Source organism: Metabacillus sp. SLBN-84, from assembly GCF_053629595.1.
In genome coordinates, this window is the sequence record NZ_JBRJIP010000001.1 from 749,424 (window position 1) to 806,148 (window position 56,725).

Genomic DNA, 56,725 nt, shown 5'->3' on the forward strand with positions numbered 1-56,725 from the left:
TGCAGGGAAAAGAACTTGGACTGTTTGGGGAAGAAAGAGTGAATGTTCTTAAATTGAATCTGGACTTGAAAAACATGAAGAAACAATAAGTATGGCTATGTTTCTTTAGCCTGTATTTTAAAAATAGTGGACTGCAGTTGAACCCGCCTGCCTCCTGCGGGATGAAGTGGGCACGGAAGATCCCACAAGCGCAGCGAGTTAGCGGAACAGCCCTTTATACGGAAAGATAAAATGTGAAAACCCACAAATATAAGAGTGCTGACCGAAGTTAAGATTTTTACCTTTGTGCCGTGCTCATACCTTCTATTTTAAGCAGGCTGCGTTCGTCCTTGTTTCTTAAATATAAGTTTAAGCACCAGTGGACTGAAGCGGAAGGCACTTGACTCCTGCGGGATGAAGAGGGTACGGGAGACCCCGCAGGCGAAGCTGAGGAGGCTCCCGGCCCTCCCCGCGGTAATCGTGTGACTGTAGCGCAAGGGAACGGGTATGATTTGAGATTTAGATTCATCATAAAAACAGTCCTGCCATCAAAAAGAGAGGAGAATGAGTTCACGTCTTATTTAGCCTGAAAAGTATCTCATCTCTCTGGGTAGCCATCTAGGAAAGCACTTGACAGTTTCGTTCATATCGGGAAGCTTCCGGCTCCCCGCGGTAATCTTGTGACTGGAGCGAAAGGGAACGGATGCCACTGTAAAACAACAATCTATGCGATAACAGCCACAATAAAAGATCCGCCTCAGCTGCCGATTGCGCTGAGGCTGGATTCTTGTGAAGGGCTGACTGAGCTGTTTTTTATTGAGGAGGTGAAAATATGACCGAAAACCATCCATATTTCAGACGGAAAACCCCTCAGGAGCTGCTTGATGAAATAGCAGAAATGAACCGTGGCAAACTGAAGCTTTATGTAGGAGCAGCCCCCGGGGTCGGGAAGTCATACAAAATGCTCCAGGATGCCCACGACTTAAAGCTTGAAGGCATTGATGCAGTCATTGGACTGATTGAATGCCACGGAAGAAGAGAAACCGAAGATTTAATAAAAGACCTTGAAGTCATTCCCCTTAAAGAAATGACGTATAAAGGGAGCGTCTTCAGAGAACTGAATACAGAAGCCATAATTGAAAGGAAACCGGCTGTTGTCATTATCGATGAGCTTGCTCATACAAATATTCCAGGGTCTAAAAATCTTAAACGATATATGGATGTTGAGGAGATTCTGGAAGCAGGAATCAATGTCATGTCGGCCGTCAATATTCAGCATCTGGAAAGTGTCCACGATATTGTCCAGCAGATAACGAGAGTGGCTGTGCGCGAAAGGGTGCCTGATTTGTTTGTTCAAAGAGCAAGCGAAATCCAGCTGATTGATGTGACGCCTGAAACGCTCAGAAAAAGAATGACAGAAGGGAAAATTTACGGCTCAGATAAAATCGAACAAAGCCTCTCCCATTTCTTTACCGTTCCGAATTTATCCGCTTTAAGGGAGCTCGCTCTTAGAGAAGTGGCGGATGATGTAGATGAAAAAATGGAGCAGATCAGCGGAAATCTTTCATACGGACCCATTGGTGTGCATGAAAAAATACTTGTTTGCGTCGGGTACGGCCCTACTGCCGAAAAACTGATCAGAAGAGGCTGGAGGATGGCGAACCGCCTCCGTGCACAGCTGTATGTTCTGCATGCTGTAAAATATCCGAAAGAATCATTTACTCAGGAGATGAGAGAAAAAATAGAACGGTGGCAGCTGCTCTCCTCTCAATTTAATGCCGTCTTTTTGCTTGAGCATGAGAGAAACCGGAAGCCCGCTGAGATTATTATTGAGGCAGCAAATAAATACCATGTGACACAGATTCTGCTTGGACAGTCAGCAAGAACACGATGGGAAGAAATCCGAAAAGGGTCTATTGTAAATACCATTATGCGAAAAACAGAAAACATTGATATTCATATCGTTTCAGATGGAAAAATATAGAGAGGACTTTTAAGAAATGAATATTGCTTTTTTCCTGATCCCTAAAAAGGATGTTGTCTATTTGCCTATCCAGTCGACGATGCGGCAGGCGCTTGAAAAGATGGAATACCACCGATATTCGGCGGTTCCGCTGCTTGATCATGAAGGCAAATATGTCACGACGCTGACAGAGGGAGATCTGCTCTGGAAGCTGAAAAACACCCCAAACCTGAATTTTCACAACACAGAAAAGATCAGGCTGACGGAAATTTCTTTTCACCGCAAAAACGAGCCCATTTCCATTCAGGCTGAAATGGAGCATATCATTTCCAGGGCCATGGAACAGAATTTTGTGCCTGTGACAGATGACAAAGGAATCTTTATCGGAATCATAAGAAGGAGAGAAATCATCGAGTATTGTGCAAGTCAGATGTTTGCTCCGGCAGTAATTTAAAAGGGCTGCACTAATGGGTGCAGCCCTTTTGGTTAAGCAGAAGCAGATTCTTCTTTTTTCATATATTTTTTAAGGAATGGATAGATGACAAAACCTGCAAGGAAAAGGCCAACGCCTAAAGCAAACGTTTTGAGATCCGCTGTTCCTGTAACAATAACCCAGACAGAATAGATACAGGCTATGGACGCGATGATCCCGTCTCTTACACGTGAACCCTTTACCAGATCATACGTTTCTCCTTTAGCAATCAGCTTCAGGAAGAAGATGGAGGATACAAGGTACGGGAAAAGATAAGCAAGTGTAGCTGACGTTGTCAGGAACGTATAAGCTTCGCTGATGGTTCCTGAAATCGTTGAGAAAATGAAAATCTGCGACATCAGATTTGTAATCAGCAGGGCATTTTTAGGACTGCCTTTTTTATTGGTCTTTGCAAAGAATGCCGGGAAGATCCCTGATTTTGCAGCCTGATACGGCACTTCCGATGAAAGCAGAATCCAGCCGATTGTGGAACCGAAAAGTGAAACAACGGCGAGCAGAGCCATCGCATTCGCTCCTGCATCTCCCAAAATAACGGAAAGAACATCGACGAATGGCTTGTCGGACGCCTGCAGCTGATCATGCGGAAGAACAGACATCGTAATAAGAGTGATAACCATATAGATGAAAACCGCAATGATTAAACCGGTAATTGTAGCTCTTTTCACATCTCTTTGTGAGGATGCGCGTCCTGATAAAATGACGGCAGATTCGATGCCGACAAACGCCCACAAAGTTGAGATGGCAGCAAACTGAATTTGACTGGTCAGTCCCAGTGTATTGCCGCTGTCTGTTTCAACCGGGAAATAGAATTCGCCGAACGCGGCAGATTCAAGTGCGAATAATCCCGCAATAATAAACAGCATAAACCCGATCACCTTAGAAGCTGTGGCGACAAAATTAAGCTTCCCTGCACCTGTCATGTTTGTGACAAGAATTGTATGAGTCCCCCAAAGCAGAATTGTGCAGACGGCAAACGTTATTGCTCTTCCAAGCTGAACGTCCTGTGAGCCGATCGTAAAGAGAACCGATTTGTCAGACATAATTGGGAAAAAAGAGGACAAATATCCGGCAAAGCTTGTGATAATGGCAACATTGCTGATCCAGTTTGCGACCCAGTATCCCCAAACCATGCTGAAGCCTGCTACGTTTCCTTTCTTGGGCGAATCAAAAAGCGCTTTGGCATAACTTTGAGGACCTGCGGTCAGGTCCGGTCTGCGGATGGAAAGATTGCCAAAAACCAATGCGATCATCAGGACGCCGAATCCAGTCACAAGCCAGGCGCTTGTTACACCCAGTGGACTTGCTGTCTGTGCAAGTGTGCTCGGCAGCATGAATATACCTGAGCCGACCATATTTCCTACAACGAAGGCTGTTAACAGCCAAAAACCCCATTTTTTCTGTTTCAAACCATGAAACCTCCTAGAGAACACATACCTTAAGTCTGTGTCATTTTTAATCGAAACAAACAAAAAGACGCACGGAAAAGTCCGTGCGCCAAATACGCAAAAACTCACCATCATCTCCTGATAGCACTCCGCAGAGCAATCTGCGGCAGTCCGGCACCTGTTCGATGCCGTCCCAGCGTATAACAGTGTGGCTGTTTTACACTTCGGCGCGAAGGCCTTTCAACATGCTCTCATCAGCCCCACCGGCTTCATGCATGCTACTCTTCCTATCGCGCAACCTCTACCTCACTGAGATGACGTGAGGATTTTTTTTATGTTATTTTGATAGAGCTAATTTAGCAGGAACATATAGCAAATGTCAACAAAAATCGTGTATTTCCAATAGTTACAAATGCGTGCCGTGAAAAACTTCACTTTGCATTATGAGGGAAAATCTACTATAATTTACAAAGATAACGTTTTCTTTTTTATGAAATAATACATGGAAGAAGGGTACATGATGAACTTGGGATTCGGCGAAATCATGTTAATAGTGTTTGTGGCACTTCTGCTATTCGGACCGAAAAAGCTTCCGGAGCTGGGCAAAGCTGCAGGCAAAACACTGAGAGAATTTAAAAATGCAACAAAAGGCTTAATGGATGACGATGACGTGAAATCAGATAAATCGGTGAAGTAACTAAGAACAGCCTGCGGGTTGTTTTTTTTTGATTTCAAAAAGAGTAAGAATTATACAAAAATTCAAACGAATGTTATATAATAGACCTGTCAGTTTATTTAGTGAAGCGAAATACTTATTGAGGGGGAAATTTATGAAAGCCGCTACATATGCAGAAACATGGGATTTGGATGTATTTTTTGAAGGAGGCAGCAAGTCTGAAAGTTTTAAGCGTCACTTAGAAGAGCTTGAAAAGGATGTTCCATTATTTAAGGACGAGGCAGATCGGCTGGATGTGCCAAGCTCAAAAGAGGATTACGTTTACCTTAATCAAATCCTTGACTCATTCCAGGGAATTGCTAAAAGAATTAGACAGGCAGGTGCATTTGTCGGCTGCCTGCAGTCTCAGGATACAGAGGACAAATACGCAGCTGTGCTGAGAGGAAAAGTAACGCAGCTCAGCTCTCACTTTCAGAATGCACTCGCAAGCCTTGATCAAAAGCTGGTAAAAGTGGAGGATGGAGTCTGGGAAGAGCTTATTCAGACGGAAAGTCTGGCTGACCTCAGCTATGTGCTCACTGAACGCAGAAACAAAGCGAAGAATAAACTGCCGATGGAGCAGGAAACGCTGATTAATGCTCTATCAGTTGACGGATATCATGCGTGGGGACAGTTTTATGACACACTCGTCTCAACGGTGAAAATTCCATTCAGCGAAGATGGAGAAGTCAAGGAACTTTCAGTTGGTCAGGCGGCCAATAAATTCTCAAGTGCAGATCGTGAAGTCCGCAAGGCTGTATTTGAAGAGTGGGAAAAAGCATGGGGGGGCAAAGCTGATTTATTTGCCCAGACGCTGAACCATCTTGCAGGCTTCAGGCTGAATGTGTACGAAAAGCGGGGCTGGAACGATGTGCTCAGCGAGCCGCTTGAAATCAACCGAATGAAGCGGGAGACGCTCGATGTCATGTGGAAGGTCATTTCTGAAAACAAACAGTCTCTAGTAAAGTATTTAAAAAGAAAAGCAGAGCTTCTTGGGGTTGAGAAACTTAACTGGTATGATCTTGATGCGCCTATCGGCGGCAAAGAGTCGAAGGTTTCCTACCAGGAAGGCGCAGAGTTTATTCTTGATCAGTTCTCAAATTTCGGGGAAGAGCTCACCTCTTTTACGAAAAAAGCCTTTGAAGACCGCTGGATTGAAGCTGAAGACAGACAGGGAAAGGCACCGGGCGGATTTTGCACAAGCTTTCCGGAAAGCGATCAGTCACGCATTTTTATGACGTTCTCAGGCACGCCTTCAAACATTGCGACTCTTGCCCATGAGCTTGGCCATGCTTTTCATCAGCATGCAATGGCAGGCGTTCATCCGCTTAACCGCAGCTATGCGATGAATGTGGCGGAAACGGCCTCGACATTTGCCGAGATGATTGTGGCGGATGCTTCTGTAAAAAAAGCAAAAACAGAAGAAGAGCGCCTTGCCCTGCTTGAAGATAAAGTTCAGCGCAGTGTGGCGCTTCTGATGAATATACATGGCCGCTTTATTTTTGAAAATGCGTTCTATGAAGAGCGCAAAAAAGGAATGGTGAGTGCGGAGAGAATCAGCGAGCTGATGGAAGCCGCGCAAAAAGAAGCATATTGTGATTCATTGGGCGAGTATCACCCTCACTTCTGGGCATCAAAGCTGCACTTCCATATTACGGGCGTACCATTCTATAACTTCCCGTATACATTCGGTTATTTGTTCTCGCTTGGAATCTATGCAAAAGCGCTTGAGGAAGGAGCTGCTTTTGAACAGAAGTACATTGCCTTACTTAAAGATACAGGCTCGATGCAGGTTGAAGATCTTGCAATGAAGCATCTTGGCGCTGATCTGACAAAAGAAGATTTCTGGAAAGACGCAGTGGCTCTTATTGTTCAGGATGCAGAGGAGTTTCTTGAGGCAACAAAATAATGAGAAGAAGCTGCACCCATGAGCTTTTCGCGCGGGTGCAGCTTTTTTTGTAAGTTTCACTCTGAAATCTACTGATTCATTAAGATCCACCGGTCAATTTTACTGACGATGAGATCCTGCTGAATATACACGTTGATGTCTGCTTCGTTATCGCCTTTTTGATTTCCGTAAATGCCGAACTGCGCATGATTTCCTCCTTTTATCCTGTAAAAGAACGTGTCATCTGAAAGCAAATGTTTCTTCTCCCGTATATCCTCAAGAGTGGCCAGGCCGTCTCTATCAGCATAGATTGTCAGAATCGGAAAATCCGTTCCGGAAAAATCACTGGAATCTGTCGGGTAGGCAGCCATTAGGAACAATCCTTTTACTGTATCCTGGTTGTCATAGGCATATATGGATGCTGAAGCTCCTCCAAGTGAATGCCCTCCAAGATACCATTTTGTAATCTCCGGATGATCCTTAATCACATTGCTTGCTTTATTGATGCCGGTAATCGCCAGGTTAAAAGGCATTTTAACAATCGCCGCTGTATAGCCCCGCTGAGCAAGCTGTTCGGCAAGATAAGCGTAAGCCTCGGGCTCGACCTTTGCTCCTGGATAAAAAATGATGCCCGTTTTTGTCTTTTGATTCACTGGTTCAAAGAGCAAGTAGCCATCGGCATTGTTTTTCTTCTGAACGTTCGTGGAGTTATAAAGGTCATCTGAAGGTTTATATGTCTGCTGTGACCATATGTAAAAGCCTGCAAAGGCAAGTACAAGTGCTGCCACGGCTATCAGAAAAAAATTTTTGATCCATCTTTTCATGGGAAAACTCCTTAATTTATCGCGATTTCTGCTAAATTTTATGCTTTAATCCAACTAAAGGCAAATTTTGATGTTTGCCAAAAGACAAACTATTATTTAGAATAGTAGTATAACTTAATAAATATACGCTTAATCCTTAACAGGAGCGGGGGACCCGAATAGGTGCAGATGCACTGGGGGTGAATCCTTGTAGTATGAGGTAGGACAGCTCTTCGTCCGAATCCGACAGCTAACCTCGCTTGCGCTGGAGAGACTCAACTGTGAAAAGTCATAATTATTCAAATTGACTAATACAAACCGCGGGTATCTCCTGTGGTTTTTTTGTATTTTTCAAAAAACTCTCACAATCATGTTTCTCCATCCCGTTAAACTGGGAATAAATAACTAGCTTTTTATTATTCTATTTTACGGAGGTTGTCTATGAAACTAGCAACGAAAATCATCATTGGTCTCATTCTGGGTGCAATTGTAGGTTTAATCCTCAATATAACCGCACCGGATTTATTTAAGCAGCTGGATACTTTCCTGTTCACGCCGCTTGGAAAAATCTTCTTGAACTTAATCAACATGCTTGTAGTGCCGATTGTCTTCTTCTCCATCACTCTTGGGGTAGCCGGGCTCGGAGATCCGAAGAAGCTTGGAAGAATTGGTGTTAAAACTGTTTCTTATTTCCTTGTAACAACAGCTGTAGCCATTGTTATCGGCTTAATCCTTGCACTGACAATTCAGCCGGGAAATATTGGAGAATTTGATACAAAATCAGCTGAATATGATGCGAAGGAAGCACCATCTGTCGCTGAAACCTTCTTAAACATGATTCCAACAAATCCAATCAAGGCGTTTGCTGACGGAAACATGCTGCAGATCATTGTATTCTCCATCTTTGTAGGTCTTGGAATTACATTCCTTGGTAAAAAAGCGAGTGCTTTGCTGAAGTTTGTTGAGCAGGGCAATGATTTAATGATGTATCTTGTAAATCTAGTGATGAAATTTGCTCCATACGGTACATTCGGTCTTATTGCAACAGCAGTAGGAAGCCAGGGTCTGGATGCACTGAAAGCAATGGGATTGTATATGGGTGTTGTCATTCTGGCCCTTATTATCCACGCTATTATCACATACGGAGGATCTATCGCATTCCTTGCAAAGCAGAGCCCGATTGCTTTCTTTAAGAACTTCTCTCCTGCAATGGCAGTAGCTTTCAGTACGTCGAGCAGTAATGCTACTCTTCCGGTTTCAATGGAGACTGCGCAAAAACGACTGAAGGTTCCTGAGCCGATTTCAAGCTTCGTTCAGCCGCTTGGCGCAACGATCAACATGGACGGAACGGCCATTATGCAAGGTGTAGCAACAATCTTTATCGCACAGGTATATGGCATTGACTTATCATTCACACAATTGATTACTGTTGTTCTGACAGCTGTTCTTGCCTCAATCGGAACAGCAGGAGTGCCTGGTGTAGGTCTGATCATGCTTGCCATGGTACTGAACTCTGTCGGACTTCCGGTAGCGGGCATCGCCCTGATCATCGGGATTGATCGCCTTCTTGATATGGCGCGTACAGCCGTCAATATCACTGGTGACGCAGCATGTGCTGTCATTGTTGCTGAAACAGAGAAGAAGCATGGAGATTACGTGATTCCTGAAGTTGACCAAAAAACGGTGTAAAAAAATAGATTTCATGGAAAAGCGGCCGTTAATGGCCGCTTTTTTCGTCTGTACGTTAATATTAAGTGCACAAAATATGCACATTTTTCTGTTATGGTAAAAGAAATAAGAGTTATAAGGGGATTTACCGTGAACAAGCTTGCCATCAAAATCGGATTATTGTTTTTTTCCATTATCTTAATAGTAGAAACCTGTCTCTTTCTCTTTTTATACAGAAATCTTGTAAATACACGTGTGGAGGAAGAGCTGAATGCCCTGCAAATCAGGGGGGACAGCCACCGTGATGTCCTTGAGAAACACGGTGATGAAACAACAATGGAGCATGTTGTTCTCATGGAATCGGAAGCTGATACGGACGTTTTGCTGACAGCAGCGGATAAAACCGTTCTCTATGGATCTGCTGAACTCAATTCAGATATGAAAAAGGCATTGAAAGAGCCGCTTGAATCAGGGGAAGATTGGAAAAAAAGTCCTTATATCTGGACGGCAAGCCCCGTCCGCGACGGGGAAAAGGTAAACGGATATGTCTATATGTTTAAAGGGACAGACTCCATTCAATCCATGATCTCAAGGCTGAACGACCATTTCCTTTTTATCGGGACGGTTTCTGTGCTGCTGACCATTATAGCCGTCTTCTTTTTATCAAGAATCGTGACAAAGCCCCTGCTCAAGATGAAAGAAGCAACAGAGCGGTTAAGTGCAGGGGATTTTACCGTTAAGCTTCAAATGCACAGAAACGATGAGCTTGGGGAGCTTGGTGGATCGATTCAAAAGCTCGCAAATGATCTTGAACATCTGAAGCAGGAAAGAAACGAATTTTTGGCGAGCATCGCTCACGAATTGCGTACCCCCCTCACGTATATTAAAGGCTACGCCGATGTGGCAAAAAGACCGGATCTTCCTCAAGCTGAGCGGGCGAGCTATTTGACAATACTCACTGATCAAACGTCCAGCCTCTCAAGATTAGTGGAGGATCTTTTTGAACTGGCAAGGATGGATCAGCTGTCTTTTCAAATTGAAAAAGAGAAAACGGAAATTCGGGCGTTTCTCCGTAAAACAGCAGAACAGGTTCAGCCCGTTCTGGCAGACAAAAAGATGAAAGTTGTAGAGGACTTCCCGGAAGATGAGGTCTATCTTTTTATCGATCAGGCAAGGTTTGAGCAGGTCACATTGAATATTTTAGACAACGCCATCCGCTATTCAGAGGAACATTCAGCCATTACAGTGAAAGTCCGGGAAGACCATCATTCCGTGAAGATTGCCTATTCTGATGAGGGGATCGGGATACCTGAAAATGACCTGCAGCATGTCTTTGACAGGCTCTACAGAGTAGACAAGTCAAGGTCACGCCACAGCGGAGGGACAGGCCTTGGTTTGGCCATCGTGAAAGAAATTGTGGAGGCTGCGGGAGGCACTGTCCATGCGGAAAGCAGGCTTGGAAAAGGAACTTCTATTATTATTGAGTTTCAAAAGGAGTCAATAGCATGAAAAAAATACTTCTGATTGATGATGAACAGCTGATGCTTAATCTGCTGGAGCTTTATCTTGCACCTTCAGGCTATTCCTGCGTGAAAACCACTGACGGCAATAAAGCGGCAGATTTAATAGCAAACGAAAATCCTGCGCTGGTGATCTTGGATGTGATGATGCCGGATAAAAGCGGCTTTGACATCTGCCGGGAAATCAGGCTGTTTTCGGATATCCCGATCATTATGGTCACCGCCAGGGATCAGAAGGCTGATATTGTAAAAGGTCTCAGGGCCGGTGCAGATGACTATCTGACGAAACCCTTTGATGAATCCGAATTGCTTGCAAGAATAGAAGCCATTCTAAGAAGAACGCGAAACAACTCCGCTATTGAATTCAGGGGATTAAAGTGGGATGAAAACAAGCAGGAAGCTGTTTATCAGGAAAAACCAATCCCTTTTACCCCAAAGGAGTTCCAGCTTGCCGGCCTTTTCCTGCAAAACCGGAACAGGGTGTTTGACCGCGACCACTTGATTACAGCAGTATGGGGATATGAGGCAGATACAGATGGCAGAACGGTGGATTCACATGTGAGACATATCCGGGACAAACTTAGAAAAACAGGCTTTCCGGTTGAAGAACACCTTCAAACGGTATGGGGAGCAGGCTACAAGTGGACAGACGAAAAGAAATAGGCGATTTTTTCCTTTACATAGGGTAGGGGGGTATGGTAAATTAAAAACAAGGAGGTGCATGACATGGTTGATCACGCAAATGAACCTGAAAGCTGTCATGTTCCAGGATCAGACCGAAAGAGCCATCATTCGGAGACAACTAAAAAGAATTTGGTGACACGGCTGAACAGAATCGAAGGTCAGATTCGGGGAGTAAAAGGGCTGATTGATAAGGATACCTACTGTGATGATGTCCTGACACAAATAGCTGCCGTCCAATCTGCGCTGAACTCCGTCAGCAAAATCCTTCTCGAAGGCCACATGAAAAGCTGTCTGGTCGAACGCATCCAGGATGGGGACCTTGAAGTCATCGATGAAGTGCTCGTAACCGTCAAACGACTAATGAAATAAAACAAAAGGGGAGATTTGTTATGGAAAACGCAACACTGAATGTACAGGGAATGTCCTGCAACCACTGTGTGAAAGCAGTAGAGGGCGGCGTAGGTGAACTGAACGGCGTCACATCAGTAAAAGTCAATCTTAACGAAGGCACAGTAGCTGTCGAGTACAACCCGGAAAAAGTGAACCTTGCTGCCATCAAAGAAGCTATCGATGATCAGGGGTATGAAGTAGAATAGAAAAGCGGAATCGCCTCGGTCAGCTCCGAAGGGCAGAACGGCTCCCCCGGAAAAAGCCGGGTTTGCTTATTTTGGCGGATCCGTTCTGGCCGAGGAGTTAGGCGATGGAGCTGGACAACACGAAAAGCGGAATCGCTCGTTTAGCTCCGAAAGCCAGATAAGAATCCGGCTGAAAAGTCCGGGTTTGACTTTTTGGGCGGATTTGTTCTGGCAGAGGAGTTGAGCGATGGAGCTGGACAATGAGAAAAGCGGAGCCGACCGTTTAGGTCCGATCGGCGGATAAGAAATCACACGAAAAGTCCGGGTTTGACTTTTTGGGGGATTTTGTTCCGACTGAGGACCTGGGAGGCGCAGCTGGACAATACGAAATGTAGAATCGCTTTTAACAAAAGAAACCGTGCTAAACCGGCACGTTTTCTTTTTCAAAATTATATACCCCTATGTGGTATATGGAGGGACTCAATATGAGCAATCTCAAAGAAACCAATTTTCAAATTACGGGAATGACGTGTGCAGCCTGTTCAAACAGAATTGAAAAAGGGCTGAATAAGCTTGAGGGAGTTGAGCAGGCAACAGTGAACCTCGCTCTCGAAAAAGCTTCCGTCACGTTTGATCAGGGAAAAACGAACAGCGCAGCCATTCAACAAAAGGTGGAGGATCTGGGATACGGAGTCAGTCTTGAAAAAGCTGAATTTACTATTACCGGAATGACATGTGCCGCTTGTTCGGCAAGAATCGAAAAAGGACTGAACAAGCTCGAAGGCGTGTCAAAAGCAACGGTTAACTTAGCGCTTGAAACAGGTTCAGTTGAATACAGCCCTTCCGTTATTACCCCTCAGGATATGATTAGACGGGTTGAAAAACTTGGGTATGGCGCGAATGTCAAAGCAGAGAAAGACAATGTAGATACAGTGGACCGCAAGCAAAAAGAGATTGTGAAGCAGCAGAGAAAATTTATATTATCGGCTATCCTTTCAATTCCCCTGCTCTGGTCAATGGTCGGTCATTTCTCCTTTACCTCATGGATGTATGTGCCGGAACTGTTTATGAATCCGTGGTTTCAGCTGATTCTCGCAACTCCGGTACAGTTCATAATTGGAGGCCAGTTTTATATTGGCGCATACAAAGCACTTAAAAATAAGAGTGCCAACATGGACGTTCTTGTAGCACTTGGAACATCGGCTGCCTATTTCTACAGTCTCTATTTAACAATAGAATCCATCGGGCACGCCGGTCATATGCCGGAACTCTATTTTGAAACAAGTGCTGTGCTGATTACCTTAATTCTGCTCGGAAAGCTGTTTGAGGTTAAAGCAAAAGGAAGATCGTCAGAAGCGATTAAAAAACTGATGGGACTTCAGGCAAAAACAGCAAGAGTGATCAGGAACGGTACCGAACTTGAGGTGCCGCTTGAAGAAGTCGCAGCAGGTGATACCGTTTTAATTAAACCGGGAGAAAAAGTGCCTGTCGATGGTGAAATCGTAGAGGGGAATTCAGCATTTGATGAATCCATGCTGACAGGTGAAAGCATTCCTGCCGATAAATCACCGGGGGATCAAGTCTATGGAGCAACGATTAATAAAAATGGTTTCGTAAAGGTAAAGGCAACGAAAGTCGGCAAGGACTCAGCGCTTGCACAAATCATAAAAGTAGTCGAGCAGGCACAAACGTCTAAAGCGCCGATTCAGCGTCTCGCTGATCAAATATCAGGCATCTTCGTTCCAATCGTAGTCGGAATTGCCGTTCTGACGTTCCTTATCTGGATCTTATGGGTTGATCAGGGGAACTTTGCCGGAGCACTTGAAAAAATGATTGCCGTGCTGGTCATTGCCTGTCCATGTGCACTGGGCCTCGCTACCCCAACCTCCATCATGGCAGGTTCCGGGCGAGCTGCAGAAGCGGGTATTCTTTTCAAAGGCGGAGAACACCTGGAGACGGCACACCTTGTCGATACGATTGTTTTAGATAAAACCGGTACTGTGACAAAAGGGGAACCGGAATTAACTGATGTGATTCTGTATGGGGAGCGCGATGAAGAAACGGTTCTGAAGCTGATTGCTGCAGCAGAAAATCAGTCTGAACATCCTCTGGCTCAGGCCATTGTCGCCGGAGCCAGAGAGAAAGGCGTCGAGCTCGCAGAAGCTAGCCAGTTTGAATCTGTACCTGGCTTTGGTATTAAGGCTGAGGCGGGCGGCCATCAAGTGCTGGTCGGAACAATCCGCCTGATGGAGAAATACGGGATCGACGCACAACCAGCTCTTTTTGAAAAGGAACGCCTTGAAGCAGATGGAAAAACGGCTATGCTTGCGGCAATTGACGGGGAACTAGCAGGGTTGATTGCAGTAGCTGATACGATCAAAGAAACTTCTAAAGCAGCGGTTGAACGGTTAAAGCAGATGGGACTTAACGTCATCATGATGACGGGTGACAACGAACGGACAGCACAGGCAATCGCTAAAGCTGCGGGCATTGATCATGTTATTGCTGAAGTGCTTCCTGAAGGAAAAGCAGAAGAAGTGATAAACCTTCAGAAGGCAGGGAAAAAAGTGGCGATGGTAGGAGACGGCATTAATGATGCTCCAGCTCTCGCCGCTGCAGACACAGGCATGGCAATTGGCACAGGAACGGACATCGCCATGGAAGCTGCGGATATTACGCTGATGAGAGGCGACTTGAACAGCATTGCAGATGCCATCTACATGAGCAAGCTGACCATCCGCAACATCAAGCAGAACCTCTTCTGGGCTTTTGGATATAATACGCTCGGCATTCCAGTTGCAGCGGCCGGTCTGCTTGCACCGTGGCTTGCAGGAGCAGCCATGGCCTTAAGTTCCGTATCAGTCGTACTGAATGCCTTAAGGCTGCAGCGTGCAAAATTATAAAGAGTGTGAACCAGGTCTGCCGCGGCGGCCTGGTTTTTTTGATACAGTGTTTTTTCACCCCAAAATGGACCCGGACTGTTAGACACCTGTTTTGGATCGTTATACCTGGTATTTCGCTTGTTAGCACGGCAGTTTGGACTGTTAGACACTGACTATGGATTGTTAGCGAGACCGGAGCCCCCTGAGATGACCTCTTTTTTCAGCGGTAGGCGGAGTTACGCCCGGTAATCCGGCTGCGACGACAGAGTTGGATGTAAAATGAATGAAGTTGTTTGTAAAAGTACAAAAGTCGGTAGGTAAGACACAGAAGCCGGAAGAAAAAATACGATAGTTGGACGTAATGATCACATCACACTTGCCGCTTCAGCAATCTATATCGAAGTACGCAGGTATGCCTTGAGAAAAAACCTGAAATTTACAGCCAGACTCAGCAAAACATATATGTAAGCGCTTAAATAAGCGATTTACACCTGAAATCAAAGCTTTTTGCCCAAATATGCCTCTTTACTGTCCATTCCAACAGGAGTAAGATACTCTCATAACTCACATTCATATGTTCTTAAATCGCTGAATCCATTAGGAGCGGGGGACCCAAATTTGCTGCAGATTGCAGCTCGGGGTGAATCCTTTACAGGTAGGGCTACTCTCATTGCCCGAATCCGACAGCTAACTTCGCAAGCGTTCTTGAGAGAGGATAAATGAAACATATTGCTGTCTAAAAAAACAGGCGCAGTGGTTCATGGGACCTCTGTGTCTTTTTTGTGTGCAAAAATAATGGATTGAAAGAAGGAAAAATCAGGTGGGAAAGCAGTTTGCGGTTTTTGGGCTCGGACGTTTCGGAGGAAGTCTTGTAAAGGAATTTCATGAAATGGGAATTGAAGTGCTGGCAGTTGATAAAGATGATGAAAAGGTGCAGTACTATTCACAATATGCCACTCTGGCTGTGCAGGCAAATGCGATTGATGAAACAACATTGAAGCAGCTTGGGGTCCGGAATGTGGATCATGCCTTTGTTTCTTTCGGCGATGATATCGAAGGGAGCATCCTGACCTCACTGATTTTAAAAGAGATGAAGATTCCCCAGGTTTGGGCAAAGGCTCAAAATGACTATCATCACAAAGTTTTAGACAAAATAGGAGTAGACAAAGTCATCCATCCCGAGCGTGATATGGCAAAACGCATCGCGCACTATATCTTCTCAGAGAAAATGGTTGATTACATTGAACTATCAAAAGATTATAGTATGGCTGAGCTAGTCGCTACATCCAAAATCCACAGGAAAACGCTGATTGATCTTGATATTAGATCGAGATACGGCTGCAACATTGTAGGAATTCAGCGGGAGGAAGAAATCATTGTTTCCCCGCCGGCGGAAGAATCCATTAAAACCGGTGATATTCTGCTGGTAATTGGACGTAATAAGGACATATCAAGATTTGAGGAGGAGGGGATGTAGGTGATCAGTTCTCAGAAACTGCAAAAAATGATTCGTTTTAATCCGTCCCAGCTTCTAGTGATTGTTTTTGCAGCGGGAATTTCCCTTGGATCTGCTTTGCTCATGCTTCCAATATCCACACATGAGCCAATCAGATGGATCGACGCTTTTTTTGTTGCAACTTCGGCTATGACAGTAACGGGGCTTTCGCCTGTTGATCCAGGTTCGACATTCACATATACGGGCCAGTTTATTATCGCCATGCTCATACAGCTTGGCGGGCTCGGTATTATGTCTTTTGGTGTTCTTATTTACATGGTTTTAGGACGTAAAATCGGCATTAAAGAACGTTTAATGATGCAAACGGCTCTGAACCAGACCTCTATAGGCGGTGTCATTAATTTAGTAAAGTACTTATTTTTATTCTCTTTAATCATCGAGTTTATTGCAATGATTTTCCTTTCATTCAGGTGGGTTCCTGAGTTTGGATGGGAAAAAGGTTTGTTTTACAGTTTCTTTCATTCCATTTCAGCTTTTAATAACGCAGGATTTGCCTTATGGCCGGATAATCTGATGAGATATGTGGGAGACCCGCTGATCAATTTTGTGCTTTCATCTCTCTTTATTATCGGAGGGATCGGATTTACCGTGCTCATCGATATATGGCGGAAAAGAAGCTTTAAAAAGTTTTCGCTTCATACGAAGCTGATGCTGGTTGGAACCCTCATTATTAATACAGCAGCTATGTTCATTATCTTCTTTATTGAGTATTCAAACCCTGAAACTCTCGGAAATCTGTCGTCAGGAAGCAAGCTCCTTGCCTCGTATTTTCAGGCTGTATCTCCAAGAACCGCCGGTTTTAATACCCTTGATATGGCAAGTCTTGAAGATTCGACTTTATTCCTTATGATCATTCTCATGTTCGTGGGAGCAGGAAGTGCGTCAACCGGAGGCGGAATTAAGCTTACAACCGCAATTATTATTCTCTTTGCCACCTTTTCTTTTTTAAGGGGGAGAGAAACACTCAATATTGCCAAACGTTCGCTTCATCCAAAATACATTGTAAAAGCCCTTGCTATTACAGTCGCAAGTCTTCTATTTGTCATTACAGCTGTCTTTATCCTGACGGTATCAGAAGACCTTACATTTATGGAAATCGTTTTTGAAGTGGTATCTGCCTTTGGTACTGTCGGTCTGTCCATGTCCGTTACGCCAAAGCTGACTGACCTTGGAAAGCAAGTCATCATCTTTATCATGTTCTTAGGAAAAGTAGGACCGCTTACGCTTTTATTCTCTATAGCAAAACCTCAAAAGGAAAAAATCAAATATCCAAATGAAGACATTTTAACAGGATGAAAAAAGGGCTCCGCTATAAGCGGGGCCTTTACAAATTCGATAAGATAAGGGAAGCAAGCACACCAACGGAAGCGATAAAACCTACTACAGGCCCTCCCTCCTCAAAGGCTTCAGGCATCATGGTCGAAGCAACCATAGCAATGATTCCGCCTGCGGCAAAGGCGCCTATTCCCGCAATCACATCAGGGCCTGCCTGCTGCAGGAGCGTATATCCAAGAAATGAACTTAAAGAGGACAGCATAAGCACGATGAGCCACATGGTAAGGATTTTCTTTTTTGAGTACCCGTCCTTGCGCAGTCCGACTGAGCTTGACAGTCCTTCTGGAAAATTGCTGATAAAAACAGCTGTGACCATCAGGAAACTGACGGCATTTTCCTGAAGCAGGCTGACTCCGATGATGACGGACTCAGGTATGGCATCAATGACAGTGCCGATAAAAATCGAGACTCCAGAATGATTTTCGGGGTTTTTATTTGATCGCTTGCGGTCACTGCCGCCTTTTTTCGTAATCAGCAGTTCGCTGATCGTGAAGGTGAGCGAACCAATGATAAATCCTGCTGATGCGGTCATCAGTCCGCCGTCATCTACAGATTCCCTTAAAAGTTCAAAAGAAGCTGCTCCTATTAAAACACCTGTACCAAACGACATAATCCACCCGAGGATTCTGCGGGGTATTTCTTTATAGATGCCAAGCAATGCGCCCAGCAGAATAGAGGAACCGGCAAAAGCTCCCCACAATGCGGCCTGCAGCATTTGTCTAAAGTCCCTCCTCACCCAAATTTCTACCTATAGCTTTCCAAAGATTGTTAAAAGAATACGAATAATCACATGTAAAAGATTTGAATTTTCAGTAAAATAAGAAGTGAACGCATTTCCTGAAACGGGATGCACAACCATTGGAAGCAAACCTGCTGTTTAACTTAAAAAAGTATATGGATCAGAAACTGTATGAATATACAGTTACCCGCCTTTCATCTTTTTATAAACGGTGCTACGGGGAATTTGACAGGCGCGCTGCACACACAGACAGAGAAGGACAGCCAAAGCTGATCCGCAATGATAAATATAGAAGAAACGAAAAAACGTCCCCCATCAGGAGGACGTTTTTCGTTAAAAGGGTCTATATAAAGATAAGTGGGAGACAAAAATTAGTTTTCAAGAACCAGCTTTTCAATATCATCAAGAACAAGATTCGCTGATTTTACTCCGCCTGATGTGTTCCAGATTGCATCGCTCACCTGGTAAGATTTGCCTTCTTTCACAGCATTCAGGTTTTTCCAAAGCGGGTCATTTGTCCATTCTTCCACCTGTTTGTCTGCATCAGCTTTTGATTCAGCTGGGTCATATGTGAAGTAGAAGAGAAGGTCTCCGTCCATTTCAGGAATCAATTCTTTTGTTACTTCACGTGCGAAAAGGTCCTTAGGGTTATCAGAGAATACTTTTTCAAGGTTTGCAGGCTTTGTAAATCCAAGCTGCTCAAGAATGACTCCCGAGAATGAGTCTTTGTTGTAGATGCGGGTAGCGCCAGCCATGAAACGGACAACTGATACGTCCTGATTCAGCTTTTCTCCGCCTTTTTCTTTTAGTTCAGCAATGCGTGCATCGTAGTCTGCAAGGACTTTTTTGCCTTCTTCTTCGCGGTCAAGTGCTTTTGCGTAGAATTTGAAGTTTTCCTGCCATTGTCCTTTCAGCGTTTCTGAAAAAACAGTCGGTGCAATTTTGCTTAGTTTTTCATACTGATCTTCCTGGCGCAGCTTGTTTCCGATGATGAGATCAGGCTTAAGCGCTGCGATTGCTTCTACATTAAGAGCACTTTCGTCTCCAACAACTTCAACGTCTTTCATGTCTCCGGCAATATGCTCATACCAAGGGTCGCCAATCCATGATTTAACGGCTCCCACTGGTGTTACTCCAAGTGCAAGCAGTGCTTCTGTTCCTTCGTTTGTAAGGATGACCACTTTTTCAGGCTTGCCCTTTACTTCTGTCGTGCCCATTGCGTGTTCAACTGTATAAGATTCGCCTTCTTTATCTTTGCTGCCTGTATCGGCTGATTCTTCTTTTTCGCCATTGCCGCATGCTGCTAGCATTACTGCAGATAAAACGATTGCAATCAGTGCCAGCCATGCTTTTTGATATGTAGCTTGCATATGTTCTCTTACCCCCGTATTGTATTTGATAATGATTTTCATTTACAAGTTAAATATTAATTTTTCTGATTTCCGTTGTCAACATTTAATTGAAAATGATTTTCAAAATCACTTGATTTTGTTACAATAACGGTAGAAAAAAATAATCCTGGGATGGTTTAACATCAAGAGGTATAAATATGTTATTACAATCTAATTTAATGAAATCCGGAGGACTTGTTCTTGGAGTCATCCTTCTTATTGCAAGTGCCTGTGCAAGTGTTGTGCTCGGATATACCCAAACCTCCTGGCAGACCGCAATTGCTGCATTTACAGGCTTTGACGGATCAAATGAACATATTATCATTCAAAATGTGCGCCTTCCGAGAGCCTTGGTTGCTGCGGTTGTAGGGGCAAGTCTTGCTGTTGCAGGGGCACTGATGCAGGCCCTTACGAAAAATCCGCTCGCATCTCCCGGGGTTTTCGGGATCAATGCAGGAGCCGGTTTTTTTGTAGTCATTGCTGTGTCCGTATTCGGCGTGACGTCTCTCCAAGCTTTCACATGGATTTCGTTTGCCGGAGCTGCAGTTGCAGCGTTTACAGTCTACTTTGCAGGCTCCTTCGGGCGTGAAGGTCTTACTCCGATGAAGCTCACACTTGCGGGTGCTGCAATGGCCGCCTTGTTTTCTTCTTTAACTCAGGGATTTCTTGTCAGCAATGAGGCTGCCCTTGATCAGGTGCTGTTCTGGCTTGCAGGGTCTGTTCAGGGAAGGAAGCTCGAGCTGCTCTACAGTGTGCTGCCTTATACAGCCGCCGCTTTTTTCATCTGCGTGTTTCTTGCGTCTAAAATCAACCTTCTGATGATGGGGGAAGATGTGGCGAAAGGTCTCGGACAGAAGACAGGAACGGTTAAACTGGTGACAGCTGCCGTTATTATTCTGCTTGCAGGCGGTGCGGTTGCCATTGCAGGACCTGTAGGGTTTGTCGGAATCGTGATTCCTCATATAGCGCGTTACCTGGTTGGAAATGATCACCGCTGGATCTTGCCGTATTGCGCTGTACTTGGTGCAGTCCTGCTGCTGATAGCGGATATAGGAGCCAGATTTGCAGCGATGCCTGAAGAGGTTCCGGTCGGAGTGATGACGGCTCTTGTCGGAACGCCGTTTTTCATCTACATCGCACGCAGGGGGTTCCAAAAACAATGAAAAGCTATCAATCTTTCAGAATCGGCAAAGGAGTTATCTCGTTTCTTATTGATAAAAAGGCACTAGCTGTCTTTTTAATCCTTCTTGCCGTGACGTCTTTTACGTTTTTGTTCAGTACGGGAATGGGAGATATGCGGATTAATCCGCTGCAGGTGTTAAAGACGCTTGCCGGATACGGAACGGAAATGGATGAGCTCGTCATAAATTCGTTCAGGCTGCCGCGAATTCTAATTGCGCTGATGGTCGGCATATCTCTCGCCATAGCAGGGGGAATTCTGCAGGGCATTATCCGCAACCCGCTCGCATCCCCTGATATTATCGGGATTACAGGCGGAGCATCTGTCGCGATTGTCCTTTTCCTGGTGCTTTTCAGTGATAAAAACAATTCGCTGACCGTTCCAATTCAGTGGATGCCGGTTGCTGCCTTTATCGGCGCAACGGTTATTGCTTTGCTTGTATATCTTTTATCCTGGAGGGGCGGTTCATCATCGATCAGACTGGTTCTGGTCGGAATTGGTCTTTCTATGCTTGCTCAGTCACTTACAACCCTGCTGCTGATCAAAGGTCCGATTTACAGAGCAGCGCAGGCTAATATATGGATTACCGGGACGGTGTACTCTGCAACGTGGGAACAGGTGAAAGTGATGGTGCCTGTTACCATAGTGCTCGTGATCATCAGCTTTATTTTTGTCCGGAACGTCAACATTCAGGAGCTTGGGGATGAGCTTGCAGCCGGTGTTGGCAGCTCAGTGCAGAAAAACAGGTTCATTCTTCTGCTGATTGCAACAGCCCTGACAGGAAGCGCAGTGGCATTTGCCGGAGGCATTGGGTTTGTGGGGCTGATCGCGCCGCATATTGCAAGAAGGCTTGTCGGATCTTCCTTTGGAGCCCTGCTTCCTGTATCAGCTCTAATAGGCGCTGTTCTTGTAATGGCAGCAGATCTCATCGGAAGAACCCTGTTCGCCCCGCTCGAAATTCCTGCGGGCGTTTTTACAGCAGCAATCGGAGCTCCGTACTTTATTTATCTGCTTTACAGAAGCAGAAACAATTAAACCCATTCTTATGCGAAAGGGAGCTGAGGCTACTATGACAGCTATTCAAACGAAGTCGCTCACATTATCATACGGGGATACAACTATCATCAATGAACTTGACCTCACGATTCCAAAAGGAGAAATTTCCGTCTTTATAGGCAGCAACGGCTGCGGGAAATCGACTCTTCTGCGTTCCATTGCGAGATTGCTGAAGCCTGAAAAAGGGGCTGTTCTTCTGGAGGGAGAGGCTATTGCGAAGCTTCCGACAAAAGAAGTGGCCAAAAAGCTTGCCATTTTGCCGCAGGGTCCGGCTGCTCCTGAAGGGCTGACTGTTCTGCAGCTTGTGAAGCAGGGCCGCTATCCTTATCAGAACTGGCTGAAACAGTGGACTGAAAAGGACGAAAAAGCGGTGATGGACGCACTTGCATCTACTGGAATGCTTGAATTTGCCGAACGTCCGGTTGATTCTCTGTCAGGCGGCCAGCGTCAGCGCGCCTGGATTGCGATGACTCTTGCTCAGGACACGGATATCATTCTGCTCGATGAGCCTACGACCTATCTTGATATGACCCATCAGATTGAGATTCTTGATCTGCTGTTTGAGCTGAATGAAAAAGAAAATAGAACGATTGTCATGGTGCTTCATGATCTCAATCTTGCCTGCCGCTACGCCCATCATATTGTGGCGATCAAAGATAAGAAAATCTATGCAGAAGGCCGTCCGGAGCATGTGATTAACTGCAATCTTGTAAAAGATGTTTTCCAGATGAACTGCGAAGTCACGATGGATCCGCTTTTTGGAACACCGCTGTGCATTCCACACGGCAGAGGACGATGCATCATAAAAGAGGCTGCCATTTCATGACCGTTTTTCTAAGTGAAGAGGAGCTTCAGGACCTGTCCAGGTTTCGGCTTGGGTCAGACAGAAGCGGGTCGGATCTGTCTGTTGAATCAGCCGGTTTGTTTGAACCTGCAGCTCTGCTTTCTTATTTAGAGGCAATTAAACCTAAAATCCATTCTGACAGACTAAATGTGACAGGGTCCCTGTTTGTGAAAAGGTATGCCTTTCTTGCAGCACTTACGCTTTACTCAATGACCGTCTTTGAGAAGGGTCTCAATACAGATCCCGAAAATATGAGCCTGGAATCAGATGATGAAGACCCGCTATGGCTGCCGTCTTTTTATTTCCGGAAGCTTGAGTGCTCCGTGCCGGGTGAGAAAAGGGATGAGTGGAGGGACGAAGTTCTCCGCAGTCTTTTCAAAAACCATTTGAGCAGGCTTATCCTGACGGTTTCTAAAGAAGCAAGAATTTCTAAAATGGTTCTGTGGGAAAACGTCGGCCTTTATATTGTCTGGATGTATGAAACCCTCCTTGCAAACAAGCCTGAGTGTGTTACGATAGAACAAATACAGGAAGATTATGAGTATGTGGTAAGGAAGGCGGACGGCTCTTTGTTCGGCGAAGGATTGAAAAATCCGTTTCATCCGCTATTCAGAGAAAAGCAGTCAGGTGGAGCGACGATCAGGCAAACCTGCTGTTTGTATTATTTAACATCTGAAAAAAGAGACCGGTGCAGTACATGCCCGAAACATTGCCTTACATAATGGAGGAATTTTTGTGCAGAACAAGTTGAATGCTCCGCTTGACGGATTACTTGAAAAATACACAGAGCTACTCCTCGGGGAAGCAACTCCTGAACTGAAGGAAAAAGTGAAAATGTGGGTGCTCTATTCTCACATTGCAAAATCAATGCCGCCCCTGGTCAAGCATTGGAACGAAACGTATCCGGAAGAGAAGGAAATGGTGAAAGAACTGATTGCTGAAATAAAACAGCTGAATGAACAGCACCGCATGTCCCAGACGAATAAAAAACGCACCTAATCTCAGAGACACTAAAAGAACTCTGGGATTTTTTATTTTAAGGCTGTCCCGATGCTTTTTTTGAAAAGACATAAAGAACTGGTGCACAAAGAAAAAAAGGAATAACTGAACCTGTAACCGTTTTCACTCCTCCAGCCTGATCGTACACCGTTTTTTGCCACTGAAGCCAGGAAATGTCGAATACATAGCCGCATGCATAAAGAATGCCGACTAAAGAAAAATAGATGATTAAAGCGGAAGCAATACTTCTCATTAACCTAACAACCTCCATATTTTCCCTGTTTTCTGTCATTATAAGGTATAGTTTAAAAGAGTAAAAGAATTTTAATGGAAAATCACATCCCAAAACGGAGGATAAACGAAATGAAGCAGCAAAAAACAATTATTCGCCCTATTGAAAGCAGAGATCTTATTCACCTTTGGGAAATAAAATACAGTGACGAACACCCTGAATGGAAAAAATGGGACGCCCCTTATTTTGAACATAAAAGTTTGACTCTGGCCGATTTTCTCTCTCAAAAAGAAAGCATTGTCGGACTGGATGACTACTGGGCCATTACCGTGGATGAAAAAGTAATTGGAACCGTCAGCTATTACTGGGAACATGAGCCGTCCATGTGGCTGGAAATGGGCATCGGCATCTATGATCCCGCTTATTGGAACGGAGGATACGGTACGGAAGCTTTTCGAATGTGGATTGATCATTTGTTTGAATCCCTGCCGATTGTCAGAGCGGGATACACAACCTGGTCAGGCAATACCAGAATGATGAAGGTTGGAGAAAAGCTTGGAATGACCGTTGAGGGAAGGATGAGAAAATGCAGGGTAGTGGAGGGTAAATACTACGATTCAGTCAGAGTTGGGATTTTAAGAGAAGAATGGGAAGCTCTTTCTGCAAAAAGACAGGTTTAAAATCAGGTTCAAACTTACTATGTGAGGGTATAGACCACTAACATAGATTAGGAGAGTGAAACTTGATGGACCAGTCTAAGCCGGTTATCGGCATTACAAGTTCAGTCGTGGACCATGGGGACATTCCAAGTGTCCATGTTCACCAAAAATACATCAGTTCGGTCATACAGGGAGGCGGCATCCCTGTCGTTATCCCTTTAGTGGACGACGAAGCTGCAAAAACCCTTGTTTCGAAGTGTGATGGTTTTATATTAAGCGGTGGAGAGGACGTTGATCCCCACTCATACGGGGAAGACCCTGATCCGATGCTCAGGAAAACAAACGGAGCGCGGGATCAAATGGAGCTTTCTGTTGTGAAATATGCAGAGGAAAGCAAAAAACCCGTGCTTGGAATCTGCAGAGGGATCGCTATGCTGAACGCTGCACTTGGCGGGACAGTCATGCAGGATATTGAAAGCCAGTATGACGACCCGATTAAACATTATCAAACAGCAGACAGACCAGACCCTACTCATATGGTCGAAGTATCAGAAGGAAGTGAGCTTGCAAGGATTTTCGGAACGGATTCTGTAAGAGTAAACAGCATGCATCACCAGGCTGTAGGCAGACTTGCAGATACGCTGTCTGCAACTGCGACCGCTCCGGACGGGGTTGTAGAAGGACTTGAGGGAACTTATGAGGACTGGTATGTATTAGCTGTTCAGTGGCATCCAGAAGAAATGGCAGCTGAAGATGAAGCCATGCATAAGCTTTTTAAAACATTTATTGAGAAGTGCAGATAAAAAAAGCAGCCGACGGCTGCTTTTTTCTTGTATTTACTGAATATACGGAGACTGCTGCTGCAAATAGCCTGCAAACTGCTGATGAGACTGCTGGATTTTAGTTGTGTCGGCAGCTTCAAGTTTGTACCATCCGTACTTATACATCATGTTGTAAAGCTCGCGCTGACAATTTTGTGTTTCATTAAAGATCCCCTGAATATCCTGATAAAGAGCATCGTTGCTCATTTCATTCATAGCAGTGGAATAAGAGTCAGTCATGTACTTTTCAGTTGCAAGCAGTTCGTTAATGAAGTCCCTGTCGTTCATCTGCGGGGTTTTGGGAACTTGTGTTTCAGGATTTCCGATTTTATTTTGATTTTGACTGTTGTTCATGCTGCAACCCTCCTATTGAAGCTGTGTTGAACTTGCTTCCTGATTTGGATTTAAGTGATTAAGAATGGCCGTATAATGCTTTTCATGCATCTTTCCGGTCTTTTCAAGCTCTGCTTTAATTTGCTGGTCGCTGCAGTGAGAAGCAAAAAAATGGGCTTTTTTCATGGCGAGCAAATTCCATGAAAGCATATCGGTTAAGTAAAGGTGATCTTTTGTTGTGATCATGGCAGGCGGCTGCTGCATCATGCCTTGCTGCTGGCCTGTGTTCTGCTGTTGTTGCATGGAAAAACCTCCTTGGACATTTTCTTCCTTATCGTTCCTCAGGCTTCTGATTTTATACAGGTTTACCTATGTAAGAATTTATATCGGAAGGGGTATGCCGGTTGGAGTTTTTATTCCGTCATTTTTTCCTGTTTTTATCAAAAAACAAATGGCTGACGAAGGCCGCAAAGCGCTACGGCCCGAGATTCGGCGCATCGCGTTTTGTTGCCGGAGAAACGATCGGGCAGGCTGCACAAGTCATAAAAGGGCTCAATCAAAAAAAGCTGGATGTGACCATTGATTATCTTGGGGAGTTTGTTGATAACGAAATTGAGGCAAATGAAATGGCTGAGCAGTCCATAAAGGCTGTTGAAACAATCGCGGGAGAACAGCTTCATTCCCAGCTGTCACTGAAGTTAACGTCAATGGGCCTGGATCTTTCTGATGAAATTGTTTATCGGAATATGAAAAGAATTATGGAAGCCGCCAAACAGCAAGGAGTCTTTGTCACCATCGATATGGAAGACTATGCAAGGTGCGGGAAGACACTTGAATTATTCAAAGAGCTTAAGAAGGAATATGATCTGGGTACTGTGATTCAGGCTTATTTATACAGATCAGCGAAAGACCTGGAGGACCTGAGCGCTTATCATCCGAACCTGCGATTAGTAAAAGGAGCTTACAGGGAATCGCCGCAAGTCGCCTTTCCAAAAAAGAAAGATACGGATGAAAACTTCAAAAAGCTCATAAAAATGCATATGCAAAACGGTCACTATACGGCTGTTGCCACACATGATGATGCCATCATTGAATTTACAAAGCAATTTGTAAAAGAAAACAGAATTCCGAGTAATCAATTTGAGTTTCAGATGCTGTACGGGATCCGCCCCGAGCGCCAGGCTGAACTTGCAGAAGAGGGCTATAAAATGAGGATCTATGTCCCGTACGGCACAGACTGGTACGGCTACTTTATGAGGCGGCTGGCAGAAAGGCCTGCAAACGCATTATTTGTGCTGAAGGGTATCTTTAAAAAATAGGGGTCAGTTCCGCCGTGCTTTAAAGGACGGCGGGACTGACCCTCATTCGGCTAAAAACAGATCGAAGCAGAAAAGGGGGCCTTTGCTGAAGTGCTGAAAATGTTTATTTTTCGCATATCCCTTTTTCATTAATCCAATATGTAAAAAAACATGTAAAGAGAGTTCAAGCCGAATAAAGCTGATTTGATTCAAATCAGCTTTACCCTGAGACCCTATTCCTGTCCCATATTCTTTTTCTTATATTGCTGGTTTGTGCTTGAGCGTTTCCCTCCGCCGGCCATTTCGTTTGTCGGCCCGGAGCTTCCCTTTACACTTGCAGCGCTAATCCCTGCATTCGATGGATCTTTCTTCAGTCTTGCCATGATTGATCACCTCCCCGGTTATATTTTTCCCGGGCTCCATTTTTTCATGTAATCAGAGCTGCCCTTATTTATGTCAAATCAATGGGACAAATCGTTTTTTAAAAAATTAATATGTGAATTTTTCGTAAATGTGTTGAACAAATTTTCTAAATCTTTTATATTAATAGATAGAGGGAAGATTTCCCGGATATTTTTTTCATCAAAAAATGAATGAGCATTCATTCAAAGCGACTAAAGGGGGAGCATTCATGAACCAGCGTATTAGAAAAGCCGCAGTTCTCGGATCCGGAGTCATGGGTTCAGGCATTGCTGCACACTTGGCAAATATCGGAATCCCTGTTCTATTGCTTGATATTGTACCGCGCACGCTGACTGACAGCGAAGAGAAGAAAGGTCTGACTCTGCAGGATGCAGCTGTTAGAAACCGCATCTCATCAGATGCTGTACAAAAGCTTCTCAAGCAAAAACCGGCACCGCTTACTGCAAAAGGAAATCTGGCTTTAATCGAAGCGGGTAACTTCGATGATGACATGCACAGACTCGCTGAAGCGGATTGGATTATTGAAGTAGTCGTTGAAAATCTTGAAGTGAAGAAAAAAGTCTTTACGCAAGTAGATCAATATAGAAAACAAGGCAGCATTGTCAGCTCAAATACATCAGGCATTTCAGTAGAAGCGATGTCAGAGGGGCGTTCTGATGATTTCCGGAAGCATTTCCTTGGAACTCACTTTTTCAATCCGCCGCGCTACCTGAAACTGCTCGAAATCATCCCGACAAAAGCAACATCGCCGGAGATTCTTTCCTTTATGAAAACGTTCGGGGAAGATGTTCTTGGAAAAGGAGTAGTTGAAGCAAAGGACACTCCAAATTTCATTGCCAACAGAATTGGAACCTACGGCCTCCTTGTTACCGTTAAGGAACTGCAAAAGGGCGGATACAGTGTAGGTGAAGTGGATTCCGTAACAGGTCCTCTTATCGGCCGGCCAAAAAGCGCAACTTTCAGAACGCTTGATGTTGTAGGACTTGATACTTTTGCACATGTTGCAAAGAACGTCTATGACCAGGTGGAAGGCGAAGAGAAAGACGTATTCGACATTCCCGAATTTATGAAAAAGATGCTTGAGAACGGCTGGCTCGGAAGCAAATCAGGCCAGGGATTCTTCAAAAAAGAAGGAAAAGAGATTCTCGAGCTGAATCCAGAGACCTTGGAGTATCAAGAACGGAAGAAGCTGAAGGCTCAGAGCGTCGAGGCTGCAAAACAGATCAAGGGTTCAGCAGCAAAAATGAAAGCGCTTATCTATTCTGGCGACAGAGCAGGAACGCTTCTATGGAATATTACAAGCCCGACTCTTCTCTATTCTGCTGAACTTCTCGGCGATATTGCAGATGACATCCTTGCTATTGATGAAGCAATGAAATGGGGATTCGGCTGGCAGTACGGCCCGTTTGAAACATGGGACAGCATCGGTCTTTCAAAATCAGTTGAAAAGATGGAGGCTGAAGGAAAAACGGTTCCGGCCTGGATCAAAGACATGCTTGAGAGAGGCTTCACATCCTTCTATAAAAAAGAAGACGGCGTTTCTTACTATTACCATGATGGCGATTACAGACGCATTGAGACGAACGAAAAAGTCATCAATCTCAAAGACTTGAAAGAGAAAAAAGGCGTCATTAAGAAAAACAGCGGAGCAAGTTTGGTGGATCTTGGCGACGGAGTAGCGCTGCTTGAATTCCATTCACCGAATAATGCAATCGGTCTAGATATTATCCAGATGATTAATTTTGCCGTGGATGAAGTTGAAAAGAACTTTAAAGGGCTTGTCATCGGTAATCAGGGCAAAAACTTCTGCGTCGGTGCGAACCTTGCCATGATCCTGATGGAAGCTCAGGATGACAACTACTTTGAAGTTGACATGGTTGTCCGCCACTTCCAGCAGGCTATGATGAAAATCAAATACAGTCCAAAGCCGGTCGTTGCTGCTCCATTTGGCATGTCACTTGGCGGAGGAGCAGAAATCTGTCTTCCGTCTGCAAGCATTCAGGCATCAAGCGAAACGTACATGGGACTTGTTGAAGCCGGCGTAGGCCTGATCCCGGGCGGCGGAGGCAACAAAGAGCTTTACATTAAACTTCTGAACAGCGTTCCAAAAGGCGTCGATTTCGATCTGCAGAACGTAGCCAATAAAGTATTTGAAACGATTGCAACAGCTAAAGTTTCTTCTTCTGCAGCTGAAGCAAAAGAAAACTTCTTTATGAATGAAAAAGATTCTGTAAGCTTCAATGGGGATCACCTCATTTATGATGCAAAGCAGAAAGTTCTGCAGCTGTCTGATAACGGCTATAAGGCACCTGTACGCAAAAAGGTACCTGTCGTAGGCGAGACAGGTTATGCTGCCCTTCTTCTTGGAGCACAATCCATGCTTCAGTCAGGATATATTTCAGAGCACGATTTGAAAATTGCCCAAAAGCTCGCCTATGTCATTGCGGGAGGCAAAGTGCCGTTTGGCACGGAAGTAGATGAACAGTATTTACTTGACCTTGAAAGAGAAGCGTTCCTGAGTCTCGTGAAGGAAGGCAAATCTCAGCAAAGAATGCAGCATATGCTTGTAAAAGGAAAACCATTACGTAACTAGGAGGGTGCACTGTCATGAGAGAAGCGGTCATTGTAGCAGGTGCCAGAACACCTGTCGGAAGAGCAAAAAAAGGGTCACTAGCAGCCGTAAGACCAGATGATCTTGGAGCGCTTGTCGTAAAAGAGACACTTAAGCGTGCTGGCGGATACGAAGGAAATATTGATGATCTGATCATTGGATGTGCGATGCCTGAAGCAGAGCAGGGGCTGAATCTTGCACGAAACATCGGAGCGCTTGCCGGATTGCCGTATACAGTACCTGCGATCACAGTCAACCGCTATTGTTCATCAGGTCTTCAAAGTATTGCTTACGCAGCGGAGAAGATCATGCTTGGCCACTCGGATACAGCCATTGCAGGCGGAGCCGAATCAATGAGCATGGTACCGATGATGGGCCACGTTGTCCGTCCGAATGCAGTGCTTGCTGAAAGTGCGCCTGAGTATTACATGGGAATGGGCCACACGGCAGAACAGGTAGCTGTCAAATACGGAGTCAGCCGCGAAGAGCAGGATGCCTTTGCAGTAAGAAGCCATGAGAAAGCGGCAAGAGCCATTGCAGAGGGCAAGTTTGAGGATGAAATCGTACCTGTAGAAGTTACACAAAGAAGCGTTGGAGCAGATCATAAGCTCCGCGAAAAGACGTTCCAGTTCTCAAAAGACGAGGGTGTCCGTCCTGGAACGACTATGCAGATTCTCTCAACATTAAGACCTGCATTCAATGTGAAAGGATCCGTTACAGCAGGAAATTCCTCGCAGACGAGCGACGGTGCTGCTGCTGTAATGGTCATGGACCGTGAAAAAGCGGATGCGCTTGGACTGGAGTCACTCGTGAAATTCCGCTCCTTTGCAGTAGGCGGAGTTCCTCCGGAAGTAATGGGAATCGGCCCGATCGAAGCGATTCCGCGTGCACTGAAAGCTGCAGGTTTAAGCCTGTCTGATATTGGACTCTTTGAACTGAATGAAGCATTTGCTTCACAGTCTATTCAAGTCATCAGAGCTCTTGGGATCGATGAAGAGAAAGTGAATGTCAACGGGGGAGCAATTGCGCTCGGTCATCCGCTTGGGTGTACAGGAGCTAAGTTAACCCTTTCCCTTATTCACGAAATGAAGCGCCGCGGCGAGCAATTCGGAGTTGTCACAATGTGCATCGGCGGCGGAATGGGCGCAGCGGGAGTATTTGAATTAGTGTAAGACTTAAAAATCAGGAAAATGGGGGAACGACCAATGTCAAAAACAACTGAAAATCTAATAAAGGGTGGAAGCTTTTTACTTGATGATGTGACATATGAAAGTGTTTTTACACCAGAGGATTTCACTGATGAGCATAAAATGATCGCCAAAACGACAGAGGATTTCGTCGTAAATGATGTACTGCCTCAGCTTGAAGATATTGAAAACCATCAGTTTGATAAGTCTGTCAAACTATTGAAGCAGGCAGGCGAACTTGGCCTTCTCGGTGCTGACGTACCTGAAGAATACGGCGGTCTTGGCCTTGATAAAATCAGCTCGGCGCTGATTACTGAAAAATTTGCCCGTGCAGGAAGCTTCTCTCTTTCCTACGGCGCTCATGTCGGTATCGGATCTCTGCCAATCGTTCTTTTTGGAAGCGAGGAGCAAAAGCAGCAGTACCTTCCAGATCTAGCATCAGGTCAGCGCATTGCAGCCTATGCACTGACTGAACCGGGATCAGGCTCAGATGCCCTTGGTGCCAGAACGACGGCAAAGCTTAACGCAGAAGGCACGCATTATGTACTGAACGGTGAAAAACAGTGGATCACAAACTCCGGCTTTGCAGATGTGTTTGTTGTGTATGCAAAGGTTGACGGCGAGCATTTCTCGGCATTTATCGTAGAAAAAGAATACCCTGGGGTATCAACCGGTCCGGAAGAAAAGAAAATGGGAATCAAAGGTTCATCTACAAGAACGCTTATTTTAGAAGATGCGCTTGTTCCTAAAGAAAATCTTCTTGGCGACCTTGGAAAAGGCCACGTTATTGCCTTTAACATTCTAAACATCGGACGCTATAAGCTTGCTGTCGGAACAATCGGCGGATCTAAACGCATTATTGACGTATCTGTTGAATATGCCAACCAGCGCCAGCAGTTCAAAAACGCCAATCAGCAGCTTTTCGCTCATCCAGGAAAAACTGGCAAACATGGCTTCAAAAACATATGCAATGGAAAGCTCAGTGTACCGTACAGTTGGATTATTTGAAGACCGCATGAGCCGCCTGACTCCTGAAGAAGTCAAGGACGGAAAAGAAGTTGCGGCATCTATTGCAGAGTATGCGATTGAGTGTTCACTGAACAAAGTCCTCGGTTCTGAAACACTTGACTATGTCGTTGATGAAGGCGTTCAAATTCACGGCGGCTATGGCTTCATGGCTGAGTACGAAGTAGAGAGAGCATACCGCGACTCACGTATTAACCGTATTTTTGAAGGAACGAATGAAATCAACCGTCTTCTCGTTCCCGGCACATATTTAAGAAAAGCAATGAAGGGTGAACTGCCGCTTCTTCAAAAAGCACAGGCTCTTCAGGAAGAGTTAATGATGCTTATGCCTGAAGAACCGGGAGACGGCGTTCTTGAGCAGGAAAAGCACCTTTTGAAAAATGCAAAGAAAATCGGTTTAATGATTGCCGGACTTGCTGCTCAGAAATACGGCCAGTCCCTGCAGAAGGAACAGGAAGTTTTAGTGAACATTGCTGATATCGTGAGCAGTGTATACGCTATGGAATCTGCCATCCTCCGCACGGAAAAGGCAATTAATAAGTACGGTGAAGCAAAGAGTGCTCAAAAACTTCTTTACACGCAAGTGTATTGCCAGGAAGCATTCAACGAAATTGAAGCACATGCTAAAGAATCTCTTGTTGCGATTGAACAGGGAGACACTCTCCGCATGATGATCTCTGCATTAAGAAAATTCACGCGCCACACGCCGATCAATGTCATTGCCAAAAAGCGCGAAATCGCTGCTGCACTGATCGAAGAGAACGGATACCGCGCGTAATAAATACCTTTCAAAAAGACCTTTTTCAAAAGAAAAGGTCTTTTTGATGATTTTTGCGAAAAAAAGGCCAAGATAATAGATGGCAGAATGACGATGCTTGTCATTATGCTTGTCATAAAGAATGTGGTAAAATAATGTTGTTCAATTACGGTTGCAGGTGGTGAAAAGAGTGGCGCTTAAATATTACTGGTATCCTAAATGCGGGACATGCCGGAAAGCAAAAAAGTGGTTAGAAGATCACCATTTGCAGGCACAAGAAATACATATTGTCGAAAATCCGCCGTCAAAGGAAGACCTGAAATCAATGCTTGATTCAAGCGGATTGGAAATCAAAAAATTCTTTAACACAAGCGGTCAGAAATACCGTGAGCTTGGCCTGAAGGATAAAATATCCTCCATGTCCGAAGATGAACTTCTTGGCCTTCTGGCATCTGACGGCATGCTGATTAAACGCCCGCTGACAACGGACGGAAGCAAGACAACTGTCGGATTTAAAGAAGATCAGTTTAAAGAAACCTGGCTAGAGAAGTAGAAGACTTACCCTTTTAGTCTTTTTACAAATAAAACACGATAATCAGTTGGAGGTAGAAAAAATGAACACACCAAAAGAACTTCGCTACTCTGAAGAACACGAGTGGGTTAAAGTTGAAGGCGATAAAGTACGCATCGGGATTACGGACTTTGCACAATCAGAGCTTGGAGATATTGTGTTTGTTGAACTTCCTGAAGTAGGCGACGAAATTAAAGCAGACGAGCCATTCGGCAGCGTTGAGTCTGTAAAAACAGTATCTGAGCTGTATGCGCCAATCAGCGGAACAGTTGTTGAAATTAATGAAGACCTTGATGACAGCCCTGAATTTGTCAACGAGTCTCCATATGAAAAAGCCTGGATGATTGTCATTGAGCCAAGCAATGCAGGTGATGTAGACAACTTGATGACAGCTGAGCAATACGAAGAAATGACAAACGAAGACTGATAATCAATTCACCTTCTGGACACCCTAAACAGTAAAAAGGAGGGTGTTTCAGCATGTCATTTGAAAAGAAACGGCTGGATATTACAGACCGCGTCACCGGCAGATTTGAAGGCGGGCAGATGAATCTGTTTTTTGAAAAAGAGCAAATCGGCTCGATGTCACTTGGCCCGGACGGTCAGGTGTCGTTGAAAAATGGATATGAAGAAGAAAATCATTCCTTTTTTCAGTATGCAGACGTTCTATCTAAACAAGATGAGAAGTATGTCGATTGTGACGAAGAAAACGGCTGGTGCTGATGACTTGGCAGTGGAATGTTCCACTGCCTTTTCCTGTTGTTCCGGCCTGTTTTAAAGGTCAGAAGGAAACAACCTCATGCGTTTCGAATAGGTTATAGATAACATATACTCTAACTGAATAGGTGATGGCGATGTCTGCAATTGAGGTTGAAAAAGTCATAATTGTTGAAGGAACATCTGATAAGCGAAAAGTATTAAATGTTGTCAACGAACCGGTTGAAATTATTTGTACAAATGGCACAATCAGTCTGACACGGCTTGATGAAATGGTGGATGAACTGTTCAGCCGTGATGTTTATGTGCTTGTGGATTCTGATGATTCCGGGGATCGCCTGAGAAAACAGTTCAAACGTGAATTTCCCGAGGCTGCGCATTTGTTTATCGACAAAATGTACAGGGAAGTTGCCACTGCGCCTGATCAGCATGTCGCAGCCGTGCTGCTGAGTGCAAACATTGATGTGCATGCGAAATACTTATAAAGGGAGTTTGTGAAAAGGCAATGATTGAATGCAATGAAGAGCAGGTAAGCAGACTCGCAGAGAGGGATACTGCCATTCTTTATTTATATACACCCTTTTGCGGCACATGTCAGCTCGCTAAAAAGATGCTGACAGTAGTTGAGGCGATGCTGCCTGCCCTTGAAATAAAGATGGCCAACCTGAATTATCTTCCGAAACAGGCGTCTGCCTGGGAAATCGAAAGTGTTCCTTGCCTGCTTATTTTTGAAAATGGAAGATTGATCAGCAAAACGTATGCCTTTCATTCTGTCGAACATCTCTATCAAATATTGAAAAAATATGCCGCCTGATGAGGGCGGCATTTGACATATTTCTTGGGAAATAGAAAAAGAAAAGATTTTGTCTTACTGAGGAAGGAATATGTCGAAGCTTTCTAAAAGGGAAAAGTACGAAAAAATAGAATTTCTCCTATAACCACTTGAACGGAAATGAGGAGAAACAATGGATCTGACCTTTTTCGCCGAAAAAATGAATAATGCCCATTTTATACAGCCGCTGCTTCCAAACGAAAACTTAAGAATTGAGTTCTGGGTTAAAAACCTCAATCAAAAATCCACTCTCGTTCTGCAAAAAGGCAACTGTCATGTAAGCAGTGATAATGAACTCTTTCATGTGCAGATTGCTGGGGAAGAAAGGCATTTTCAAGATTGCTTTCATTCGCCAATCAGGCTTTTACAGCTTGTAAAACTTGGAGCTATGGAGGCAAAAGGGTCATTCAGAAATATACTTCGAGTAGAGTCACTCATTCAGCTCTGCAAATAATTTTTTAAAAATTCAAACAAATAATTGACTTAAAAAGAAATAAAATGATACAATCCCAATAGAAATAATAAGAAATCTTATCAAGAGCGGTGGAGGGGCCTGGCCCTGTGAAGCCCGGCAACCGGATACAGCGAGTAACTCACGGTGCCAATTCCAGCAGAGTGGATATGCTCTGAAAGATAAGAAGACCGGGATGCGCGCCTCTTCTTTGAAGGGGTTTTTTATTTTTTTAACTTGGGAGGAGAAATGGATCATGACTCGAAAAAAGTACCGTTTGGAGACCGTCAACATTCATGGAGGGCTAAATCCTGATCCTGGAACAGGCGCCAGATCTGTTCCGATTTACCAGTCTAATGCATACGTTTTTAATGACACTGAGCACGCCTCAAACTTATTTGCATTAAAAGAACAGGGGTACATTTATACCCGTATACATAACCCGACTTCCTCCGTCCTTGAGGAGCGCATCGCTGAACTTGAAGGCGGTGTCGGAAGTCTTGCGGTAGCAAGCGGTATGGCAGCCATCACCCTCTCGATTCTGAATATTGCCGGTGCCGGGGATGAAATCGTGTCAGCATCGAGTCTTTACGGGGGAACCTATAATCTTTTCCAGACGACTTTGCCTAAATACGGCATTGAAACCACATTTGTTAATCCGGAGAACCCGGAAAATTTCAGAAGCGCGATTACAGAAAAAACGAAGGCGATTTTTGCTGAGACAATTGGCAACCCGAGTCTTCAAGTGCTGGATATAGAAGCCGTTGCAAAAATTGCCCATGAGGCCGGGATTCCGCTGATTGTAGATAATACATTCGCCACCCCGTATTTGTGCCGTCCGCTCGAACACGGGGCTGATATCGTTGTTCATTCAGCGACGAAGTGGCTGCTTGGAAATGGCACAACGCTTGGCGGCGTTATTGTAGATGGAGGGAAATTTGACTGGAACAGCAGAAAGTTCCCGGGTTTCACCACACCTGATCCAAGCTATCATAACCTGGTTTACGCAGAAGCCCTTCCGGAAGCGGCTTATATTGTTAAAGCAAGAGTGCAGCTGCTGAGAGATCTTGGGCCTGCACTCAGCCCGTTTAATGCTTTTCAATTTAACCTCGGTCTTGAAACGCTGCATGTCAGAATGAAAGAGCATATCTCGAATACTAGGAAGGTTGTAGACTATCTGAACGGACATCCTGCAGTTAAATGGGTTCTCTATCCTGAAGATTCAAAGCATCCGGACCGGGCACTTGCTGAGAAATACTTACCGGAGGGAGCCGGTGCAGTCGTGGTATTCGGCATTGAAGGCGGACGCGAAGCAGGGGCTAAAGTGATCAACTCTGCAGAGCTGTGGTCACACGTTGCCAATGTTGGGGATGCAAAGAGCCTCATCATCCATCCTGCGAGCACAACACACCAGCAGCTCGACGCTGACGGCCTGAGGAAATCAGGCGTAACGGAAGATCTAATCAGACTCTCTGTTGGTATTGAACATATAGACGACCTGCTTGAAGACTTGGAGCAGGCAATTGAGAAGGCCGTCGGCATAAGGTCACTGACAGAATCTACAGCACGATAAGCATGCTCCTGAAGTTTTGTTCTTGACACGTACTTTTGATGCATGATAGAATCACTCTCGTACTATAAACTCACTAAATATACAGTCAATTTAATAAATTTGTCAGTCTCTTATCCAGAGAGGTGGAGGGAAGTGCCCTATGAAGCCCGGCAACCGTCAACATCGTTGAAAAGGTGCCAATTCACTCAAAGCTTGCAGCTTTGAAAGATGAGAGAAAGGTTTTTTCACATATGCCTTTCTGCTCATTTCTGCAGAAAGGCTTTTTGTTTTTTGAGAAAAAACATGAAGCAAGGCGATATAGAGCAAAATGTTAGTGAGTGGAATTTTGGAAGAAGGTGAATTCATGATTACGCTAAAGGACGTACGAAAAGTATTTCAGACGAAGAATGGCCGTGTTACGGCTGTTGATTCAGTCAATCTGGACATAAACAAAGGTGAAATTTTCGGAATTATCGGTTATAGCGGCGCCGGAAAAAGTTCACTTATCCGCCTGCTGAACGGACTTGAAAAACCAACAGACGGCTCCATTCAGGTAGCCGACAGGGGCATCGATAAAATCAGCGGCAGCGAACTTCGAAAGGCACGGCAGGAAATCAGCATGATCTTCCAGCATTTTAACCTGCTTTGGTCAAGAACGGTACGTGAAAACATTGCGTTTCCGCTTGAGATTGCCGGAATAAAAAGCGAGCAGCGGGCTAAACGAGTAGAAGAGCTGATCAAGCTTGTCGGACTTGAAGGACGGGAAGATTCATATCCTTCCCAGCTGAGCGGAGGACAAAAGCAGAGGGTCGGAATTGCGAGAGCCCTTGCCAACAATCCAAAAGTGCTTCTATGTGACGAGGCGACATCAGCACTTGACCCGCAGACAACTGATTCCATTCTTGACCTGCTTGTTGACATTAACGAACGGTTAGGGCTGACGATTGTTCTGATTACCCACGAAATGCATGTTATCCGAAAAATCTGCCACCGTGTAGCAGTAATGGAAAGCGGAAAGATTGTCGAGCAGGGAGAAGTGCTTGACGTATTCAGAAAGCCTCAGCAGGCGATCACAAAGCGCTTTGTGAAACAAATTACAGAGCCGGATGACACGCAGGAAACAATGGAACTGATCCTTGAAAAATATAAGCACGGCATGGTTATTCAGCTGACATTTGTAGGTGATTCTACTGAAAATCCTCTGATTACGAACCTGATTCGTAACCATCCGATTCAGGTGAATATTCTTCAGGGGAAAATTTCACAAACGCAAAGCGGATCTTACGGCACACTGTTTATCCATATAGACGGCGAACAGGCTGAACTTGAAAGAGCGATGGCCTACATCCGCAGCCAAGAGGTCGAGGCGGAGGTGATTTCAAATGTTTGAGAACGTGAGATGGGAAAACGTATGGGAAGCAACCAGTGAAACCCTGTTCATGACTGCATTTTCGGTGGCAGCAACATTTGTGCTGGGTATTATCCTCGGCTTGCTGCTCTTCCTTACATCCAGAGGCGGTATCTGGGAAAACAAGCCGGTTAATGTCATCATATCTGCATTTGTAAACATTTTTAGATCGATTCCGTTTATCCTGCTGATTATTTTGCTTATTCCTTTTACCAAGGCCATTCTTGATACGTTTCTTGGTGCAAAGGCGGCACTGCCGGCATTAATTATCGGAGCTGCTCCGTTCTATGGCCGTATGGTTGAAATTGCACTCCGTGAAATTGATAAAGGAGTTATTGAAGCGGCCAGATCAATGGGCGCTAAAACATCTACGATTATCTGGAAGGTCCTGATTCCAGAATCATCTCCTGCTTTAATTTCCGGGATTACAGTAACAGCGATTGCTCTTGTCGGCTACACAGCCATGGCTGGAGTAGTTGGTGCAGGCGGCCTTGGAAACCTTGCCTTTTTGGAAGGCTTCCAGAGAAACAATAATGCTGTAACGATGATTGCAACCATTTTAATACTTGTCATTGTTTTCATTATCCAATTTATTGGAGATTTTATAACATCAAAATTAGACAAACGTTAGGGAGGATTATCACTATGAAAAAATTACTCTTAAGTGCTGTTTTTGCTACATCTGCTTTTGCTCTTGCTGCCTGCGGCGGCGGTGATGGGGGCGGCGAGGAATCTAAAACACTGAAAATCGGAGCATCTAATGTTCCTCACGCTGAAATTTTAGAAGAAGCCCAGCCTTTACTTGAAGAAAAAGGCATCGAGCTTGATATCGTTCCTTTCCAGGACTACATCTTGCCGAACAAATCTCTTGCAAGCGAAGAAATTGATGCAAACTACTTCCAGCACATCCCGTACCTTGAGTCACAGATGGCTGAAAACAAGGACTACGATTTTGTGAATGCAGGCGGAATTCACATCGAGCCGATCGGTGTTTATTCTAAAAAGCATAAATCACTTGAAGATATTCCTGAAGGCGGAACGATTATTATGAGCAACTCTGTTGCTGATCACGGACGCATGCTTTCCCTTCTTGAAAATGAAGGCCTGATTACAATTAAAGAAGGTGTCGATAAAACAACAGCTACGGTTGACGACATCGGCGAAAACAAAAAGAACCTGAAATTTAAAGCTGACGTTGAAGCAAGCATCCTTCCTCAGGCTTATAACAATGACGAGGGAGATGCAGTTCTGATCAACACGAACTATGCCATCGGAGCCGGTCTGAATCCTCAAAAAGATGCAATTGCGCTTGAAGGATCTGATTCTCCATATGTAAACATCATTACTGTCCGTAAAGGTGACGAAAACAAAGAAGAGATCAAAGCGCTTGTGGACGTTCTTCACTCAGAAGAAATCCAGAAGTTCATTGAAGAAAAATACGAAGGTGCCGTTGTACCTGTAGACGGAAAATAAGTTGCACAGCCATTGGGAAATCCGAACTGGAAATCAGTTCGGATTTTTTCTTGTGCTGACACTTTTCAGGGGCTAGGGCTAAAGGGTTATGAGGAGCGGAGATATAACCATTCGAACAGATTTGTATGAGGTGAAGGGTCAAAAGGAGCGAAGAAATGACCCTTCAGGTAGGTTTACGGGAGCTGAAAGGTGATAAGCAGAGAAGATATGATCCTTAAGGCAGATTCGCGAGAGCTGAAAGGTCATAAGCAGAGAAGATATGACGCTTCAGGCAGATTCACGGAAGCTGAATGGTCATAAGAAGTGAAGATATAACCCTTCAAACAAATCTGTATGAGCTGAAGGGTCAAAAGCAGAGAAGATATGACCTTTTAGGCAGGTTCACGAGAGCTGAAGGGTCATAAGTAACTGATATGCTTCCAGTTGTAGTCGAAAACTCCAGTGCACTGCAGCGGAGGGAACTTGACTCCTGCGGGATGAAGACGGCAAGGGAGACCCCGCAAGCGCAGCGAGGAGGCTCCCGGTCGTCCCCGCGGAAAGCAAGTTCCCGGAGCGGAAGGGAACGGGTACTACTGCAAACTAAATTAGAAAAGAAAATTCCTCCTTAAACAACAATCAATATTATATAGAAGAAAACAGTCGCTCCAAACCAAATAAGCTGCCGCTGCATCCTTTATTTTTCCGCATACTCTGGACCTGTTTTCTGCATACTAACGGTGTTGAATCTTAGGAATGGAGCTGAACATCATGCAGCATTTTGAACCGAGAAACTCAAGCGAAGCAGCTTTGCACGATTACAAAGAAGGCCTTGGCATCTTTACAGAAAAAATGCCGGAACTTGCTCACCTTTATAATGAATTTACACAGGAATGCTTTAAGGAAGGGACTCTCTCCCAAAAAGAAAAACAGCTGATTGCCCTTGGGATCAGTATTTACTCCCAGGATGAATACTGCATCATTTATCATACAAAGGGATGCCTTGATCAGGGTGCGAGCGAACAGGAAATTCTTGAAACAGTAGGCGTGACTGCCGCATTCGGCGGAGGAGCCGCCATGAGCCAGTCTGTTACGCTTGTACAGGAGTGCATCACAGAGCTCAATCAGCTGAAACAGTAGCAAACAGCAGGAAATAAGAGCATCTATTTAAATTCTGCCTGCATCACGCAGTGAAGAGCTCTGTATGTATGTCACTCATTCATATCCCTTCTCAGCCGGTTTGAACTTTTTTACAGAGGGTATTACGATAGTAGTATCGTTTTTACAAAACCTGAGAGGATGATTCATTATCTACGCAAGTCAGCAGAAGCTTGATTTGAATTACACGACTGAAATGGAAAAGGCTCTTATGCAGTCCCACAAAATGGGGTACGCAGTGTACAGCAGAAACCATGAGAAGCGTATGGAAGTAGAAAAGAATCGTGAAGAGGACTATCAGAAAAGCAAACAGCTGTTTGCGGAAATTGACCGGAAAATGAATGGATAGACTATGGATAAAAGGAATCAGCCGCAGGCTGGTTCCTTTTGGGTTGCGGCGAATTGGCTCAGCCTCCGAAAAAGTTGTATTCACTTTTCATTTGTTATAAAATTAGAATGAGAATAAATTGAGAATGATTAAATTCAGATCTTATAGATTATTGGAGGTATAAGCAGTTATGGCAGGATCAACATTAGTGATTAAAGATTTACACGTGGAAATTGACGGAAAAGAGATTTTGAAAGGTGTAAACCTTGAAATAAAAGGCGGAGAGTTCCACGCAATCATGGGACCGAATGGTACTGGTAAATCAACGCTTTCATCAGCAATTATGGGGCACCCTAAGTACGAAGTAACAAAAGGCAGCATCACACTTGACGGTGAAGATGTACTTGAAATGGAAGTTGATGAGCGCGCACGCGCAGGTCTGTTCCTTGCAATGCAGTATCCAAGCGAAATCAGCGGCGTAACGAACGCGGACTTCCTTCGTTCATCTATCAATGCGCGCAAAGAAGAAGGCGAAGAAATTTCATTAATGAAATTCATCCGCAAAATGGATTCGAACATGGAGTTCCTTGAAATGGATCCTGATATGGCACAGCGCTACCTGAACGAAGGTTTTTCCGGCGGTGAGAAAAAACGCAACGAAATTCTTCAATTAATGATGATCGAGCCTAAGATCGCCATTCTTGATGAAATCGACTCAGGACTTGATATCGACGCACTTAAAGTCGTTTCAAAAGGCATCAACCAAATGCGTTCTGAAGAGTTCGGCTGCCTGATCATCACTCACTATCAGCGCCTGCTTAACTACATCACACCTGATCATGTACACGTTATGATGCAGGGACGAATAGTAAAATCAGGCGGACCTGAGCTTTCTCAGCGCCTTGAAGCAGAAGGATATGACTGGATTAAACAAGAGCTTGGCATCGAAGACGAAACTGTTGGTCAAGAAGCGTAAGCGTTAGGGGGATTAAGATGACAGTAGAGACAACATTCAACCATGACTATGTCGCCGGTTTTTCAAAAGAACTTGGCGAACCGGAATGGCTAACAGAACTGCGCTTACAGGCTCTTGCAAAAGCTGAAGACCTTTCTATGCCAAAGCCGGATAAAACAAAGATTGACAAATGGAACTTCACTGAGTTTAAAACTCATGCAGTGAAAAGCGAAAAGCTTGCGTCACTTGACAGTCTGCATGAAGAAGTAAAATCTCTTATCGACCTTGAAGAAGAGAACAAAAATCTGTACGTCCAGCTTGATACAACACCTGCTTATTCATCTCTGTCACAGGAGCTGAAAGACCAGGGCGTAATCTTTACAGACATTCATACAGCTGCACGCGAGCATTCAGAGCTTGTGAAAAAATACTTTATGACAGACGGCGTAAAAGTCGATGAGCACCGCCTGACAGCATTGAATGCTGCCCTAATGAACGGCGGAGTGTTCGTATATGTGCCTAAAAGTGTCGAAGTTGCTGCACCACTTCAAGCTGTGTATGTTCACGAGAATCCGGCTACGACTCTTTTCAACCATGTAATCGTCGTAGCAGACAACAACAGTTCAGTAACGTATGTTGAGAACTATATCTCTGTAACAGAGACTGAAGGAGCCGTTTTCAACATCGTGACAGAAGTTTTCGCAAACTCAAACGCAAAAGTAACGTACGGTGCTGTTGATCACTTGAATAAAGGTGTTACAACCTATGTAAACCGCCGCGGTACTGCAGGACGCGACGGCCGCATCGAGTGGGCTCTTGGCTTGATGAACGACGGAAACACAATCTCTGAGAATACGACAAACCTGATGGGTGACGGATCTTACGGCGACACTAAATCAGTTGTAGTCGGCCGCGGATCGCAAACTCAGAACTTTACGACTAAAGTCATTCACTTCGGTAGAAACTCTGAAGGATATATCTTAAAACACGGTGTGATGAAAGACAGTGCTTCATCTGTCTTCAACGGCATCGGGAAAATCGAGCACGGTGCTTCAAAATCAAACGCTGAGCAGGAATCAAGAGTGCTTATGCTGAGTGAAAAAGCGCGCGGTGACGCTAACCCGATTCTTCTGATCGATGAAGATGATGTTACAGCAGGACATGCGGCTTCTGTTGGCCGTGTAGATCCTCTTCAGCTTTACTACCTGATGAGCCGCGGAATTCCGAAGGTTGAGGCAGAGCGCCTTGTCATTCATGGATTCTTAGCGCCGGTAGTCAACGTCCTTCCAATTGAAGGCGTTAAGAAACAGCTTGTTGAGGTTATCGAAAGGAAAGTTAAGTAATGAATATTCAAGATATCCGTTCACTTTTTCCGATTTTGGATCAGCAGGTAAATGGACAGGATCTTGTATATCTTGACAGTGCAGCGACTTCACAGAAGCCGCTGCCCGTCATTGAAGCGCTTGACCGCTATTACCGGGAGTACAATTCAAATGTGCACCGCGGCGTTCATACGCTTGGAACGAAGGCGACAGATGGATATGAAGGAGCCCGTGAAAAGGTCCGGAAATTCATTGGCGCTTCATCGATGGAAGAAATTATCTTCACGCGCGGAGCTACGACAGCTTTAAATACAGTTGCAGCGAGCTATGGGCGTGCTAATCTTAAGGCCGGGGATGAGATTGTCATCACCCACATGGAGCATCATGCGAATGTGATTCCATGGCAGCAGCTTGCCAAAGAAACGGGAGCTGTCCTTAAATACATCCCTCTTCAAGAAGACGGAACCATTTCTTTAGAGGATGCAAAAGCCACCATTACAGATGCCGCTAAAATTGTATCTGTGATGCAGGTCTCAAATGTGCTTGGAACCATTAACCCTATCAAAGAACTTGCAGAAATTGCACACAGCAAAGGTGCAGTCATGGTCGTTGACGGTGCACAAAGTGCTCCTCATATGAAAATTGACGTGCAGGATCTGGATTGTGATTTCTTTGCTTTTTCTGCCCATAAAATGTGCGGTCCTACCGGCATCGGCGTACTTTACGGGAAAAAAGCGCTTCTTGAAGTGATGGAGCCGGTCGAATTCGGCGGCGAGATGATTGATTTTGTCGGCCTGTACGAATCAACGTGGAAAGAGCTTCCGTGGAAGTTCGAAGCCGGAACACCGATTATTGCCGGAGCGATCGGGCTTGGTGCTGCGATTGATTTCCTTCAGGATATTGGCCTTGATACCATCGAAGCATACGAGCACAGGCTTGCAGACTATGCACTCGAGCAACTTTCAGAAGTTGAAGGCATTACGATTTACGGTCCAAAGCACCGCGCAGGACTTGTAACGTTCAATATAGAGGATGTTCATCCTCACGATGTGGCTACAGTGCTTGATGCAGAAGGCATCGCAGTGCGTGCCGGACATCATTGTGCACAGCCGCTTATGAAATGGCTGAATGTTTCTTCTACTGCACGTGCAAGTTTTTACCTGTACAATACAGAAGAAGAAATCGATAAGCTTGTTGCAGGAATTGTTAAAACAAAGGAGTACTTTACAAATGTCTTTTAACAACCTGGACACCTTGTACCGCCAGGTCATCATGGACCATTACAAAAACCCGCGGAACAAAGGTGTACTCGAAGATAGCTTAACAATCGATATGAACAACCCTACATGCGGCGACCGTATCCGCCTTACCCTTCAAATTGAAGACGGCGAGATAAAAGATGCCAAGTTTGACGGGGAAGGCTGTTCCATTTCCATGTCCTCTGCTTCTATGATGACACAGGCCATTAAAGGCCAGTCTGTTGAAACCGCGCTTAAACTGTCAAAAATTTTCTCTGATATGATGCAGGGGAAAGAATACGATGATGACATTGAACTTGAGGACATTGAGGCGCTTCAGGGTGTTGCGAAATTCCCTGCCCGCATTAAATGTGCAACTCTTGCGTGGAAGGCCATGGAAAAAGGCGTTCAAAACAGCTGAACAGGAAAACGGGCAGCTCAGAGCTTGCCCGCTCCTGCTTACAATGATGGAGAAACTTCCATCAACTATGATTGGAGTTGAATACGGATGGCTAAAAAAATGCCGGATATCGGCGATTATAAATATGGATTCGCAGACAAAGACGTCTCAATTTTCCGTTCAAAACGCGGATTGACAAAAGAAATCGTTGAAGAAATTTCACGTATGAAAAGCGAGCCTCAATGGATGCTTGATTTCCGCCTGAAATCTCTTGAGCATTTCTACAGCATGCCAATGCCTCAGTGGGGCGGAGACATGGCAGCTCTTAACTTTGATGAAATTACGTATTACGTAAAGCCGTCTGAGAAGTCAGAGCGCTCATGGGATGAGGTTCCTGAAGAAATCAAGCGTACGTTTGACAAACTTGGAATTCCGGAAGCTGAGCAAAAATACCTTGCAGGTGTATCAGCCCAGTACGAATCTGAGGTTGTTTACCACAACATGAAAGAAGACCTTGAAGATCTTGGCATCGTCTTTAAAGATACAGATACAGCACTTAAAGAAAACGAAGACATCTTCAGAGAGCACTTTGGAAAAGTCATTCCTCCAACAGACAACAAGTTCTCAGCTTTGAACTCGGCTGTCTGGTCCGGCGGATCGTTCATCTACGTTCCTAAAGGCGTGAAAGTGGATACTCCGCTTCAAGCGTACTTCCGCATCAACTCTGAAAACATGGGTCAGTTTGAGCGTACACTGATCGTTGTTGATGAGGGTGCACACGTTCACTATGTTGAAGGCTGTACAGCACCAGTTTACACAACGAACTCACTTCACAGTGCCGTTGTTGAAATTATCGTTAAAGACGGCGGCTACTGCCGTTATACAACGATTCAAAACTGGGCAAACAACGTTTTCAACCTTGTAACAAAGCGTGCAGTCTGCGAAAAGAACGCAACGATGGAATGGATCGACGGAAACATCGGTTCTAAACTGACAATGAAATACCCTGCGGTCATCCTAAAAGGCGAAGGAGCACGCGGCATGACGCTGTCAATCGCTCTTGCAGGTAAAGGCCAGCATCAGGATGCCGGTGCAAAAATGATTCACCTTGCACCAAACACATCTTCTACGATCGTGTCAAAATCAATCTCAAAACAAGGCGGTAAAGTAACATACCGCGGAATCGTCCACTTCGGCCGCAAAGCTGAAGGCGCACGCTCCAACATTGAGTGCGATACACTGATCATGGATAACCAGTCAACATCTGATACGATTCCTTACAACGAAATCTTCAACGATAACATCTCGCTTGAGCATGAAGCGAAGGTTTCAAAAGTATCAGAAGAACAATTATTCTACTTGATGAGCCGCGGAATTTCAGAAGAAGAAGCAACTGAAATGATCGTTATGGGCTTCATCGAGCCATTCACAAAAGAACTTCCAATGGAATATGCCGTTGAAATGAACCGTCTGATTAAGTTCGAGATGGAAGGTTCAATCGGTTAATAGAAACGAAAAAAGCTCGCCTTTTAAAGGCGGGCTTTTTGTTTAGCTTTTTGGATGGAACTGAAGGTACAAGTGTTCTATAACTGGGCTTAGCGCACTTGGGCGAAGTGCGACATCAGAGAAAGTGTTCTAGAATCGTGATAAGCTCACTTAGGCGAGGTGCGGCATCAGAGAAAATGTTCTTAAACCGAGATAAGCGCACTTAGGCGAGGTGCGGTATCCGAGAAAGTGTTCTTAAACCAGGGTAAGCGCACTTAGGCGAAGTGAAGCACCCGTGAAAGTGTTCTTAAACCAGTATAAGCGCACTTAGGCGAGGTGCGGTATCCGTGAAAGTGTTCTTAAACCAGGGTAAGCGCACTTAGGCGAAGTGAAGCACCCGTGAAAATGTTCTTAAACCAGTATAAGCGCACTTAGGCGAAGCACAGCATCTGTGAAAGTGTTCTTAAACCAGGCTAAGCGCACATAGGCGAAGCACAGCGTCCGAGAAAGTGTTCTTAAACCAGGACAAGCACACTTAGGCGAAGTGAAGCACCCGAGAAAGTGTTCTTAAACCAGGACAAGCGCACATAGGCGAAGTGAAGCACCCGTGAAAGTGTTCTTAAACCAGGCTAAGCGCACATAGGCGAAGTGAAGCACCCGTGAAAGTGTTCTTAAACCAGTATAAGCGCAATTAGGCGAAGCGCATCATCCGAGAAAGTGTTCTTAAACCAGGACAAGCGCACTTAAGCGAAGTGCTGCACCCATGAAAGTGTTCTAAAACCAGCTCACGCATATTTCACAGTATTCCAACCCCTAATCAGCTCTACCAATAAGCAGCAAAGACCATCCAGCATGAAAATTTCCCCTCCATGTAGTATCATAAAAGAACTGATACGTACGAAAAGGAGGCTGAACGCAGTTTGATCTATATTGGACTGACGGGCTGGGGAGACCATGATGCTCTGTACCCTAACGGAATTGCAGCAGGAGAGAAACTGAAGGAGTACTCGGCCCATTTTCCGGCAGTTGAAGTGGATGCCAGCTTTTATGCGGTTCAGCCTGTAAGAAATGCAGAAAAATGGGTGAGTGATACTCCTGAGTCATTCAAATTTATAGTAAAAGCTTATCAGGGGATGACTGGCCATCAGCGCGGGGACATTCCCTTTGATTCAAAAGAAGAGATGTTCGCGGCTTTTCTCCGTTCTATTGAACCCTACATACGAGCGGGAAAGCTTGCAATGGTGCTTTTTCAGTTTCCGCCGTGGTTTGACTGCAAAAAGGAGAATGTGACCTATTTAAGATGGTGCCGCGAGCAAATGGGAGACGTTCCGGTTGCTCTTGAGTTCAGGCATCAGTCATGGTTCACTCCGGAAACACGAGAAAAAACGCTCTCTTTTATGCGGAATGAAAAGTGGATCCACAGTATATGCGATGAGCCGCAGGCCGGCAGCGGATCTGTTCCGGCAGTCGTTAAGGCAACGGACTCAGGTAAAACCCTGATCCGGATGCACGGCAGAAATGTTCATGGCTGGACGAAGCCTGCCAAAGGGGAAGAGTGGCGGGAAGTGAGATACTTATACAGGTACAATGAGGCTGAGCTGAATCAATGGGCTGAATCCATTGAAAAACTCAAGGAGGAAACAGAAGATATTTTTCTCCTCTTTAATAATAATTCCGGCGGAGATGCAGCTGACAATGCGAAGCAGATGCAAAAGCTGATGGAGATTGACTATGAGGGTCTCGCGCCAAGGCAGCTGGACTTGTTCAGCGGAGAATAGAAAGAGGCGGGTTGCTTAGATGGAATGGATTTTCCTTATTTTCATAGGCTTTATAGCAGGTACAATCGGCAGTCTTGTCGGTCTTGGGGGAGGCATTATTGTCGTTCCGGCCATGCTGTTTTCATCAGGCTTTTTTACGATTTTTGAAGGAGTTTCCCCCCAGACAGCGGTCGGAACTTCGCTCCTTGTTGTGATTTTCACAGGCCTTTCCTCTACACTCGCTTATATGAAAAAGAAAAAAGTGGATTACAGGAGCGGACTGATTTTCTTTATCGGGAGCGGGCCCGGTGGAATCATTGGAGCATATGTGAATCAATATTTAAACGCGGATTCTTTTTCCCTGTATTTTGGTTTATTTATGATTTTCGTTTCTGTTTTGCTGATGTTCAGGGACAGACTCAAGCCGAGTGCGAGACAGCCCTCGGAAAAAGAAATTGTCCGTACATATAAAGATGAGCAAGGTGCAGACGGAGTCTATTTTTATAAACCTGTTCCAGCCATCATCATTTCATTTGGCGTTGGTTTTTTGTCCGGTCTTTTTGGCATTGGCGGCGGTGCCCTGATGGTGCCTGCGATGATTCTTCTCTTTTTCTTCCCGGCCCATATTGCTGTTGCAACGTCTATGTTTATTATTTTTCTCTCTGGCCTATCAAGCTCGGTTATGCATGCGGCACTTGGAAATATAAACTGGCTGTTTGCACTTGCTTTAATACCGGGCGCCTGGGCAGGGGGAAAAGCCGGTGCGCTGATTGCCTCAAAGCTTTCTGGAAAAGCGCTCATCAGTCTGCTGCGGATTGTCTTGATCCTTGCGGGACTTAAACTGATTTATGAAGGTGTTTTCTAGAATTGACACACCTTTTTGAAAAGGGGACTATTAATGGCTGAGACCATTCATTTATATCATACAAACGATTTGCACAGTTATTTTGAGAACTGGCCTAAGGTTGCTCATTACTTGAAGCGGATGAAAAAAGAGCATGCAGAACATGGAGAAGAAATGCTGCTTGTTGATGTCGGAGACCATCTTGACCGGGTACATCCAATCACGGAAGCTACGAATGGGAAGTCAAATGTAGAGCTTATGAATGACTTGGAGTATGACGCTGTGACCATCGGCAATAATGAGGGGATTACGCTGCCGCATGATGCGCTGGATACTTTATATGACCGGGCAGCTTTTCCGGTCATTCTTTCAAATCTTTATACAGAGTCAGGGGAGCGTCCCCGCTGGGTGGAGCCTTTTAAAATCTTCTCTTTTGCAAACGGAACTAGAGCTGCCGTTCTTGGTGTCAGCGTCTTTTATGAAAAGTTTTATCAGCTTCTCGGATGGAAAGTGACCGATCCGTTTCAGAGCCTTCGCGAAACGATGGAATTGATCAAAGACCAGGCGGATGTCATCATTTTGCTTTCTCATTTAGGGATTAATGACGATGAACTCCTGGCTGCGGAATTCCCTGAAATTGACGTCATTTTGGGTGCCCACACCCATCATGTTCTGGAAAAAGGGAAACTGGTGAACAGTGTGCTGCTCACTGGTGCAGGAAAAAACTGCAGCTTGATCGGTCATGTGGCATTATCAGTTGACGGAGACACGCTTTTATCAAAAACAGCAACTGTCATTCCGGTTGAAGCAGAGCCGGAATGTGAAGTGGTGAAAACGTTTCTAGACGAGCAGAGAGTAAAAAGCGACAGCATTCTGTCAGAGGAAATAACTGTGCTGAAGCGGGATCTCACGCTTGATTGGTTTGGCCCATCTGATTTTACAGCCCTCCTGGCAACAGCCGTTAAGGAGTGGTGCAAAGGCGATGTGAGCATGGTTAACGCCGGGCTGCTGCTTGAACCTTTACAAGCAGGCTCAGTGACGAGAAAAGACCTGCATAGGATCTGCCCGCATCCAATCAATCCCTGCAAAGTGCAGTTAAAGGGAGATGTCCTGAAAGAAGTGATTGCAGAATCACGGACGGAAAAAATCGAACAGCTAAGATTGAAGGGGCTTGGATTCAGGGGGAAAGTAATGGGACGGATGATTTTTGACGGAATTGAGGTCCGCAGTGAGCAGAAATCAGACGGTTTAAAGCACATTACGGGCATCCTTATACAAGGAGAACCGCTTGATCCCGACCGCACATATGAGGTTGCGACAGTGGATATGTTCACTCTGGGTGTGCTGTACCCTTCCATTTACCATGCAGAAAAGAAAACCTATTATATGCCTGAAATGCTGCGTGATGTCCTTGCCTGGAAGCTGAAACAGGGACATTCGTACAAGAATGCCTAGTTTTCACACTCAATGCCTTCTGCCTTCATAAATTACAGAAGGAAGGGAGTGTGAAAGAACGATGGTATCCATGACACCTATTATGATTGGAAGTCATCAATTTACAGCTATTACGGTTGCTTTGCCTAAAACAAATTTCATGGCTGTTACTAGCGACAAAGGGTACATTATGTGCGGCGCACTCGATGTAGCGCTGCTGAATGAAAAACTGAAAGAGCGGGGAATTATTGCAGGCAGAGCAGTCGGCGTCCGGACGATCGAACAGCTTCTTGATGCTCCGCTTGAATCCATCACCTTTGAAGCCGAAAACCGCGGTATCCACGTAGGAATGAGCGGAAGAGATGCATTATTGAGAATGATCTGAGACGAACTGTATAAACAGCATGGTTCTAAATGATAACTTCAAAAAAATAGCGTACATCCCGCCTTGCATGCATAAATATAGCTTGTAAAGGGGGGATTTATTTTTGGCCAGATTCCGCAGCCGTCCTCATAAAAAGGGGCCGCTTCCTTTCAGATATGTTTTCCTGCTTTCACTGGTCTTTTTTATCTTATCTACAGCTGCAGGGCTGTGGATTGTTAATAAGGGAATTGAACCGACCTTAATGACGGTAGCTGAAACCGAAACAAAACGGATTGCGACACTTGTCATTCAGAATGCGATTAATAAAGATATTAAAGAAGATGTGGACGTAGAAGAAATGTTTGTCGTAGATACAGATGAAAAGGGAAATGTTACGACGATCGATTTTAACGCCAAGTTTGTCAGAAGCGTGCTTGCCAAGACAACCGATAAAATTCAGGCGAATTTAAGAGAAGCATCCAAAGGGAATATTGACGCATTAGAACTTCCGGAAGGTGAGCTTCTTACTAAAGATAAACAGGGCGAGGGAATCATCTACTCAATTCCGCTTGGCCAGGCAACAAATAATGCCCTGATTGGAAACCTCGGTCCGAAAGTGCCTGTCCGCTTTTATGTTGTCGGCGAGGTGCAGACAGATGTGAAAGAAACGATTCAGCAGTATGGCATTAACAATGCCCTGATTGAAATAGCCGTTGAAATCGAGGTGAATGTCGAGGTTGTCATTCCGTTTTCCACAAGAACAGCCACAGTTAGAAACAACATCCCGATTGCGATTAAAGCTGTCCAGGGACAGGTGCCAAGCTATTACAACGGGGGCGGCGGAAGCTCTCCTCCTGCGCTTGATGTGCCGGTTGAATCCAGCGGAAATTGAGGCTGTTGCTGACGGTGAAGCATTATCCACCTTCTCTTCAAAAGCTAAAAACCGCAGTCTCCTCTGTTCTCTCCGGAATCACCGTATTGGGACCTTTTACATTCATTGTACTTTAAATAGACTTTATCCTTATTTTTATTTAAAAGGAAAAACATGTATAAATATATGGTAAAAGGCAGAGTTCATGCGGACTCTGCTTTTTTTTGAGAGAAAATATGACAGATTTATCATCTTACAATAATAAATTTTAAAAATCATTTTGACTTAGGCATAATGTCCGATTATACTATGTATAGTTATACTGAAATATCAGAAAATAATAAAAATTATTATTCTTCCGAATACGGAAGGAGAGGCTAAAGGGGGCTTTACACGAATGGATAATCGTCCACAGTGGGGAACAAGGGCAGGCTTTATTTTAGCGGCTGTCGGATCAGCAATCGGACTTGGAAACATCTGGCGTTTTCCTGGAGTAGCATACGAAAACGGTGGAGGATCCTTTTTCATCCCGTACCTTTTCGCGTTGCTGACAGCAGGTATTCCCCTGCTTGTAATGGAATTTACTCTCGGTCACAAGTACCGCGGTTCTGCACCTTTAACGTATGCACGATTAAGCAAGAAGTTTGAATGGCTCGGATGGTGGCAGGTCGGTATAGCATTTGTCATTTCTACTTACTATTCTGTTATAATCGCATGGGCCATTTCATACAGCGGTTTTTCATTGAATCTCGCCTGGGGAGATGATACGGAAGGTTTCCTGTTTGGTGACTATCTTCAGGCAGCAGCTCCAGGTGAACTCGGCGGTTTCGCTCCAGGCGTGCTTCTGCCGCTGCTGATCACGTGGGTTGTAACTCTCGGTGTTTTGTTTGCCGGCGTTAAAAAAGGAATTGAACTGGCAAATAAAATTTTCATTCCTACACTAGTGGTCTTATTCTTAATTATCGTAATCCGTGCATTAACGCTTGATGGCGCAGCTCAGGGTCTTGAAGCATTCTTTAAGCCTAACTGGGACATGATGTTAAACGGAAAGGTCTGGATCGCAGCATACGGACAGATTTTCTTCAGTTTATCGATTGGATTTGCCATTATGGTTACGTACTCGAGCTATCTTCCTAAGAAATCGGATATAACAAACAATGCGTTCATCACCGGCTTCGGGAACTCTGCATTTGAGCTTCTTGCAGGAATCGGGGTTTTCAGTGCACTTGGGTTTATGGCGATGCAGCAGGGGGTTCCGGTAAATGAAGTCGTTTCAAAAGGAATCGGTCTTGCATTTGTGGTTTTCCCGCAAATTATCAATGAATTCCCGGCATTCAACGGACTGTTTGGTTTCTTGTTCTTCGCTTCATTAACACTTGCGGGATTAACCTCACTGATTTCTATTGTTGAGACATTTGTAGCAGGGGTACAGGACAAATTTAAGATTTCAAGAACGAAAGCTGTTGCGATTGGGGGAGGAATTTCAGCTGTTATTTCTCTGCTTTTCGCAACAAGAGGCGGCATCAACTTCCTTGATGTAGCGGATGAGTTTATCAACAGCTTTGGTGTTACACTTGCAGGATTTGTGGAAGTTATTGTAGTCATCTGGATTCTTAAACAGGCAACAGATCTGCAGCAGCATGCCAATCAGATTTCTGACATTCAGTTAGGTTCCTGGTGGAAGGTCTGTTTAGGAGTCATCACTCCAATCGTCCTTGGCTACATGATGATTGACAAACTCAGAGCTGAGCCATACGGCGGAGGAGCTTACTCCGGCGAATTCCTTCTATACTCAGGCTGGCTCGTTGCAGCTGGAGCATTAATCGTAGGCATTCTGTTCTCCTTTATTTCATGGAAGAAGGATACAATTGAGCTGCCGGCTGATAAGGAGGTATCACGCTGATGAGCGGTGGAGCTATTACAATGATGGTAGTCGGTATTGTTGTGATTTGGGGAGGTCTTGCAGCGAGCATTGCACATGCAGTTGTGAAGGCCAAAAAGTCATAAAGTGTTCGGGCCAGTCCTTAAAAGGGCTGGCCCGTTTCTTATTTACGCTTTCTGTACTCGGCGCGTTCCCAAACCTTGAGCTGCGGAAAAGGGTCATAGGACCATTCTGTTCGTCCATTGTCCTTGTACATTCCGTAGTGAAGGTGCGGGGGAAACTTGCCGGATGTGCCTGGAGGGCCGTAGCCTGAGCTTCCTACAGAGCCGATGAGCTGGCCGGGCTCAACAATCTGCCCCACTTCAAGACCGTCTGCAAACCCATTTAAATGAGCAAAATAGTGATACGTATTGGTGCTGTCGCGAATGCCGAGTCTCCAGCCGCCAAACATGTTCCACCCTTTCATTTCAATGATGCCATAGCAGGTGGAACGAACAGGAACACCATAATTTGCAAAGATGTCGGTTCCTTCATGGATCCTTCTGCCGCCCCATCCGCGGGCATCTCCCCATGTGTTTTTGTAGCTGTAATTAAATCTGATGGGAACCGGGAACGCATGCTGATCCAGATCCAGCCTGCCGTATTTTTTGAAAAGCTTCATATGCCCTGAAATTAAACCGATGGATTTATCGCGCTGGTAATAATCCCAAAGCCCGATTTTAATGTTTTCAAAATCAGTTCCATACGAAAGGAGATAATCGGCAAAGGATAAAAGAACATCTTCATCATTTTCGGGATCTGCTCTTCCGTCTCCATTTCCGTCAATGCCAAGCCCCCCAAACAGGGCAATGCTTGCAGGGTTTGTGTCAGACTGATTTGGATTTTGGATGCCGGCCCATAATTCTGGACGAATATAAATGCCAATTACGCCCTTCGCTTTCGGGATATCACTGCGTGTTCTTCTTACATTGCGCTCATATTGATCAACAGAGGCCAGCACATACCAGGGAATCTGAGTAATGGTCTCTGCATTTTTAAACAGAATCATTCTCTCCTGATTGATTTGTTCTGTGCTTTTCTCTGATCCAAGGACAGAATGCGGCTGAATAAAGCAAAGAAAACATACACTAAACAGGGTCAACATTTTTCTCACATTACCGGTCTCCTTTACCCAATTTCATAACCTTAGTTTGGTGTTTCAGGAAGAATTCATATGTAGAAAATGTTAGTAATTGATCCAATCTCTATCCTTGTAGAACCGTACTCTGTTATGTTAAAGTGACAAGTGTACGTTTTAAGCGAATATTCCTTTTTTCCTGATTATTTTGCCTAGAGAAACCTGACTATACATACTGGAGATGATTCAGATGGCTAAGAAAGAAGAATACCTGAGAAAGCCTGACTGGCTAAAAATAAAACTGAACACCAATGAAAATTACACAGGCCTTAAAAAAATGATGCGCGAAAATAATCTTCACACCGTTTGTGAAGAGGCAAAATGCCCGAACATCCACGAATGCTGGGCTGTGCGAAGAACGGCGACGTTCATGATCCTCGGGGACGTTTGTACCCGGGCATGCCGTTTCTGTGCGGTCAAAACAGGTCTTCCAAACGAGCTTGATCTTAAAGAGCCGGAACGAGTAGCTGATTCAGTTGCCCTTATGAATTTGAAGCACGCAGTCATTACAGCGGTTGCACGAGATGACCTCCGCGATGGCGGTGCCAATGTATTCGCTGAGACGGTCCGCGCTGTCCGCCGCAAAAATCCGTTCACTTCAATTGAAGTTCTTCCATCAGATATGGGCGGAGTGGAAGAAAACCTTAAAATTCTTATGGACGCAAGACCTGATATTCTAAACCATAACATTGAGACGGTTAAACGCCTTACTCCAAGAGTCAGAGCCCGCGCCAAATACGACCGCTCCCTGGAATTTCTCCGCCGTGCAAAAGAAATGCAGCCTGATATCCCGACTAAATCAAGTCTGATGATCGGCCTTGGAGAAACAAAAGAAGAGATTATTGAAACAATGGATGATCTTCGCGCTAACAATGTAGATATTATGACAATCGGCCAGTATCTCCAGCCATCCAAAAAGCATCTTAAAGTCATCAAATACTACACGCCGGAAGAATTCGCAGAACTCCGCGAAATCGCCATGAGCAAAGGCTTCAGCCACTGTGAGGCAGGACCGCTTGTAAGGTCTTCTTATCATGCAGATGAGCAGGTCAACGCTGCAACGAAAGCGAGACAGGCTCAGGCTTAATAGCTTTTTATGAGAAAAACCCGCATAGCTGCGGGTTTTTGCGTTTATTTATATCTAGTCTCCTGATACTTATCCTTCATGTCTTGGTCAAGCTCTTCGTTTGTTTCCCCGTAGCCTTCACCATTAGGGTTTTCGCCGGTGTTGAGCTTGCGTCCCTGAGGGGATTTGAGCATTTCTTTGATTGTGCTGTTGATGATTTCGTCAATGTCACGGCTGTTGGCGTCAAGGCCCGAATAGCCTTCAATTTGCTTGATCATCCCCGGCTGGTCTGAGACATAGACATGATAATACCTTGGTATGGCGGATATTGCTGCTTTTTTTACCATATCTGCGGTTTCAAATCGGTCTCTGTTTTTCTCCGCCTCATAGGCAATTAATACTTCTTCATCTGTCACAAGGGTTGCAGCGTCCTCTACACCAGGCAGCTGGATCACAAGATCTGATATCACATTTGCCAGCTGCTCATGGTCGATGCCGGGAA

General features: G+C 44.8%; 58 protein-coding genes, 1 pseudogene and 5 riboswitches (2 of these 64 only partly in view). Of the genes and pseudogenes, 49 read left to right on the plus strand and 10 right to left on the minus strand.

Going from position 1 to position 56,725, the window contains the following annotated elements; genetic code table 11:
• The 3 genes from kdpC to RKD52_RS03625 all read left to right on the plus strand — a co-directional run.
• Positions 1–89 carry the 3' portion of a potassium-transporting ATPase subunit KdpC gene (gene kdpC / locus RKD52_RS03615; RefSeq protein WP_454098711.1) on the plus strand. The gene continues 496 nt to the left of window position 1, outside the view, so 89 of the gene's 585 nt are visible here — the last part of the coding sequence; its start codon lies off the left edge, out of view; its stop codon occupies positions 87–89.
• A 722-nt stretch (positions 90–811) separates the two neighbouring features.
• The gene (gene kdpDN / locus RKD52_RS03620; RefSeq protein WP_454098712.1) at positions 812–1,963 is read left to right on the plus strand and encodes a KdpD-like non-kinase potassium sensor; all 1,152 of its coding nucleotides are present in this window, start codon (positions 812–814) and stop codon (positions 1,961–1,963) included.
• 16 nt (positions 1,964–1,979) lie between these two features.
• On the plus strand, positions 1,980–2,396 hold the full coding sequence (locus tag RKD52_RS03625; protein ID WP_454098713.1) for a CBS domain-containing protein: 417 nt from the start codon (positions 1,980–1,982) through the stop codon (positions 2,394–2,396).
• Between the two features lie 32 nt (positions 2,397–2,428).
• Here RKD52_RS03625 and RKD52_RS03630 read toward each other — a convergent pair whose 3' ends face one another.
• Positions 2,429–3,841 (minus strand): amino acid permease, encoded by a 1,413-nt coding sequence (locus tag RKD52_RS03630; RefSeq protein ID WP_454098714.1) that lies wholly within the window; start codon positions 3,839–3,841, stop codon positions 2,429–2,431.
• Positions 3,842–3,954: 113 nt separating this feature from the next.
• A riboswitch (Lysine riboswitch) is annotated at positions 3,955–4,132 on the minus strand.
• A gap of 208 nt (positions 4,133–4,340) precedes the next feature.
• On the opposite strand from RKD52_RS03630, the gene RKD52_RS03635 reads away from it, so the two are divergent.
• Both RKD52_RS03635 and RKD52_RS03640 read left to right on the plus strand, forming a co-directional pair.
• Positions 4,341–4,517, plus strand: a complete 177-nt coding sequence (locus RKD52_RS03635; RefSeq protein WP_369734486.1) for a twin-arginine translocase TatA/TatE family subunit — start codon at positions 4,341–4,343, stop codon at positions 4,515–4,517.
• Positions 4,518–4,650: 133 nt separating this feature from the next.
• A complete protein-coding gene (locus RKD52_RS03640; protein WP_454098715.1) occupies positions 4,651–6,444 on the plus strand; it encodes a M3 family oligoendopeptidase in 1,794 nt (597 codons plus the stop codon).
• Positions 6,445–6,512: 68 nt separating this feature from the next.
• On the opposite strand, the gene RKD52_RS03645 is transcribed toward RKD52_RS03640, so the two are convergent.
• Complete coding sequence (locus RKD52_RS03645; protein ID WP_454098716.1) at positions 6,513–7,247, minus strand: alpha/beta fold hydrolase; 735 nt, start codon at positions 7,245–7,247, stop codon at positions 6,513–6,515.
• Between the two features lie 116 nt (positions 7,248–7,363).
• Positions 7,364–7,506, plus strand: a riboswitch (cyclic di-AMP (ydaO/yuaA leader).
• A gap of 161 nt (positions 7,507–7,667) precedes the next feature.
• Here RKD52_RS03645 and RKD52_RS03650 point away from each other — a divergent pair.
• The 8 genes from RKD52_RS03650 to RKD52_RS03685 all read left to right on the plus strand — a co-directional run bounded on the left by RKD52_RS03650 (position 7,668) and on the right by RKD52_RS03685 (position 17,367).
• Positions 7,668–8,915 (plus strand): dicarboxylate/amino acid:cation symporter, encoded by a 1,248-nt coding sequence (locus RKD52_RS03650; protein WP_454098717.1) that lies wholly within the window; start codon positions 7,668–7,670, stop codon positions 8,913–8,915.
• A gap of 129 nt (positions 8,916–9,044) precedes the next feature.
• Positions 9,045–10,403, plus strand: a complete 1,359-nt coding sequence (locus RKD52_RS03655) for a sensor histidine kinase (RefSeq protein WP_454098718.1) — start codon at positions 9,045–9,047, stop codon at positions 10,401–10,403.
• Positions 10,400–11,077: a response regulator transcription factor gene (locus tag RKD52_RS03660; protein WP_454098719.1), complete on the plus strand. Its 678-nt coding sequence runs from the start codon at positions 10,400–10,402 to the stop codon at positions 11,075–11,077. The genes RKD52_RS03655 and RKD52_RS03660 overlap by 4 nt, the downstream gene beginning before the upstream one ends.
• A gap of 63 nt (positions 11,078–11,140) precedes the next feature.
• A complete protein-coding gene (locus RKD52_RS03665) occupies positions 11,141–11,467 on the plus strand; it encodes a metal-sensitive transcriptional regulator (RefSeq protein ID WP_454098720.1) in 327 nt (108 codons plus the stop codon).
• Positions 11,468–11,487: 20 nt separating this feature from the next.
• Positions 11,488–11,694 carry a copper chaperone CopZ gene (gene copZ / locus RKD52_RS03670; RefSeq protein WP_029284277.1) on the plus strand — a complete coding sequence of 69 codons (207 nt, stop codon included), beginning with the start codon at positions 11,488–11,490 and terminating at the stop codon, positions 11,692–11,694.
• A 464-nt stretch (positions 11,695–12,158) separates the two neighbouring features.
• On the plus strand, positions 12,159–14,576 hold the full coding sequence (locus tag RKD52_RS03675) for a heavy metal translocating P-type ATPase (RefSeq protein ID WP_454098721.1): 2,418 nt from the start codon (positions 12,159–12,161) through the stop codon (positions 14,574–14,576).
• Between the two features lie 555 nt (positions 14,577–15,131).
• Positions 15,132–15,272: riboswitch (cyclic di-AMP (ydaO/yuaA leader) on the plus strand.
• Positions 15,273–15,375: 103 nt separating this feature from the next.
• The gene (locus RKD52_RS03680; protein WP_369734279.1) at positions 15,376–16,032 is read left to right on the plus strand and encodes a potassium channel family protein; all 657 of its coding nucleotides are present in this window, start codon (positions 15,376–15,378) and stop codon (positions 16,030–16,032) included.
• A gap of 27 nt (positions 16,033–16,059) precedes the next feature.
• Positions 16,060–17,367: a TrkH family potassium uptake protein gene (locus RKD52_RS03685; RefSeq protein ID WP_454101129.1), complete on the plus strand. Its 1,308-nt coding sequence runs from the start codon at positions 16,060–16,062 to the stop codon at positions 17,365–17,367.
• 28 nt (positions 17,368–17,395) lie between these two features.
• Here RKD52_RS03685 and RKD52_RS03690 read toward each other — a convergent pair whose 3' ends face one another.
• On the minus strand, positions 17,396–18,121 hold the full coding sequence (locus RKD52_RS03690; RefSeq protein ID WP_454098722.1) for a ZIP family metal transporter: 726 nt from the start codon (positions 18,119–18,121) through the stop codon (positions 17,396–17,398).
• Between the two features lie 395 nt (positions 18,122–18,516).
• Positions 18,517–19,515: an ABC transporter substrate-binding protein gene (locus RKD52_RS03695; protein ID WP_454098723.1), complete on the minus strand. Its 999-nt coding sequence runs from the start codon at positions 19,513–19,515 to the stop codon at positions 18,517–18,519.
• Positions 19,516–19,694: 179 nt separating this feature from the next.
• Between RKD52_RS03695 and RKD52_RS03700 the strand changes: the two genes are divergently transcribed.
• The 5 genes from RKD52_RS03700 to RKD52_RS03720 are packed head-to-tail and all read left to right on the plus strand — an operon-like array spanning position 19,695 to position 23,615.
• Positions 19,695–20,699 carry a FecCD family ABC transporter permease gene (locus RKD52_RS03700; protein ID WP_454098724.1) on the plus strand — a complete coding sequence of 335 codons (1,005 nt, stop codon included), beginning with the start codon at positions 19,695–19,697 and terminating at the stop codon, positions 20,697–20,699.
• Positions 20,696–21,751, plus strand: a complete 1,056-nt coding sequence (locus RKD52_RS03705) for a FecCD family ABC transporter permease (RefSeq protein WP_454098725.1) — start codon at positions 20,696–20,698, stop codon at positions 21,749–21,751. The genes RKD52_RS03700 and RKD52_RS03705 overlap by 4 nt, the downstream gene beginning before the upstream one ends.
• 34 nt (positions 21,752–21,785) lie before the next feature.
• Positions 21,786–22,598: an ABC transporter ATP-binding protein gene (locus RKD52_RS03710; RefSeq protein ID WP_369734275.1), complete on the plus strand. Its 813-nt coding sequence runs from the start codon at positions 21,786–21,788 to the stop codon at positions 22,596–22,598.
• Positions 22,595–23,338, plus strand: coding sequence for an IucA/IucC family C-terminal-domain containing protein (locus RKD52_RS03715; protein WP_454098726.1), 744 nt, complete (start codon positions 22,595–22,597; stop codon positions 23,336–23,338). Before RKD52_RS03710 ends, RKD52_RS03715 begins: the two co-directional genes overlap by 4 nt.
• 13 nt (positions 23,339–23,351) lie before the next feature.
• Entirely contained in the window at positions 23,352–23,615 is a 264-nt protein-coding gene (locus tag RKD52_RS03720; protein ID WP_454098727.1) for a YusU family protein, read from the plus strand.
• Between the two features lie 37 nt (positions 23,616–23,652).
• Here the strand turns inward: RKD52_RS03720 and RKD52_RS03725 are convergent, their stop codons facing one another.
• Complete coding sequence (locus RKD52_RS03725; RefSeq protein ID WP_454098728.1) at positions 23,653–23,868, minus strand: hypothetical protein; 216 nt, start codon at positions 23,866–23,868, stop codon at positions 23,653–23,655.
• Between the two features lie 110 nt (positions 23,869–23,978).
• Here RKD52_RS03725 and RKD52_RS03730 point away from each other — a divergent pair, with 110 nt between their 5' ends.
• Positions 23,979–24,527: a GNAT family N-acetyltransferase gene (locus RKD52_RS03730; protein WP_454098729.1), complete on the plus strand. Its 549-nt coding sequence runs from the start codon at positions 23,979–23,981 to the stop codon at positions 24,525–24,527.
• Between the two features lie 65 nt (positions 24,528–24,592).
• Positions 24,593–25,309: a gamma-glutamyl-gamma-aminobutyrate hydrolase family protein gene (locus tag RKD52_RS03735; RefSeq protein WP_454101130.1), complete on the plus strand. Its 717-nt coding sequence runs from the start codon at positions 24,593–24,595 to the stop codon at positions 25,307–25,309.
• Positions 25,310–25,342: 33 nt separating this feature from the next.
• Here RKD52_RS03735 and RKD52_RS03740 read toward each other — a convergent pair whose 3' ends face one another.
• Entirely contained in the window at positions 25,343–25,681 is a 339-nt protein-coding gene (locus tag RKD52_RS03740; protein WP_454098730.1) for a spore coat protein, read from the minus strand.
• A gap of 12 nt (positions 25,682–25,693) precedes the next feature.
• On the minus strand, positions 25,694–25,963 hold the full coding sequence (locus tag RKD52_RS03745) for a hypothetical protein (protein ID WP_029284245.1): 270 nt from the start codon (positions 25,961–25,963) through the stop codon (positions 25,694–25,696).
• A gap of 101 nt (positions 25,964–26,064) precedes the next feature.
• Between RKD52_RS03745 and RKD52_RS03750 the strand changes: the two genes are divergently transcribed.
• Complete coding sequence (locus RKD52_RS03750) at positions 26,065–26,979, plus strand: proline dehydrogenase family protein (RefSeq protein WP_454098731.1); 915 nt, start codon at positions 26,065–26,067, stop codon at positions 26,977–26,979.
• A gap of 212 nt (positions 26,980–27,191) precedes the next feature.
• Here the strand turns inward: RKD52_RS03750 and RKD52_RS03755 are convergent, their stop codons facing one another.
• A complete protein-coding gene (locus RKD52_RS03755) occupies positions 27,192–27,341 on the minus strand; it encodes a YuzL family protein (RefSeq protein ID WP_081414238.1) in 150 nt (49 codons plus the stop codon).
• A gap of 248 nt (positions 27,342–27,589) precedes the next feature.
• On the opposite strand from RKD52_RS03755, the gene RKD52_RS03760 reads away from it, so the two are divergent.
• From RKD52_RS03760 to RKD52_RS03890, 27 genes and pseudogenes are all read left to right on the plus strand, one after another.
• The gene (locus RKD52_RS03760; protein ID WP_454098732.1) at positions 27,590–29,974 is read left to right on the plus strand and encodes a 3-hydroxyacyl-CoA dehydrogenase/enoyl-CoA hydratase family protein; all 2,385 of its coding nucleotides are present in this window, start codon (positions 27,590–27,592) and stop codon (positions 29,972–29,974) included.
• Between the two features lie 14 nt (positions 29,975–29,988).
• Entirely contained in the window at positions 29,989–31,164 is a 1,176-nt protein-coding gene (locus RKD52_RS03765) for an acetyl-CoA C-acetyltransferase (protein WP_454098733.1), read from the plus strand.
• Positions 31,165–31,197: 33 nt separating this feature from the next.
• Positions 31,198–32,983, plus strand: a pseudogene (locus RKD52_RS03770) (acyl-CoA dehydrogenase family protein).
• A 169-nt stretch (positions 32,984–33,152) separates the two neighbouring features.
• Positions 33,153–33,515, plus strand: a complete 363-nt coding sequence (locus RKD52_RS03775; RefSeq protein WP_454098734.1) for an arsenate reductase family protein — start codon at positions 33,153–33,155, stop codon at positions 33,513–33,515.
• 61 nt (positions 33,516–33,576) lie between these two features.
• Positions 33,577–33,960, plus strand: a complete 384-nt coding sequence (gene gcvH / locus RKD52_RS03780) for a glycine cleavage system protein GcvH (protein WP_454098735.1) — start codon at positions 33,577–33,579, stop codon at positions 33,958–33,960.
• Between the two features lie 53 nt (positions 33,961–34,013).
• Complete coding sequence (locus RKD52_RS03785) at positions 34,014–34,256, plus strand: YusG family protein (protein ID WP_369734263.1); 243 nt, start codon at positions 34,014–34,016, stop codon at positions 34,254–34,256.
• 131 nt (positions 34,257–34,387) lie between these two features.
• Complete coding sequence (locus RKD52_RS03790) at positions 34,388–34,735, plus strand: toprim domain-containing protein (protein ID WP_369734262.1); 348 nt, start codon at positions 34,388–34,390, stop codon at positions 34,733–34,735.
• Positions 34,736–34,755: 20 nt separating this feature from the next.
• On the plus strand, positions 34,756–35,064 hold the full coding sequence (locus RKD52_RS03795) for a thioredoxin family protein (RefSeq protein WP_454098736.1): 309 nt from the start codon (positions 34,756–34,758) through the stop codon (positions 35,062–35,064).
• A gap of 151 nt (positions 35,065–35,215) precedes the next feature.
• Positions 35,216–35,536, plus strand: a complete 321-nt coding sequence (locus RKD52_RS03800) for a hypothetical protein (RefSeq protein ID WP_454098737.1) — start codon at positions 35,216–35,218, stop codon at positions 35,534–35,536.
• Between the two features lie 74 nt (positions 35,537–35,610).
• Positions 35,611–35,722: riboswitch (SAM riboswitch) on the plus strand.
• 67 nt (positions 35,723–35,789) lie between these two features.
• Positions 35,790–37,106: an O-acetylhomoserine aminocarboxypropyltransferase/cysteine synthase family protein gene (locus tag RKD52_RS03805; protein ID WP_454098738.1), complete on the plus strand. Its 1,317-nt coding sequence runs from the start codon at positions 35,790–35,792 to the stop codon at positions 37,104–37,106.
• A 107-nt stretch (positions 37,107–37,213) separates the two neighbouring features.
• Positions 37,214–37,320, plus strand: a riboswitch (SAM riboswitch).
• Between the two features lie 129 nt (positions 37,321–37,449).
• Positions 37,450–38,475, plus strand: a complete 1,026-nt coding sequence (locus RKD52_RS03810; protein ID WP_454098739.1) for a methionine ABC transporter ATP-binding protein — start codon at positions 37,450–37,452, stop codon at positions 38,473–38,475.
• Positions 38,468–39,124 (plus strand): methionine ABC transporter permease, encoded by a 657-nt coding sequence (locus tag RKD52_RS03815; RefSeq protein ID WP_369734257.1) that lies wholly within the window; start codon positions 38,468–38,470, stop codon positions 39,122–39,124. Before RKD52_RS03810 ends, RKD52_RS03815 begins: the two co-directional genes overlap by 8 nt.
• Positions 39,125–39,138: 14 nt before the next feature.
• Positions 39,139–39,966 carry a MetQ/NlpA family ABC transporter substrate-binding protein gene (locus tag RKD52_RS03820; RefSeq protein WP_454098740.1) on the plus strand — a complete coding sequence of 276 codons (828 nt, stop codon included), beginning with the start codon at positions 39,139–39,141 and terminating at the stop codon, positions 39,964–39,966.
• Positions 39,967–40,713: 747 nt separating this feature from the next.
• The gene (locus RKD52_RS03825) at positions 40,714–41,082 is read left to right on the plus strand and encodes a carboxymuconolactone decarboxylase family protein (protein ID WP_029284215.1); all 369 of its coding nucleotides are present in this window, start codon (positions 40,714–40,716) and stop codon (positions 41,080–41,082) included.
• 196 nt (positions 41,083–41,278) lie between these two features.
• The gene (locus tag RKD52_RS03830) at positions 41,279–41,449 is read left to right on the plus strand and encodes a hypothetical protein (RefSeq protein WP_454098741.1); all 171 of its coding nucleotides are present in this window, start codon (positions 41,279–41,281) and stop codon (positions 41,447–41,449) included.
• A 169-nt stretch (positions 41,450–41,618) separates the two neighbouring features.
• Entirely contained in the window at positions 41,619–42,404 is a 786-nt protein-coding gene (gene sufC, locus RKD52_RS03835) for a Fe-S cluster assembly ATPase SufC (protein WP_029284213.1), read from the plus strand.
• A gap of 17 nt (positions 42,405–42,421) precedes the next feature.
• The gene (gene sufD, locus RKD52_RS03840) at positions 42,422–43,726 is read left to right on the plus strand and encodes a Fe-S cluster assembly protein SufD (protein ID WP_454098742.1); all 1,305 of its coding nucleotides are present in this window, start codon (positions 42,422–42,424) and stop codon (positions 43,724–43,726) included.
• Complete coding sequence (locus RKD52_RS03845; RefSeq protein ID WP_454098743.1) at positions 43,726–44,946, plus strand: cysteine desulfurase; 1,221 nt, start codon at positions 43,726–43,728, stop codon at positions 44,944–44,946. Before sufD ends, RKD52_RS03845 begins: the two co-directional genes overlap by 1 nt.
• Positions 44,936–45,364, plus strand: coding sequence for a Fe-S cluster assembly sulfur transfer protein SufU (gene sufU, locus RKD52_RS03850; RefSeq protein WP_029284207.1), 429 nt, complete (start codon positions 44,936–44,938; stop codon positions 45,362–45,364). The genes RKD52_RS03845 and sufU overlap by 11 nt, the downstream gene beginning before the upstream one ends.
• Before the next feature lie 87 nt (positions 45,365–45,451).
• Complete coding sequence (sufB, locus tag RKD52_RS03855; protein ID WP_029284205.1) at positions 45,452–46,849, plus strand: Fe-S cluster assembly protein SufB; 1,398 nt, start codon at positions 45,452–45,454, stop codon at positions 46,847–46,849.
• 899 nt (positions 46,850–47,748) lie between these two features.
• Positions 47,749–48,606, plus strand: a complete 858-nt coding sequence (locus RKD52_RS03860) for a DUF72 domain-containing protein (protein WP_454098744.1) — start codon at positions 47,749–47,751, stop codon at positions 48,604–48,606.
• Positions 48,607–48,625: 19 nt separating this feature from the next.
• Entirely contained in the window at positions 48,626–49,450 is an 825-nt protein-coding gene (locus tag RKD52_RS03865; protein WP_454098745.1) for a sulfite exporter TauE/SafE family protein, read from the plus strand.
• Positions 49,451–49,483: 33 nt separating this feature from the next.
• Entirely contained in the window at positions 49,484–50,884 is a 1,401-nt protein-coding gene (locus RKD52_RS03870) for a bifunctional metallophosphatase/5'-nucleotidase (protein WP_454098746.1), read from the plus strand.
• 61 nt (positions 50,885–50,945) lie between these two features.
• Positions 50,946–51,248, plus strand: a complete 303-nt coding sequence (locus RKD52_RS03875; protein WP_369734250.1) for a YunC family protein — start codon at positions 50,946–50,948, stop codon at positions 51,246–51,248.
• 103 nt (positions 51,249–51,351) lie between these two features.
• The gene (gene yunB / locus RKD52_RS03880) at positions 51,352–52,119 is read left to right on the plus strand and encodes a sporulation protein YunB (RefSeq protein WP_454098747.1); all 768 of its coding nucleotides are present in this window, start codon (positions 51,352–51,354) and stop codon (positions 52,117–52,119) included.
• A 376-nt stretch (positions 52,120–52,495) separates the two neighbouring features.
• Positions 52,496–54,001 (plus strand): sodium-dependent transporter, encoded by a 1,506-nt coding sequence (locus tag RKD52_RS03885; RefSeq protein ID WP_454098748.1) that lies wholly within the window; start codon positions 52,496–52,498, stop codon positions 53,999–54,001.
• Positions 54,001–54,105 (plus strand): methionine/alanine import family NSS transporter small subunit, encoded by a 105-nt coding sequence (locus tag RKD52_RS03890; RefSeq protein ID WP_454098749.1) that lies wholly within the window; start codon positions 54,001–54,003, stop codon positions 54,103–54,105. Before RKD52_RS03885 ends, RKD52_RS03890 begins: the two co-directional genes overlap by 1 nt.
• A 38-nt stretch (positions 54,106–54,143) precedes the next feature.
• Here the strand turns inward: RKD52_RS03890 and RKD52_RS03895 are convergent, their stop codons facing one another.
• Positions 54,144–55,124, minus strand: coding sequence for a M23 family metallopeptidase (locus tag RKD52_RS03895; protein ID WP_369734483.1), 981 nt, complete (start codon positions 55,122–55,124; stop codon positions 54,144–54,146).
• 223 nt (positions 55,125–55,347) lie between these two features.
• On the opposite strand from RKD52_RS03895, the gene lipA reads away from it, so the two are divergent.
• Complete coding sequence (lipA, locus tag RKD52_RS03900) at positions 55,348–56,244, plus strand: lipoyl synthase (protein WP_029284187.1); 897 nt, start codon at positions 55,348–55,350, stop codon at positions 56,242–56,244.
• A 44-nt stretch (positions 56,245–56,288) separates the two neighbouring features.
• Here the strand turns inward: lipA and RKD52_RS03905 are convergent, their stop codons facing one another.
• Positions 56,289–56,725, minus strand: partial view of a YhcN/YlaJ family sporulation lipoprotein gene (locus RKD52_RS03905; RefSeq protein WP_454098750.1) — the 3' portion only. It continues 238 nt past the right edge of the window; 437 of the gene's 675 nt are visible here — the last part of the coding sequence; the start codon falls outside the window, past its right edge; it ends in the stop codon at positions 56,289–56,291.

What these genes read in the sequence shown, in the direction of transcription:
- RKD52_RS03790 (WP_369734262.1), top strand. Translation starts at nt 34,388, where the DNA reads ATGTCTGCAATTGAGGTTGAAAAAGTCATAATTGTTGAAGGAACATCT.
- RKD52_RS03735 (WP_454101130.1), top strand. Translation starts at nt 24,593, where the DNA reads ATGGACCAGTCTAAGCCGGTTATCGGCATTACAAGTTCAGTCGTGGAC.
- RKD52_RS03690 (WP_454098722.1), bottom strand. Translation starts at nt 18,121, where the DNA reads ATGCTGCAGGCCGCATTGTGGGGAGCTTTTGCCGGTTCCTCTATTCTG.
- RKD52_RS03875 (WP_369734250.1), top strand. Translation starts at nt 50,946, where the DNA reads ATGGTATCCATGACACCTATTATGATTGGAAGTCATCAATTTACAGCT.
- copZ (WP_029284277.1), top strand. Translation starts at nt 11,488, where the DNA reads ATGGAAAACGCAACACTGAATGTACAGGGAATGTCCTGCAACCACTGT.
- sufU (WP_029284207.1), top strand. Translation starts at nt 44,936, where the DNA reads ATGTCTTTTAACAACCTGGACACCTTGTACCGCCAGGTCATCATGGAC.
- RKD52_RS03745 (WP_029284245.1), bottom strand. Translation starts at nt 25,963, where the DNA reads ATGCAACAACAGCAGAACACAGGCCAGCAGCAAGGCATGATGCAGCAG.
- RKD52_RS03810 (WP_454098739.1), top strand. Translation starts at nt 37,450, where the DNA reads ATGATTACGCTAAAGGACGTACGAAAAGTATTTCAGACGAAGAATGGC.
- RKD52_RS03895 (WP_369734483.1), bottom strand. Translation starts at nt 55,124, where the DNA reads ATGTTGACCCTGTTTAGTGTATGTTTTCTTTGCTTTATTCAGCCGCAT.
- RKD52_RS03815 (WP_369734257.1), top strand. Translation starts at nt 38,468, where the DNA reads ATGTTTGAGAACGTGAGATGGGAAAACGTATGGGAAGCAACCAGTGAA.
- RKD52_RS03710 (WP_369734275.1), top strand. Translation starts at nt 21,786, where the DNA reads ATGACAGCTATTCAAACGAAGTCGCTCACATTATCATACGGGGATACA.
- kdpDN (WP_454098712.1), top strand. Translation starts at nt 812, where the DNA reads ATGACCGAAAACCATCCATATTTCAGACGGAAAACCCCTCAGGAGCTG.
- sufD (WP_454098742.1), top strand. Translation starts at nt 42,422, where the DNA reads ATGACAGTAGAGACAACATTCAACCATGACTATGTCGCCGGTTTTTCA.
- lipA (WP_029284187.1), top strand. Translation starts at nt 55,348, where the DNA reads ATGGCTAAGAAAGAAGAATACCTGAGAAAGCCTGACTGGCTAAAAATA.
- RKD52_RS03760 (WP_454098732.1), top strand. Translation starts at nt 27,590, where the DNA reads ATGAACCAGCGTATTAGAAAAGCCGCAGTTCTCGGATCCGGAGTCATG.
- RKD52_RS03865 (WP_454098745.1), top strand. Translation starts at nt 48,626, where the DNA reads ATGGAATGGATTTTCCTTATTTTCATAGGCTTTATAGCAGGTACAATC.
- RKD52_RS03845 (WP_454098743.1), top strand. Translation starts at nt 43,726, where the DNA reads ATGAATATTCAAGATATCCGTTCACTTTTTCCGATTTTGGATCAGCAG.
- gcvH (WP_454098735.1), top strand. Translation starts at nt 33,577, where the DNA reads ATGAACACACCAAAAGAACTTCGCTACTCTGAAGAACACGAGTGGGTT.
- RKD52_RS03755 (WP_081414238.1), bottom strand. Translation starts at nt 27,341, where the DNA reads ATGGCAAGACTGAAGAAAGATCCATCGAATGCAGGGATTAGCGCTGCA.
- RKD52_RS03685 (WP_454101129.1), top strand. Translation starts at nt 16,060, where the DNA reads ATGATTCGTTTTAATCCGTCCCAGCTTCTAGTGATTGTTTTTGCAGCG.
- RKD52_RS03675 (WP_454098721.1), top strand. Translation starts at nt 12,159, where the DNA reads ATGAGCAATCTCAAAGAAACCAATTTTCAAATTACGGGAATGACGTGT.
- RKD52_RS03640 (WP_454098715.1), top strand. Translation starts at nt 4,651, where the DNA reads ATGAAAGCCGCTACATATGCAGAAACATGGGATTTGGATGTATTTTTT.
- RKD52_RS03820 (WP_454098740.1), top strand. Translation starts at nt 39,139, where the DNA reads ATGAAAAAATTACTCTTAAGTGCTGTTTTTGCTACATCTGCTTTTGCT.
- RKD52_RS03660 (WP_454098719.1), top strand. Translation starts at nt 10,400, where the DNA reads ATGAAAAAAATACTTCTGATTGATGATGAACAGCTGATGCTTAATCTG.
- RKD52_RS03695 (WP_454098723.1), bottom strand. Translation starts at nt 19,515, where the DNA reads ATGCAAGCTACATATCAAAAAGCATGGCTGGCACTGATTGCAATCGTT.
- RKD52_RS03705 (WP_454098725.1), top strand. Translation starts at nt 20,696, where the DNA reads ATGAAAAGCTATCAATCTTTCAGAATCGGCAAAGGAGTTATCTCGTTT.
- RKD52_RS03885 (WP_454098748.1), top strand. Translation starts at nt 52,496, where the DNA reads ATGGATAATCGTCCACAGTGGGGAACAAGGGCAGGCTTTATTTTAGCG.
- RKD52_RS03625 (WP_454098713.1), top strand. Translation starts at nt 1,980, where the DNA reads ATGAATATTGCTTTTTTCCTGATCCCTAAAAAGGATGTTGTCTATTTG.
- RKD52_RS03795 (WP_454098736.1), top strand. Translation starts at nt 34,756, where the DNA reads ATGATTGAATGCAATGAAGAGCAGGTAAGCAGACTCGCAGAGAGGGAT.
- sufC (WP_029284213.1), top strand. Translation starts at nt 41,619, where the DNA reads ATGGCAGGATCAACATTAGTGATTAAAGATTTACACGTGGAAATTGAC.
- RKD52_RS03890 (WP_454098749.1), top strand. Translation starts at nt 54,001, where the DNA reads ATGAGCGGTGGAGCTATTACAATGATGGTAGTCGGTATTGTTGTGATT.
- RKD52_RS03870 (WP_454098746.1), top strand. Translation starts at nt 49,484, where the DNA reads ATGGCTGAGACCATTCATTTATATCATACAAACGATTTGCACAGTTAT.
- RKD52_RS03715 (WP_454098726.1), top strand. Translation starts at nt 22,595, where the DNA reads ATGACCGTTTTTCTAAGTGAAGAGGAGCTTCAGGACCTGTCCAGGTTT.
- RKD52_RS03805 (WP_454098738.1), top strand. Translation starts at nt 35,790, where the DNA reads ATGACTCGAAAAAAGTACCGTTTGGAGACCGTCAACATTCATGGAGGG.
- sufB (WP_029284205.1), top strand. Translation starts at nt 45,452, where the DNA reads ATGGCTAAAAAAATGCCGGATATCGGCGATTATAAATATGGATTCGCA.
- RKD52_RS03665 (WP_454098720.1), top strand. Translation starts at nt 11,141, where the DNA reads ATGGTTGATCACGCAAATGAACCTGAAAGCTGTCATGTTCCAGGATCA.
- RKD52_RS03635 (WP_369734486.1), top strand. Translation starts at nt 4,341, where the DNA reads ATGAACTTGGGATTCGGCGAAATCATGTTAATAGTGTTTGTGGCACTT.
- RKD52_RS03730 (WP_454098729.1), top strand. Translation starts at nt 23,979, where the DNA reads ATGAAGCAGCAAAAAACAATTATTCGCCCTATTGAAAGCAGAGATCTT.
- RKD52_RS03645 (WP_454098716.1), bottom strand. Translation starts at nt 7,247, where the DNA reads ATGAAAAGATGGATCAAAAATTTTTTTCTGATAGCCGTGGCAGCACTT.
- RKD52_RS03725 (WP_454098728.1), bottom strand. Translation starts at nt 23,868, where the DNA reads ATGAGAAGTATTGCTTCCGCTTTAATCATCTATTTTTCTTTAGTCGGC.
- RKD52_RS03800 (WP_454098737.1), top strand. Translation starts at nt 35,216, where the DNA reads ATGGATCTGACCTTTTTCGCCGAAAAAATGAATAATGCCCATTTTATA.
- RKD52_RS03650 (WP_454098717.1), top strand. Translation starts at nt 7,668, where the DNA reads ATGAAACTAGCAACGAAAATCATCATTGGTCTCATTCTGGGTGCAATT.
- RKD52_RS03740 (WP_454098730.1), bottom strand. Translation starts at nt 25,681, where the DNA reads ATGAACAACAGTCAAAATCAAAATAAAATCGGAAATCCTGAAACACAA.
- RKD52_RS03825 (WP_029284215.1), top strand. Translation starts at nt 40,714, where the DNA reads ATGCAGCATTTTGAACCGAGAAACTCAAGCGAAGCAGCTTTGCACGAT.
- RKD52_RS03765 (WP_454098733.1), top strand. Translation starts at nt 29,989, where the DNA reads ATGAGAGAAGCGGTCATTGTAGCAGGTGCCAGAACACCTGTCGGAAGA.
- RKD52_RS03700 (WP_454098724.1), top strand. Translation starts at nt 19,695, where the DNA reads ATGTTATTACAATCTAATTTAATGAAATCCGGAGGACTTGTTCTTGGA.
- RKD52_RS03785 (WP_369734263.1), top strand. Translation starts at nt 34,014, where the DNA reads ATGTCATTTGAAAAGAAACGGCTGGATATTACAGACCGCGTCACCGGC.